This window comes from Pseudoalteromonas sp. BZA4, assembly GCF_040104395.1.
Taxonomy (GTDB): Bacteria; Pseudomonadota; Gammaproteobacteria; order Enterobacterales; family Alteromonadaceae; genus Pseudoalteromonas.
On the sequence record NZ_JBECOT010000006.1, the window covers coordinates 1 to 57671 of the forward strand.

The following is a 57671-nucleotide window of genomic DNA, read 5'->3' on the forward strand; positions in this document are numbered from 1 at the left end:
TCTTCGAAAGCAGAATGAAGAGCTTGTTCTATATTCACAAAAAAATCCGTAGTTAGTTGCCTAACTACGGATTGTGCATGATCATTCTGATCGGTCAACTGATCAACTTCTTAACTGATCAGCATTAGGCTCACTCGCCGCTTTCTTTATTTGATAGTGCTGTTACTGCAACATTGCGAACAGTTCTTTTAACTGCGGCATATACTGCTTAACTAAGTTGACGTTACTTTCGCTAACATCTGCTGTTGCAGTACTTGCTTTAACACCTTCTAAAGCACCTGCCATTGAACGAGTACCCGCATCAGATGATGATGCCGTTAGGCTTTGTAAACCACTCATTGCTTGATTTACACGTTGCTTATTCTCTTCTGACATACCCGCTTTAAGGTTTTCTAAATACGCCATTGATACCTCTGAGCCAACAGTAACTAACTGCTCTGGCGTGAAACCATATTGTTTGGTAAGGGCTTCGAACTCAGTATAAAGCTCATGCTCTTTGATGTGACCCAGCGCATCCATAACTGACGAACTGTCAACACCATCAGAACTACCTAGCATACCACCAAGGTTTACAGTATCTAACTCAGATTGGCTTTGTGACCAATTAACGACTGCAGGAAGGGCTTTAATGTAACGCTGTAGCTGATTTTCAGAAATATCTTCTGCGAAGCTAGAAAAACTCATAGCCAGTAGGCTTATTGAAATAAGTAGTGCTTTCATCGTGATCTCCTTTCTTTCAAAATGGTTAGCAACCGGCGCAAATAGTCGAGCTATTATGTTTAGCCAATTACAAATGTTACAATACCTTTTTTACCATAGCTAACTGAACCTGATGTTAATTATTTCTAATACCGTCACAATTGATGAATGGGAACTCGACTTTAGTGCGATCCGCTCGCAAGGCGCAGGCGGGCAGAACGTCAATAAAGTAGCTACAGCTATTCATCTTCGTTTTGATATTAATCGCTCAAAGTTACCTGACTTTCACAAACAACGTTTACTTAATTTAAATGATTCTCGAATTACCAAAGAGGGCGTTATTGTCATAAAGTCGCAAAGTCATCGCACGCAAGAAATGAACAAAGAAGATGCGCTTAATCGTTTGAAAGAATTAATCATTAATGCAACACAAATACAAAAGAAACGAAGAGCAACAAAACCAAGTAAAAATTCTCAGAGAAAGCGCATGGACTCTAAAACAAAAAGAGGACAAACAAAAGCATTAAGAAAAAATGTAAAATTCTAACTTTCACATCAGAAGATCGTGTCAAAAATAAGCAGAACTGTAAAGAAGTGTAACTTGTTAACAAAGTTAATTGATGGTTAATCCTGCCGCGTCTATAATAGTCATACAATCTCACCATTAATGAAGGAGCCGCGTATGGGCCAGAAATCACGCATTGTTGCCGCTGCAATGATAACGCTGTCAGCTTTGCCTATGTCGAGTTTTGCTGTAGATTCATGGCAAGCCGGAAGCGCGTATCCGCAAGGTAGTGAAACCTGTTACAACGAAATTCTTTATAAAGCCAGATGGTGGGCAACCCCAGGAGAAGAGCCTGGCAGTTCACAATGGGGCGCTTGGGTTGCAGATGTCGCCTCAAAAACCTGTGTACAGAGTGTCGTAAAGAAACAAGACGATTTACTGAAGTCTTTACCCACAATTTTCGAACCAAATAACAATAAAAAAGGGAGTTCTGATTAACTCCCTTTTTTGTGCATTTTGATTATTAATCAAACGTGTGATGCCTTGTCATTGCAAAGCGATTTAAGATGTGATGCATTATGTACACCGCACATAAGCTCAATAGTATGGCCACAGACACCGACGAAAAACGATACAGCGCGCTGTAAACCAGATCTTGCCCCGGCCCTAATGACTGGCCAAACAAAATACCAAATGTCGTGATAATACCAAAGCCAACACCCGGAATACCGCCACCAATTATGTGATAACGACTAAAGATAAAGGTCAAAATCCACAGAATTAACGCAGGAAATATCAAAATATCTGTATGGTTATACAAAAATAACTGTGCCACTAACGCTAAGTTACAACCGATTAAGGTGCCTATCGCGCGTTGCCATGCAGCCATACCTGCCGCTTTCCAGCACAATGAAAACAATATAAGTACCGAGGCCGCTTGAGCTGAAATTGAGTCTTGCAAATCAAAGACCTGAAATACAACAAATGATAAGGTCGCTACGGTTGAGCAAAGTAATACTTCGTGGCGCACACTTTCTTTTGCTTTCTCTGGCATTACCCGACCTTGCCGTGGTGCAACATCAGGGAATAAACCATGCATTAGCATCGAGAACACCACTGTAACAACAACGGCAACAGCGTTACTAATGATCAGCGGATAAATACTGACACCACCGCCGGTGTAGGTCGAAAAATGCAATTGAATCGACAAGCTCACCACGGTTGTGGCACCAAATAAAAAGTTAGCACCACGGCTCATTTGATAGAATAAAAAGGCAAAGGCTATAAAGCTCATCATTGTCATTACAACAGGCAAGTGTGCAAACAATCCTTGTACAACCAATACGAATAGCGCACTGAACACCGCGCCTGCGTAAAACTGACGAATAATATGCATGTTAAGCACAGGCACTAAACCGAGCAGTAGCATAGGGTAAACAGTGAAAAAGATGCCATTCGGCCAGTTCATCAATTTTGCCAGTGAAAACCCTAATGCTGAGCCCGTAGCAATGCGTAGCGCTTGGCGTAAGCCATTACCATCGAGTTGCAATACTGACATAACTCACCCAGCCTTAGTAAATAAAGTGCAGAACACTAATGAAGCGAATTTGCATGCTTGCAAACCAACTGCCAATGCTAGAGTCAGGCAGAAGTTGCACAGTTGCACGCGCACCACTTGGAAATTTTGCCAGCATCTGGTGTTCATCTAGCTGAATATGGATACGTTGACGCTGTGCATCTCGTACCCAACGGTTGCTGCTTTCAGTGGCACTGAGTAAACCGTTAGCATTAAGCTGGCCATCACTCACACCCGCTTCAAAACTAACAATTTTGCCTGTAAATACTTTGCCCGGTAGCGCATCAAAGCTGACTTTTGCAGTGCTACCAACTTGTACGTGAACTAAAGACTTTTCACGAAAATCAGCCACTAAATCAGCTTTATTAGCAACAATCGCCATTAACGGCTGACCCTTATTAGCATACGTACCCGGTGTTACCTGTAAGTTTGCTGTTTTACCGTCAGTATCGGCTGTCACTGTGGTGTACGACAGGTTTAGTTTCGCTTGTTCTAGCTGATTTTGAGCATGACGAAGCGCTAAATTGTCATCCCCAATTTTACCGCGCGCTAATTTAGCCTCGCTAAGCTGGGCTTCTATTGCAGCCACATTGGCTTTGCTTGATTGATAGTTCGCATTGATTGTTTCGTACTCTTGCTCTGAGATAGAACGCTTTTTCAATAGCGACTCACCGCGTTCAAACAGCAACGTTTGTTCATGTAGCTTAGCTTGAGCAGCTGCTAACTGTGCTTCTATTGCTTTCACACTGCTATCTAAACGTTGGTTTTGTAGTTTTGCATCATCATAAGCAAGCTCAGCTTGTTGCACGGCAAGCTCGAATGGCTCGTCGTTAATCTTAAACAAAGCTTGCTGTTTTTCGACAGCTTGATTATTGGTCACTAATACGTCGGTTACGCGACCACTTACCTGCGGGGTCACTTGCACCACAGGGTGATACACACGGGCCTGCGGTGTAACAGGCATATACAAATCAGCAATCACAAAATATAAAAATAAAACAATAAAACCCGCTAAAGAGATTTTTACGTAACGGGCAAACTTTTGATCTGGTGTCATAACGTTACTTATCTCCTGAATAATGACGGATACACTGACGGGCATTTTGCTCCATCTGAATTAAGCCATGCGCCATGGTATCGAGTTGCTCAGTGGTTAAATCGGCATATAGGTGCTCTTTCACATCGGCAATAATCACCTGCAATGTGTCTAACAATTGTAGACCTTGCTCAGTGAAGTACAGACGTTTACTGCGTTTATCTTCAGCGTCAGCTTTGCGAGCAATAATCTCTTGTTGCTCAAGCTGCTTAATCGTGCGAGTTAGTGAGGGCATTTCAATGCCTAAGCTATTTGCCAACTCTTGTTGCGTACAACCTTGGTTTAGATGAAACAGGTGCATCATCGCAGTCCAGCGAGATTGAGTAAGGCCCAAAGGCTCAACCGCCAAAGTGACAGCATCGCGACATAAACGATGCACACGGCCCATACTGCCGCATAATGTTAAATCAAGAGTTTCGTGAAAAGGGGGAGTGGAAGACATGATTCGCTCCATTTACTTAGCATGCTAACTATTTTAATGTAGTTAGCATGCTAAGTAAATATTGGTGCAATTAATAAAATAGATAGCTGTGTTCGATAAAAGCGAACAACTGCAAAAGTTATCTGATAGATAACACTATTTAGCAATTAACTCTTTGATATGGCTTTCATAGAGGTCTAATTTATCAGCTACAAACCCTGTGTGTTGGAACCGTACTACACCTTCTTTATCGATTAAAAAGCTGCTCGGCATCCCTTTAAGTTGGTATTGTCTGCCAATAACAGCATCTGGGTCGTAAATAATATTAAAGTTCACTGCAAACTCAGTTAAAAAAGCATCGGCATCACTGCGCTCAACATCAATGTTTACAGCAATTACTTTAAGCCCTTGCTGTTGATACTTGCTCTGCATGGCTATAAACCAAGGAAACGAGCGTCGACACGGGCTGCACCAAGACGCCCAGAAATCGAGTAACACGACTTGCCCTTTGTATTGATTCAATAGTTTAGACAACTGCTGCTGACTTGCAGCTAAAGGTGGGGGTGAAGGGTGCTCTGCCATAGCAGCAGAGCTCGTAATTAAAAGAAATGCAATTAAGGCGTATTTGATCATTGATAATTTAATAAATTCGCTGGTGAATATTGGTCAGTGAGCACCTTGGTATCCGCTGGCCAATCTTGATTTCCCTTAGTATAAAACAAATGCTCGCTGAGTAACTGCAAATCAACATCGTAAGGGGTTAACTTATTTGCGAGTTTGTTAACGCGTTCGGCTAACTGTTGCTGGCTAGGCATAGTCTCGAAGCCAGCTAAAATAATGCGATTAGAGTTTTCATCGGTCACAACATTAACAAAGTCACCAAACACATCGAAGTAAGTTGCCGACTCATGCTGGTACAATTTACTCGATGAAAAAGTATTTGCAGCGACAATTCCACCATCAGCTAAAACACTTTTTACTTCCGCAAAAAATTCCTTAGTGAGAAGGTGCTCAGGGATATAATCGCCATTAAAGGCATCAAGAATAATCCAATCGTACTTTTGTTTTTTAAGTGCAGCACGTTTAATAAAAATACGGCCATCTTGCACCTTAGACGTTACGTTATCAGTTTCTACAAAGCTAAAATAATCACGGGCAACTTTTATTACCGCAGGGTCAATTTCGACATTTTCGATATGAGCGCTAGGGTAAAGCTCATGAATGGTATTTGAGAGTGAACCTCCCCCTAAACCTATGATCAGTACATTTTTAGGATCATCAATAAATAGTAAGCTTGCAAACGTCATTTTGGTGTAATTAAACACCAGCTTTTTAGGCTCACTCTTATACATACAACTTTGCGTACTTTTACGGGTTTTTTCGTTAAATTTTAAACACAGTAAATCGCCAGTCTTCTCCACTAAAATATTGCGATAAAGCGAGCGCTCTTTATGGATTACTTCGGCTAAGCTGCTAAAAGGCAATGTCATGATCAAACAAAGCATTAAGATTCTAAACATACAGCACGCTCCTTCGTTTTTAATTGACCAACCGCAATTGCAAGCAAACCAAGCGCGCCTAATACCGCTGCAAAGGTTTTAATGATGTCGTTAACATCAAATGCTAGCACCATATAAAAAGAAGTAATAATCGTGCCAAGGGCGCTTCCTAGGGTGCTCACAAAATACAAACCACCGGCAACCTGACCACTTTTTTCATGATCGGTAACCAATAATCGCACTGAGTAAGGTGAGATCATGCCGAGTATTGTTGTAGGAATAAAAAACAACGCCGTTGATGCCAGCAACGAGCCGTAACGACTGTCTTCAATATGGGTGAAAATAAAGGTCATAATTGGCTCAGCAAACAATACTATTGGCACCACCATAATACTCGCTACAAAGAAAATGAGACCATATTTAGTTAACGAAGGATTGCGGGTTGAGAGCTTACCGCCAAGTAAATAGCCGAAAGATAAGCTCAACATAAATACAGTGATAATACTGCCCCATATATGCACACTGCTACCAAAGTATGGCGCTAAAATTCGCCCGCCTAAAAGCTCAATTCCCATAATACAAAAGCCGCTACTAAAGGCTAAAAAGTAGATAAGCGCATTGATTTTATTCATTAAACACCCGCTGATTTTGTTGTTATTTTACCCATCTTAACCTGATGCAGATAAGGATGCCATGACTGTTTTTTAAGCTGTAAAGGCCGTTGACAAAATATAACCTTTTTAAAATAAATAATTAAAAAGGCTAGGTTAAAGTACACATGCTCTGGTATTTTACTGGGAACAAAATAAGCAAGGAAAAATGCAATGGATCAGCAAGTAACACACATCAATATCGACAACCCAACAACTTTATTTGGCCTCAAAGTTCGCACCAGCAATATGAAAGAAATGAGTGGGGAAGGTGCCAAAATCGCTGGCTTATGGCAGCAATTTTACACAGACATAGCGCCAAATTTAACGCCATCTAGCCAAGTTTATGGCGTGTATACTCATTTTGAATCTGATGTCACAGGAGAGTTTGATGTATTTGCGTGTACTGACATGCAAGTCACGTCATCAGAGGTAGAAAAAACTACACTTTCTACAGGTAACTATCTTCGCTTTAGCGGCAAAGGTGCAATGCCACAAACCGTTATCGATGTTTGGGGCCAAGTTTGGCAGTACTTTAGTAATGAACAGTGCCCGCATATTCGAGCATATAAAACTGACTATGAGTTTTATAAAAGCAGTGAAGAAGTTGAAGTATTCATTTCAGTTGAATAACGCCAAACCCTATTTTTAGTGTAAAGCCCCATTACAGATAAAGCCGCTTATTGCGGCTTTGTTGTGTATATTAATTAGCTTGAGCGATTGCTGAATTAATGATGTACAAATAACCATCATTTAAGTTACTGTGGTTTAGTAACTTTTAGTCACCAATAAGGATGTTGTTGTGTGTAAATTACTACTCTTTACCAGCCTATTTCTCGCTGTTTTTTCTACCAGCGCAGCGAAAATTATCGATGATGAACACGTCACAAAAGAAACAGACTGCTTCACAGGTATCTTTGCTGACTATGATTCGTGGCATCAATTTATTGCGCAAAAGAATAAACGCAAAGCTAAAAACGAAAAAGCATACTTAAAACGCATTAAAGCCTTTGAAGAAACCTTTCCACAAGATATGTTCGATAATTTTAAAACAAATTTAACCTGCCATAATTTTAAATATAAGGTCGATGATGTTGAGGTGCTTGGTTATATCATCAAACCTAAAGTCACCAAGAATAAGCTCCCGGTATTAATTTATAACCGCGGCGGTAACGGTAATTTTGGCAGTGTTTATTTTGCTGCAATGATGCGCAATTTATTTCCTTTAGCAGAGCAAGGCTTTGTGGTTATCGGCAGTCAGTACCGCGGAACATCAACAAAAAGTGATGACTTAGATGAATTTGGTGGCAAAGATGTTAACGACGTACTTGCGCTTATCGATTTTATTCCTCACATAGCAAGTGCAGATGAAAACCGTATTGGTATGTTAGGAGTAAGTAGAGGCGGCATGCAAACCCACCTTGCGATGCAACACACAAACAAGATAAAAGCCATTGCAACCATTGCGGGGGCGACCGATTTAGTCAAAGAGCTTACGTTTAGACCTAACATGGAAAAACACGTGTATGTGCGTCGTATCCCCAATTATAAAGAGAACAAACAAGCAGAGCTTGAAGCACGCTCTGTGATGAACTGGGTTGATAAACTCTCGCCCAAAGTGCCCATATTACTTATTCATGGCAGTGAAGATAAACGAGTATCGGTCGAGAACTCAATTCAATTTGCCAAAGCGCTAGAAGCGCATCATATCCCCCATAAACTTGTGGTGTATGAAGGTGATAACCACTTTTTAATGAACCATAAAAAGCAACTAGAAGCAGAGCTAGTTAATTGGTTTAACACCAATTTGTAACTTTGTTTTGAAACTAAAAAGGGCCAAACAAGGCTCTTTGCTCTTACACACGACACCAACATATTTCATATGTTCAATTACAATGGCAAATACACTTCATGTTTCATATAACGGGAGTTCATCGAAGCCTATTTACTATTAAAAACAGCGCTAAAACAGCAGAAACAAGTTGTCAAAAGAGTACGGAATTGCGTTCAAGTAGTGGCTGCTTTCTAATATATGCTGGATTTGGGTTATGCAGATCAAACAAAAACTTAGATAGACTTTAATAGGCGTCGCCAACAACATTGTTGCAAAGGCTTCAACAAATTTAGCAACAACGAGGAAACCAAACGTTTGTTTAACTTAGCAGTAAGTAGCTGAACTTAAACCTCAAACGAACAAGGAACGAATGTCTTCCTTCCAGCTCACCTTGATACTTTTATATTTAAATTCAATGAGGTAGCCACCAAAATCACACCTCTATTGACACTATCCTGTTAGAGTATTAAATTTTTCGATCATATCCTTGTCAATCTCCTTGATTAGATCAGGTGACAAGCCCAAATGTTTGGCTTCTTGATTAAACGAGCGAGTTATTTCAAAAATTTCTTCCGCCATAACCATAATCGCTTTTTTTGAAGATAACCCCGACTGAGCAGCTAACAGGTCTAGTGCGCTCTTTGGCGTTCGGCCATTACCACCAAATGCCGTCATATGCTCTTTGTAAGGGCTAGGACTGTAAACAATGTCATAGAAAGGCGATAGCGTCCATTTATCGGCGTCATTGGCAAGAAAACAGAAGTTCTTACTGTGATCATCTTGGTTAACAGTAAGATAATTAAACATACAGCGCTTAATAAGCTTCTGAGACTCTGTAACACTACACATGATTCGCGTAGCTTTAACTAAGTCCACATAGTCTAAAGATGGCTCCCGAAATGGTGCATCTAATAACCCACACGCAGAAACCATATGGATTCGGCCGCCTTGCTCAGTACAATCAAATCGTTCCTGCTCTAACCAAAACCGTCCATTACCCGCATCTATTAAATTAAAGTCAGGAACCTCAATACCGACATTACGTGCCATCAGCATGTAGCAATATTCAACTAATGATTCAGAGTGCTTCAAGTCAAACTTATCCGATGTCAGCTTAACGATAAGTTTTGTTCCAGGTGCATCATCTAATGTTGAGTATTCTCCATTAGATAAACGTGTAACATTCATTTTTGGCCTGGCACCACCCGAACCACCCGTTCTCATCAAGTGCTCAAGCAAAGCAGACTCGGTACCTTCAAACTCTTCAATTGCTGCTCGTCCAAGGGTAATGATATCAATCGACTCCTTGGACTCATCAAGTAATTCCAATTCAGGCTCATAGCTCAACGCACCCAAACACCTGTCACCCAAGTAAGCCAAACGCTCTAGGGCGGTAACTTCCTTTGGGTTATGATCGTTCAGTCTAAATACACGATCCATGAGATAAAGACCCCAACCATCAGGGAGGCTATCTCCAAAAACCCCATGAATGCCGTAATGCGGCTCTTTAGGCGCAACTTGAAGACTTGTATCAGCCTTTAAATTGAACGGAGCCAGAGAGGTTGAGTGAGCACCTAAATAAGCCTCATCAAATTGAAAGAAGCTATGCTTACTATTTTCAACGAGCTTGCCGACAAGTACCTTTTCACCAGTGCTAAGCGTTCTTTTTACGTTTAGGGCTGATTTAAGCATGTCGAAGCACATCCTCTATTGATTTAAATTCAGGCTCAGTCGACTTTGTCAGCTCTTTCACTTTTTTCAAGTCACCGATAGCCTCATAAAGCATAAGGAACTGACGTAATGAGATGTTGCCAGTTGACTCAAACTTTCGGATGGTCGCATAAGGCACGCCAGAGAGGAGGGCCATCTTCTGAACACTGAGTTTATCTTTTTTTCGAGCGGATTTAATGAACTCTTTAAGATCCATCTGCAAATCATAAGCGGTATAAAGCGATAACATAAACGCCTCCAAATGTTGCTACTATGATATCAATAATAGCATAATTTATAACTTTATTGTTATTATTATAGCAAACTTAGATTAGTAATAGTCATTACTTCATTAATAATAATAGAATGCATTAGCAGCTTAAAGACCGAGAAAACCAATATCAACTACAACATCAACCATGATTACTTTTGCTTAGGCTGAGATAGCTTCTAAGTCATCAATAGTGCAACAAACTAGGTTATGTTCTTGGTCTTTGGTAGGAATGCTTGGTACAAAAGCGTATGAGCCAGTTGCAAGTACTAACTTATCATAACTAAATTATCAGCTGTTTTTCCTGCAAAATACTCAGACAAATGAACACGGTTATAAGCAAGTCGACTTTTACAAAAGCCTCATCACCGGCCAAGTAAGCGGCATACTTAACGCCAATGCTGTATTTTTCTTGTAACGGGGGTTTACAGTTTGCATAAAAAACCGCAGCTTAACATCTAAGCTGCGGTATTTTTTAATAAAGCATATTTACTTGTTAAGTAAATGCTTTTCGAAGAAGTTAGCCATCATAGTGTGATAGTGAAGGGTAGTGCCTTTACCTTCTCGGAGGCTGTGAGAACGGTTCGGGTAAGAGAAAAACTCGAACTGTTTATTGTGCTTAACTAATTCGTTAATTAAACGCTCTGAACCTTGGTAGTGTACGTTATCATCTCCGGTACCGTGGATCAGTAGTAACTTACCTTGCAGGTCTTTTGCAAAGGTGATCGGAGACGTGTTGTCGTAACTTTCAGGATCGGTATTAGGGTTACCTGCATAGCGCTCTTGGTAGATAGTATCGTACAAGCGAATATCAGGCACTGGGGCTGAGGCAATCCCAACTTTATATTTATCACCATGGCGGAATAACAAATTAAGTGTTGAACTACCACCACCTGAGTGACCCCATACACCAACACGGTCGCTATCAATGACATGCCAACGTTTTGCCATTGCATCAAGGGCGTCAACTTGGTCACGCACGGTAATAGAGCCTATTTTTTTATAGATAGACTTACGCCAATCTCTGCCCTTTGGTGCGCGCGTGCCGCGGTTATCAACAGAGGCAACAATAAAGCCTTGCTGAGTTAGATACGACTTGTATAAATAACTGTTTCCTTCCCAGCGATCTTGTACTGTTGAGCCCCACGGCTCACCATAGACATAGAAAACGATTGGGTATTTTTTGCTTTTATCCATATTCGCAGGGAACATGATGTAGCCATCAAGCTCAATACCATCGCGCGCATTAACCGTAAAGAACTCGTGAGTCGGTAATTGCTCAGTCGCTAATTTCTCTTTTAATGCTGTGTTCTCAACTAAGGTTTTCACATTACTGTGATCGCTTACTTTGATGATCTCTTTCATTGGTGGCGTGCCAAACTTAGAGAAGGTATGCATTGCCCAAGAGGTATCTTTAGACATGTAATAGCTGTTTGAACCATCGAATGACGCTGGCGTTACGCGCACCGGTTTAGAGCTGCCATCAAGCGAGGTACGGAATAAATAACGCTGGCCAGGATCATCCGGTGATGCAGTAAAGTACATAACGTTTTTATCTTCATTGAGCGCTAGCATATCAATGATGTCGTACTCGCCCGGTGTTAAATCAACAACCGTTTTGCCATCGCGAGATACACGGTATAAATGGCGCCAACCATCACGCTCACTGTGCCAAATAAAGAACTTACCGTCTTTTGACCAATTTGCTTTATAAAACCACTCAATAAAGGCATCGTCTTTATCTTCAAGAATTTTAGTCAGCTGCTGTTTTTGCCAGTCGAATAGCCAAACCTTATTGTGACTTTGCGGGCGGTTAAGATCTTGGATCATCAAAGATTCACCTGTGCCTGCCCAGCTAATACGTGGAATATAACGATCGCGATTATCACCACCTAGTTCAGCCCAACGGGTTTTCTTGTCATTAAGACTAACCACTCCCACTTTAACCGCAGAGTTCATCTCGCCGGCTTTTGGATACGGGAATTCTTTAAGGGTAGGGTAGAGATCATCGGTGTTATTGATCATGGTGAAGTATTTAACGCCACTGGTATCAAGCTGCCAATAGGCAATTGATTTGTTGTCTGGACTCCAGCGGAAACCATCACGAATAGTAAATTCTTCTTCGTATACCCAGTCAAAATTACCATTAACAATGGTGTCGTTACCGTCAGTGGTTAAAGCAGTCACAGCCTTGCTGCCGACTTTTTCCATGTAGATGTTGTTATCACGCACGTAAGCTACTTTTGAGCTATCTGGTGAGAACTTAGCAAACATTAGCTTTTTCGCTTCGATGTTTTCGCCACCTAACTGATACAGCGAATCAGTTTCGAGGTTTAATAGCCAAAAATCACCACGGCTACGTGAGCGCCACACTTGCTCGCCATTGGTAAAAACCATCAGCCATTTACCATCTTTAGACCATTGGTAGCTTTCAACGGTGAGTGGCTCTTTATCACCTTTGGGAATTAATTTTTCGTAGCTAACAAGTACCTTACGACCCGTTCCATCGGCGTTATAAAACACAATATCATTGCCTTTTACGCCGTGCTCATCGTCTTTAGCTTTGTCGTCTTGGTTGTTTTTATCGCTTTCGCGCTCTTCAAGTACCGTATAACCAGTACCATCATCGAGCCATGTAAAATAGGTGCTACGCTCAGCTTTAAAGTCTTTTTCTTTATAAATTTGTTCAAGCGAGAGCGAATTAGCCGTTGCATTCACTGTTGCTGATGGGGTGCTCGCTTGCTCTGTAGTTGAGCATGCCTGCAAACCTAAACCCGCAACCACAGCAAACGCAAGGGTTGATGTTTTTATCAAGTTCATTTTGTTGTTCCTAGGTTTTAACTTACCTAGCGTACCAAAATAAACTTATAAAATCTGAGCTTTTATCGTGTTATCAGGGGGGTTGAACTTAAACTCAATCGTCCCACAAGAACATACTGGCTTGCTTATTGGCAATACGTAGTTCGTAGATATCACTACAAGGGCGCATCGCCGCACCATAGCAAACATGTAACGGCAATAAGTGCTCTTCACGAGGATGACTAAAACGCGCCGCAGGGGCCATTTGCCATTCTAATAACTTAGCTTGTCGCTGCTGTTCACTCAGTTCAGTATTGCCACAGACATCGACTAACCATTGCTCAAAAGCCATATTTTGCGCTTTAATTTCAGCGGTTTCAGGGGTGAAAAATGCGCGCATATTATGAAAAGTAAAGCCAGAACCAATGATCAATAAATTATCGTAATCAAGCTGTTGTAAAGCCTCACCTATCGCTAGGTGTAAGCTCGGCTCAAGGCTTGGATGTAACGACAATTGCACACAAGGTATATCTGCTTCTGGATACATAATTTTCAAAGGCACATACATACCGTGATCAAAGCCACGAGATGGGTTTAATGTGCTATCGATATTAGCTTTTGCCAATGCCTGATGTACTTTGTCGGCAAGGGCTGGTTCACCTGGGCTTGGGTACTCAATACTGTAAGCAGGCTCAGGAAAACCATAGTAATCATAAATTAGCTCAGGAGCAGCACTCGAAGTGATGCTAATTGGGTTCGCTTCCCAGTGCGCACTCACCATCAAAATAGCTGACGGCTTTTTAATTTTAGCAGCAATAGACTGCAAACAAGTGACCATATCGGCATTACTTGGATCGCCAAGTAAAGGCATAGGACCGCCGCCATGTGAAACAAAGAAAACGCGTGGCTTTTGCATAAATGTACTCCTTAAATACACTTTTCTCTATAGTGCACGCACAGAGGTACAATAACTAGCCACAAAAACGCACAGCTAGAGTGTGAATTTACACATTATGAGTTTGTAAGCACTAACTAAGATTCCAAGCTACGTTCATAGCAGGGACTTGCCCTTTTAAGCCACCTTCGAGAGGTTCTTTGCACAGTAATGTTAGTTGATAAAAAGCATCGTAGTGCTGATGTAGTTCATCGGCGACCACACTAAACGGCGGACCCGAAAACTCACTTTGCTGATACTCAAAGACCACCACTAACTGTTTAGCTCTATTAGTTAATTCAAGTAAATGCTGGGTATAGCGAATGCGCACTGGCTTTGGTAGCGCAACTAAAGCGGCACGGTCATAAACCGCGTTGATAGTGCCAAGATTATTCGCGGTCAGCGCAAAAATATCACCCACCCAAACGGTTAGATTTGCGCCTTGGTAACGTAATAGCTCGCCGTGTTGGCTGATTTCGGGTTCTAGTTTTAACTCATCAAATAATTGCTTAATGGCAATCTCACTAAGCTCAGCCCCAACAACACACATACCTTGCGCGAGCAAATAATGAATGTCGTGAGTTTTTCCGCACAGTGGTACAAAAACAGTATCGCCTTGCTGCAAATTCAAGTTAGTAAAATACTGATCTAGATAACAGTTAACGTCTCCTTCATGAAAACCAATTTCGTTATTTTCCCAACGTTGATGCCAATGCTTTGCGTCCATTACTTACTCCTAAAATGTTTCAATAAAAACATGATAACTAATTACAAAAGTGATAAAAATAGCAAGATAAACAAACTATGATTGCATAAATGAGAACATGATTGACGATATCGCTCTTTTCATACAGATTGTTAAACAAGGCGGCCTAAGTAATGCAGCTGAGAGCTTGTCGTTGCCTACCGCAACTGTATCGAGACGCTTGCAACGACTTGAGCAACACCTAGGCGAGCAGCTTTTAAATCGCTCAGCAAGGCAATGCACGTTAACACAAGCAGGAGAGGTATATTTTCAAAGTTATGTTGAATTAATTGAGCAATTTGAACAAACTCACCGTCAGCTTAATGATCAAAAAGCACAATTGTCAGGAAAGCTTAAAGTTTTAGCACCTCTGAATATTAGTCATGGTTTCTTAAAGCCGATGTGGCTCGCATTTACTAAACAGTACCCTGATATTCAACTTGAGTTATTGCTTAATAATAAACTTGAAGATCTGAGTAAAAGCCAAGCTGATCTAGCAATAAGAGTCGGGCCGCAGGCTGATTCTATGCTCCATCAAAAAAAGTTAGGCAGTGTTGATACCTTATTTGTAAGCACAAAAGCATACCTTGATTCGGCACCTACCATAGAAGAGCCAACTGATTTAAAACAGCATAGGTTAATTGGTACCACGTTGAGAAGTAAGTGGCAGCTAACCAATACACAAACGAATGCAACTTATACTCACATGTGCCGATTTGCTACTACTTTTAACGATACCGGATTTGTTAAATACTTAGTTTGTGATGAGCAAGGTATCGCTTTGTTACCTCGGTTTGAGGTTATAAATGAACTAAAATCTCAGCAGTTAGTTCAAGTAATGCCACACTGGCGAGGGGAAAACCGCGACATTTATGCTATCTGGCCAAGCGCACGTTTACTGAGTAAAAAGGCTGTATGTTTAAAACAGTTTATAACCGACTACATTGCTGAGAAATTATAACGTCTGCCATTGATATTCCATCTGTTTGGCGGTCAGTCATTATTCGCTAGGCGCTTAGCAGTACTAAACACCTCAAACGGACCTGAGAAATCGAGTACTTCGGCATCATCATAGATGTAAATTCCAATATTCATACAATTGTTCCTATTATGTGGATTTATTTCTCAAGTAAAAAAACGTACTATGCCATTTTTGCAGTTCGTTAATGACATGTTATTAAATTGCGCACTGTATACAAACAAAACTTCAAGGCATTGTTAATGCGTTTTTTATTTTTATTGAGCGTGCTGCTGGTTGGTTGTAAAACAACACAGCAAAGCGTTGCTGAAATTAGTGAAGTATCGCCGGGCACTATTTATTTTCAGGGCGAAACATCAAAGCAAAATGTTGAAAAGTTCGAACAGTTATTAGTAAGTAGCGCTCAACAAATCAACACCTTGGTTATTAATAGCCAAGGTGGTGATGTGATGGCGGGTTTACATTTAGGTGGCTTAGTTCATGAATATCAACTCGATGTTGTGGTACACGAGCTTTGTGCATCGTCTTGTGCCAACTATGTACTTACCGCAAGCCCACATGTCCTCGTTGAAGAGCAAGCCGTTATCGGCTGGCATGGGGGCTCATTACAGCCATTATACGTGCCCATGGAGCAACCGCCTGAGGTCGCTAGCTATATAGCAAAATGGCAAGCCGCAGAGCGACAATTCTTCGATATCATTAATGTTGAACAGGCGGTTACTATCATAGGTATGATGCCTGGTATTACAGAGAAACGTGATTCTGCTATTTATAGTTACGACGCTCAAACCCTGAAGCGTTTAGGGTTGCATATTGAGTTTGCTGGTGCGCAAACAGGGATGTCAGCAAGTGGCGAAAAACTAGCGCAGGTATTCGAACTTGAAGAGTCTGTACTTAACCACTTTTTGATGCTCAACGATATTGTTTCAGCAGAACTTATTAACTAATAAAAAGCCAACATAACGTTGGCTTTTTTGTATCGCATTTAATCTAACTCTAATTGGGCTTTTTCAACAGTTTCCGCGGGTAACTCTTTTTGAACAGAAACCCCCAACTCTTTGAACTCAGACGCCTGCTTAATTAAGTTTCCTTTACCGCGGTACAGCTGAGAGAACGCTTTATCATAGCTTTCTTTGGCGCGGTCTAATTGCTTGCCAACCCCTTCCATACTGGTTAGGAAACCATTGAGTTTGTTGTAAAAACGCTCAGCACGGGCGGCAAGCTCTTTTGAGTATTTAGTTTGCTCTTCAAAACGCCACAACTGTTTTACGATATTCAAGCTAGTCAATAAGGTCGTTGGAGTTGCAACTAAGATATTTTTTTCGATTGCTTGCTGATAAATATCACTCTGGTACTTAAGCGCTTCAACAAATGCTGACTCTATGGGTACAAACATGATCACCACTTCGGGGGAGTTAATACCGGGTAGTCTGTCGTAGGCTTTGCTTGCTAACTCGTTTATACGTGATTGCACCGCCGTGACATGCTCTTTAAGCGCTTGCTGCGCCTCAAGCTCTGTATCGGCATTTACATAGCGTGTATACGCGTTTAAAGAGGTTTTAGCATCGATAACTAAATGACGTTGCTGAGGTAAATACACCACAACATCTGGGCGTAAACGGCCGTCTTCGGTGTTAAACGATACTTCTCGCTGATAATCTACTCCAGCACGCAGCCCTGCGCTGTCTAGTACATTTTCAAGCATTAACTCCCCCCAATTACCTTGGGTTTTCTTTTGCCCTTGTAATGCGGTGCTCAGCCTATCAGCTTGTTCGGTGATAGCTTGGCTTTTGGCCTGTAAATGCAACAACTCAGTTTTTAGTGCTGCACGCTGCTTTAGATCTTCCACATGGATCAATTCCATCTTATCGCGAAAGCCTTTTAGCTCACCCTGAACCGGTTTTAAAAGTTGCTCAATACTCTCTTGGTTTAAGGTTTTAAAACGTTGCGATTTTTCTTCAAGGATTTGATTAGCGAGGTTTTCAAACTCTTTTTTGAGTTGCTCTTTGCTTTCTTTGATATGACTAAGCTGCTCTTTAAAATGCAGTTCTTTTTGTTCTATAGTGCTTCTTAAGGTACTTAAATCAACATCGCGCTGATTAAGTGCAGCTTTAGTATCAGCAAGCTCAGCTTCAACTTGACGCCAAAACTGGTTGTATTGTTGTGCTTGTTTTTCTTGTTCTACAAAGCGGGTTTTAAAGTGTTGAGACTCATCACGTTGCTCAGCGTAATCTTGCTGTAACTGCGAAAGCGTAAGTTGGCTTTGTTCAAGTTGCAGCTGCTTTTGTTCTAAATGATTTTGCTGGATTTGCTGACTATTTTGCAGTTCGGTTAATTCATTTTTTAAGCGACTTTTTTGTAAGGCAAAAATAACACCACTTGCAACAGCACCTACAGCAGCACCAAGCACACCACTTTGCCAATTAATCTGTGCAATCAGCTCTGTAATCATAACGAAAACTCAATAACTTAAAGACACATCATCATAACGAATTAGTGCTCAGCAGAGTAGGGGGTTTAGGCATAAAAAAAGCCAGCTCAAAGTGAGCTGGCTCTAACATTACTAAAATTTAGTAACCAAATGGGAAATCAACATAATGCTTATGTAAACTGCAATTTAACAACAAGCATAATAATAGACGCCCCAAAATTTGATTAGTTCAAAAAAACTTTAAAAAAATTTAATTTTTTATCAGTGCGAGCATTTGCTCTTCATCAAACTGAGTGAAACTCATTGATTTTTCGGTAAATAATGCATCAACAAGGGCTTGCTTATGCTGCTGCATTTTAAATACTTTTTGTTCAATTGAGTTAGCCATAATCAATTTATAAACAAAAACAGGGTTAGTTTGGCCAATTCGATAGGCACGATCTGTCGCTTGTTTCTCAACAGCAGGGTTCCACCAAGGATCAAAATGAATCACAGTATCAGCTTGAGTTAGGTTTAGACCTGTACCACCGGCTTTAAGGCTAATTAAGAATACGGATGTATCACCTTGAGTAAACTCTTCGATAACACGGTCGCGGTGTCTTGTTTGCCCGGTAAGCATACTAAAACTGATGCCTAATTCATTTAATCGCTCTGCTATGACATCAAGTGCCATGGTGAATTGACTGAATATAATCACCTTACGACCTTCGCTAAGCATGATAGGCAAATGCTTAGATAACCATTCAAGTTTAGCGCTGCCAGCCTGTGAACTAGGGTCGATCAATTTTGGATGACAGCAGATTTGTCTGAGCTTTAATAATGCATCTAAAAAGGCTAGCTTACTTTTTTGCACACCTTGCTGTGCAAATAGGTCAACTAATTTCTGCTCTAAAGATTCAGTGATACCGGTGTAAATTTCCTTTTGTTTGCTCTCAAATTCAAACTCTTTAACTAGCTCTGTCTTCTCTGGGAGCTCTTGTGTTACCTGTGCTTTAGTGCGACGCAAGATAAATGGCATAATCAACGACTTAAGTTCATCAGCTCGGGCAACGTCGTTATCACGCTCAATAGGCGTTTGAAAATAGCTCTTAAAATGTGCTTGCGAACCAAGTAAAGAAGGCATTGCAAAGTCGAGCAAAGATTTAAGCTCAAATAAGTTATTTTCGATAGGCGTGCCGCTTAAGCAGAGCTTAAAGTCTGCATTAAGGCGCTTAACCAAGCGTGAAACCTGCGCAGCGTCATTTTTAATATATTGCGCTTCATCAAGAATGATATTTTCAAAATACAGCGGCGAATAAAAGGCAATATCACGCTTCAACAGTGGGTAAGTTGTTAAAATACAATCTGCTTGCGACAACTGTTGTAATTGGTCGCTGCGCGCAGCACCGAAGACGGTGGTAATTTTTAAGTTACTTGCAAATTTATTAATTTCACTTTGCCAGTTACCAACCAAGCTGGTTGGGCAAACAATTAACGTGGGGCCTGCTTGTGGTGATTGCTTGGCATTAGCTAAAAAGGCAATAACTTGTAGGGTTTTACCTAGCCCCATGTCATCAGCCAAAATACCACCAAGCTGGTGACGTTTTAAAAAGTTAAGCCAATCAACACCGTGTTGTTGATACTCACGCAATTGCACACCCTGGTTCAAGCCTTGAATATCGGACTTTTTAATAAGCTGTTGTGAGCTATTTAATTCAGATAGATAAGCATCTAGAGCATCGTCAACAATATTAACCTTAATTGCTTTTTGCTCGATGAGCTTAGGCAAAAACGACAAAGGCATTAAGATTTCGTCACGGGTTTTAATATGCTCAAAACGTTCACGATAATCATTAAGCTGCATCATCGCGGCCTTTTCAACCACAGCAAAGCGTTTTCCTACAGTAAAGTAATAAAAGCGCTCACTTTGCCTATTAAGCGATTGATAAGTATTGTTATCAGTGACAAACAACTGTTGAGTTTTAACACCAGAGATCACGATTTTACTAACTATCTGATGACCTTTACCACGCTCAACTTGCAGTGAAAGTTGTTTAAGGACTTTGCCGACTGCTAACTCATCATTAATTTTCCAACCGCGTTTTAATAAGTTTGGAATTATTTCAAACTTTAACCAGTGCTCATGAATAACTGATTGTTTATTAAAGATAAACTCAGTTTGTAAAGCCCCTTTACATAATTCAAAGCCAAGGTTAGTTAACTCATTTACAACAGTGTTTTCTAATGACTGGTTTAATATATCAGCTGGCGCCTGGCTTAAATCATACAAAGAGTTTTGATAATTAAACTGCAATCCTAAGCGGATTGTGCCCTCGTCATTATTAATACTGATGACAGGGAATACAGTTCGAGCTAGGCTTTTTTTGCTTTCCTTAAATGCATGAGGGATCACACCTTCACCAAAATTATCATTGAGCTGTTGATAAACGCGGTCAAAGTTCTCTGTGTGAATAGCAGGCATATTGGCAAGTAACGCTATTTCATCAGCCGTTAACGGAGTACGAATTCGGCCTACTTTTAGCTTTTCAGGGTCAAGGTAAGTAGGGGGGGTTGTTTTTAACAATAACCAATTATCTTGCCCAGCAAGCGTCATGCTCAATGACGTTAAATCTTTGTTTTGTTTCCAATCAAACTCTAACGCTTGCATACTGTCAGCTTTAATTGCTTGGCGCGAACGGCCTAAAAACAAACGCTGGGTGGCAATTAATTGCTGTAGTGCTGCAAAGCCCCATTGACCTTTAAGCTCTAGTTTACCAAGGGCATTTTGAGAACGGATCCAGCTATATAACCGAAAATCCGATTCTAATAAATCAGTAGGGGTTACAAAACTATTTAATTGCTGCTCGGTAAGGTTACGACCAAGAGTATAGTTATGCTCAGCGTCATAATTAGCTATTTTAGGAGTAAGGGTTACAACAGATTTCTCTACATCAAGAACAAATAATAAAACCTGTTTGGCATTGTCACTAGCAACTTGCTTAAGGGTTTTTAGCTCACTAAACCAATCGTTAATAATGTAGTCTTCACCGTAGTCACCTGAATGTTCAATTTTGAGTTTTAGGAGCACAGCTGCAATATGACGGCATTTAGTTTTAGAGCCACAAGTACAATGCGAATCGACCGAAAAACCACTTGGTAATTTACTGATCTCAATATGCTGAGTAAAGGTATTTCCTTCGTTACCAAACATAGATGCATCAATAACGCTAAAATCACTGTTATGTTCTAACCAGTTGATTTGGCCGTTCTGGTGATACTCTTTTGCTTTACTTAACACATGCGGCTTAAATAGCTGTTTAATGAAGCGCTCAGACAGAGGAAACTGAGTTTCTTGCTCTTGTTTGATTTCTTCAAAGATAGCTAATAAGTCATTTTTGGATAAGTTAGCAGACATAACGCTTTTGGCAGTAAAAACAAAAAATAATTCTGCCAGTATATGATCGATCGTCCCAGAGCTAAAGCACTATTGAGCAATATTGGACTGGTTGGAGCTGATAACTTGGTAAAAACCTGCTTTAAAATAAAATCAAAGCTGAAAACTGACATGCTGAGCATTTAACAAACAACAATCGCACAAGATATAAACAGGTTAATAACAATGCAGGGGCTTTACAGATCAATTTTTTACTAAGCAATCTAATTATGAAACGAAAAACCCTGTAAAGGGGTTATTAGTTGGTAAAAAACTGATCTGAGAGTGTAATAAGTACCAATTTTACTGGTAATAGATCAATATTTTACTAACGAAAGGAAAGGGGGAGATCACGCTTTTACTAACAGTAAAAGCGTGAGAGATCATTCTTTTACTAACTAATTAAAGCTATTTAATAGCTTAGTTAGCTGCTCTAAGCGTTTGTCTGTCATCACTTTATTATCGATTTTCACAGATAAATCACCGCTTTTGATGTTACGTTGTACGCTGACAAACTCACTATCAATAAGGGCTTCGCGACGGCTTGGCGCTGCAGGCTCAGCAGTTAATAGCTTGGTAATTGCAAGAGCACGTTTATCATCACTGCTAATTTGCGCTATTTCGCTATCACTACTTACGTCATTGACAAGCTTGGTAAACAGCTGCTCATCACGCTCTTTGGCACTAATAAGCTTTTTAGCTACTTCACGGCCAACATGATTCGCTGTTGGGTAAAGACTTAAAACCTCAGAAGGTAGGTTCTCATACGCTTTGATAGCATCAGCAATAGCAGTGTGTGATACACCCTCAATTGCCGCAATTTCACGATAAGAACCTTTTTTACCCTCAGCAATAAGCTCATCACGGGTCTGTTGATATGCTTGACCTAGCTCCCATAGACTTGGGGCAATGTATTGATCAGATGATACAGCAAGAATTTTAGCATCTTGATCTGTGAAATCTTCAGAGCTTAAAACTAAGTAATCAGAGTTACTTAAGATACATGCTTTACGACGACGAGAGCCTGCTAATACAAGCATTTCGTCACCTTTATCCCAACATAGGGCAGGGTGCTGATTACGGCCGTCTTCGGCAATTGCAGGAAGGATATCGGCAACTGACTTTTCATTTAGTAATGATTGTACACGGCGGTTTTTACCATAGACCTTTGTTTTAGCTTCAATTTCTGAGCTTGGAATAACCTTACACACCAAAGTAATTTGACGTGTAGGATCGCTTGGAGCAGGCATACTGATAACATCACCAGCTGAAGCTTGCTCTAGCAAAGCATCTAAACTGCTACTTTCGATAGACGTTGAAAAAGGGTCTAAGCTGGTATCGTTTTTACGTTTTTTAGCCATTTTTATTAATTACCTTACTTAGCTGTATTTAGAGACGATTGAGTTGACTGCCAATTAGAACGGATCAGCATTTCAAGTTCATCTACAACATCTTTGATATTTTCTTGCGCACGAAGTAGTGACTCACGACTAGCTAAGCTATCTGACGTTTTTTGATCAAAAATGGTATTAAAAGAAGATGAGCTGGCGGTAATTGCCGAGCTATGATTGATTGGGTAACTCATTACTTGACGACCAAATGCACTACGAACATCTTTAACGATGTCGCGCTGTGAATGGTTCCCTTTAACATAGTTAGTTACTAAGAACTGCATGAAGTCCCAACCTTGGTGGCCAAGCGCAGCAACTGTATGGTAAATCTCGCCTAATCGCTTTAAGTATTTATTGTTTGCATCAAAGTCTACAGCTTCAGGATGAACAGGGATAAGCATCGATGTAGAAGCCATTAATGCATTATAAAACATAAAGTTAAGTGATGGAGCTGTATCAATTAGAATAATATCAAATTGATCTTTTACCGGTTCAATAACTTTTTCGAGCAATTTATGATAGTGACGAGTTTTATCATAACTAGAGCTATCTTTTAATAAAGTTGCTGTTTCATGCTCGAAGTAAAAATCATCCATACCAGAAGGCAAAATACGAATATTAGGTATATGGGTAGGTAAGAAAGAGTTTGATACTAATTCATCCCAGGTTTCATTTTCATCGAGTTCAATACAGTCACGCATTAAGTCACCCACAGTAATTGGGTCTGGCTCACTTGGTGGGAAAAAACTTGATGAAGAACCTTGTGGATCAAGGTCAATAATACCAATTCTGTAACGTTTTATATTGGTAGTAGCAAGTGCAGCGGCAATATTTACCATGCTGGTAGTTTTACCACAACCACCTTTTAACGAGTTAATAACGATAACTTGTAATTTATCATCAACTGTACGATGATCAGGCTTAATATCCATGATATCAGCCATAGCAAAAATATTGACCAAGGTATAAGCGTAGTGGCCATTTGCACCACGTTTGATATCAAGTGCATCAAAGTCACCATTATCATGACGTCGTTTTAAGGTACGATTATTACAACCTAATAAGTCAGCGGCTGCTTTTTGCGTATAAGTACGAAGTTCTTTTTCTTCAGACTTTAAATGGGCACGATAATGTTGAATACGTCCTTCTAGCGATTTTTCAGCAACTTCTGCTGTCGCTTTTAGTAACCTATAAGTGGCTAGCGCATTATTATTGATAGACATACTTTCTTCCTCAAAGTTATGCTTTAAGTATAATGTCCATTCAAATTGCTGTAAACAAGTATTTAAGGCGACATACCTTTTATTTATGAGACATTTAATAAAAATTTGTAACTTTACTGATACTAAGTATAAATAAGTAAGTTTAATATCGGTTAAGTATATAGGTATATAAGGTTGAGATACTAAAATAGTGAAGCATATGACTGATTTCATTAAATATTTAGTAAAAAGCCAGATCGTGTTTTTACTTGGTAAAGATCAGATCTCTAATGACTCGCAGATCAGCCAATTACTAAGCAAAAAATGAGCTTTCAACTTATGCACAGCTTAACCACTGCTTTACTCACAAAAATAGTGGTGTAGATCAACTTTTTACTAACTAAATTATAAAGTTATGCACCGAGAGCATGACTAAAATGCACAATAAGTTGGTATGGATCTGATCTATAGTTGGTACAGATCAGATCTATGCTAACTTAAGAGCTGTTTATCCACATGGAGTTTTAAAAAAGCGATTTATGTCGTGTTAAATCGCTTTAAAAAGGTGATTAACAGGACATAATCTGAACTGAGTTAGTAAAATCGCGACCTATCAACTATAACTTAGTAAAAATCTGATCTGAAAATCAGCAATTACGAAACAGTTAGTATAAAACTGATCCGAAGAAATTAATTATGATCGGATCAAGTTTATACTAACTTAAACATTTAACTTTTGAAGTTTTATGTGTTGTTATTAACTGTCGAAGAAAAATTGGAAATAAGAACAATGAGCCGAAAGGTCAACATCTCGGTAGATAACTTACCCGATACATTACGCGGGCAGATCCACGGGGTGGAAAGTGCAATAGATAATGAAAGTCTTGCACTATTTACAGACAACAAAGATGTGCGTGTTTCAATTGAAAATGCTGCACATGGTTTGAGAGCTTACTCAAATACATTTAATCATTATGATCTATGGGGACGATTTGTCCGTTCTGGTCATAAGAAGCTTCCGGTTGAAGAAGCACCAAAGAAAACCATCGTTACACGAAAAATCTCTGAAAAAGTAGACGGCATTCTATATGATGGTGAAATCAAAATTACACCTGCGGTAGTAAGCACAAGAAAAGATGGTGAAGATGTTGAATATCTTGTTTGGCCATCTGATCGTGAAGAAAAGGTCGAACGTGCTTTAATTCGATTAGCCTCTAAAGGTAAAATTGTAAAAATCAATTTTAAGTCTGGTATTCAATACGCAGTTGTTTTTTCAATGAATGAATTAGCGCAAGAGCTGAAAGCTGTTGGTCAGTCGATGCCTTATCCGCAAATCAAAGAATCATTAGAAGCATTACAAGGTTCTAAACTTTCTTTTAAATATTCAGCAACAGATACGCGTAACTCGGATATTGATGACTCATTTTACGAATCGAACATGAACTTTTTATCGTCGCTTCATTTTAGTGGTAAGAAAGGTCAGGGTGGTAACGTAAAATGTGTAGCTTGTTTAAATGCCTTCGTTCATAACATGATCGATAACCTTGAATACAAAGGTTACTACTTTAATAGTGCTCAAGAATTAAAACGTGGTTTATCTCGTTGGATGATGCTTCGTTTATATCATTTATGGCGTTATGCGGCACCGGGTAAGACCTACCATTTCCGACTATTATCGATTATGGAAAAATATGGCTCTATTTATTCAACAGACGAAATTACCGAGAATAAATTAAAAGCATTGCGTCGTGATATGACAACGACAATGAAAGACTTAATTGAGAAAGGTGCAATCTCTGAATATAACATTACCAATGTTAAAGATGACAAAACGGGTAATATTATTGATTACACATATGAGATGCATCCATCTGATCAATTTTGTGATGAGATTCTTACGCTGAATAAGCATAACAAACGAATCGAAATTCAAGGTGGTAAGCGCATTGTTGAAAATGCTGTTTTAATCGATGAAGATAAAATTGAAGAAATAGTAGAAGACTAAATTTTTAAATACTGCTAACTATAAAGAAAAGGCCACATATGTGGCCTTTTTAACATAATCAATCTGTTACTTGTTCTAAGTAAAGTCTATCAACTAAGAAATCATATTCTCTTTTTCGAGGATGACTTTCTGGTTTTTGGTAATCAGATAATGTACCAAGTTTTACATCTGGTTCTGGGTTTATCAAAATAAAAGGTAAAGCAGCACTGACATGATATCGGTTTTGAGCTGTATACCTTACATTAACTTGTGGACTAACTCTTGTTGGTCTACGAATTCGTAATTTTTCTTTATCACCTAAACTTGCAACACGACTTTGCTCTTGAGCAACAAGCGCTTGCCAAGAGTGTTGGTCGATCATTCTTGGATTAGAATAACTAGCCGATTTATCGAGCATTGCTAAGGCCATTTTTTTAGTTAGCGTTTTAGTTGCGTGTTTGTGCATCCAAGTAAAACGAACAGAGTAGGGCGATTCAGTTTCAAAATGGATCTTACGATATGCAGCAAGTGTAATGAGATTAGGCACAGCATTGTGAACCGCTTCAAATCGTGCATCATTATTATCGATAGCTATTACACTATTTTTAAAATCAGCTTTGGCTTTATTTAATTGATTTATCCTTGCAATGAAATGTTGCTTATCGACATCTTTTAAAACTAATAAACCTGGATGTCTTTTTAATACTCGACTACTTAATCCTGTCTTTTTATAAAAATCACCATATGAATTTAGAATTAACTTATGAGCATCATCGCCTTCAATTTTTTGTACACTAATTGAAGAAGGGACTTTCTTTTCGTCGTTTATATCGATCTCTGGCAATTGATAATATGATGCCTTATGAAAACCCACTTCCTTTAATTCTTCACAAAACAAATGAGTTAACTCACTTACTAAATCAAACTGACTGCGTATTTCTAACTTCGTACTCATAGGAACACATCTTACTTTTTGTTATTTGAATTGTAACCTTTTCCTCTGATTACTTAAAGTTAAATTTTTATCAATGCCGACCTAATCTTCAAGTTTTATGTAGTATGATGTGTTCTCTTTATTGTTTGCTAGTACAACTTTTGAATTTGATCAATGTAGGACCTAAAAAGTATATTTTAAGCATGTAAAGCTAAGGTTACAGTAAGGCTTTGGTTAAGTAAGATGTGTTCTTGTGCTGTGTAGGAACGAATAAGGTGGTCAATGAAGTGTAACCAACTGGTTTGAAACAAAAAAATATTGGAACCCTAATTGTTAATTTCGAAACTATTTATCAAATAACGAAATAATCGTAAATAGCTGAATATTGTCCTTGAACTTAGTACGTGCAATAAGTTAGTTTTCGTTAACGGTCTATGTTAGGAATGAGGAAAGAACATGCAATCGTGGAAACCAGACAGCTGGAGAAAACTGCCGATACTTCAGCAGCCAGAGTACCCAGATCAAGAAGCCCTTAAATCTGTTGAAGGGCAATTAAAAAGCGCACCACCTTTGGTATTTGCCGAAGAGACGCGTAGCTTATACAAACAACTAGAAGCTGTATGCGAAGGTAGAGCCTTCTTATTACAGGGTGGTGATTGTGCAGAGTCATTTAGTGACTTTAATGCCGCAAATATCCGCGATACATTTAAAACCCTTTTACAAATGGCCATTGTTTTAACTTATGGTGGTAAATGCCCTGTAGTTAAAATTGCGCGTATGGCAGGTCAGTACGCTAAGCCTCGCTCATCAGATTACGAAACAATCGACGGTGTTTCATTACCTTCGTACCGTGGTGATATCATCAATAATTTTGAATTCACAGAGCAAGCACGTGTACCTGATCCACAGCGATTGATGACGGCTTATCATCACAGTGCTGCAACGCTGAATTTATTACGCGCATTCGCTCAAGGTGGTTTAGCCGATTTACATCAAGTAAACCGCTGGAACATGGGCTTCGTTGCAGCTAATCCGCTTAAAGAGAAATACCAACAACTAGCTGACAGAATTCAAGATGCGCTTGAATTTATGGAAGTGTGTGGTATCGACTCAACCGTTGCACCGAGCTTAAAAGAAACAGACTTATTTACATCACACGAAGCCTTGTTATTAGGATATGAAGAAGCACTAACACGCCGTGACCACTTATCAGGTGATTGGTACGATTGTTCTGCACACTTTGTTTGGATTGGTGAACGTACACGTCAACTTGCTCATGCACACATCGAATTTTTTAAAGGTATTAAAAACCCAATTGGTGTGAAGGTTGGCCCAGGCATGGACCCAGATGAGCTAATCAAACTTATTGATGCCGTTAACCCAGATAACATTCCAGGTCGCTTAACGTTAATTACACGAATGGGCGCTGATGTTCTTCCAGAGAAACTACCTGCACTAGTACGTAAAGTACAACAAGAAGGCCGTAAAGTTATTTGGAGCTCAGATCCAATGCATGGTAATACAGAGAAAGCGAGCTCAGGTTATAAAACACGTAGCTTTAATAATATTCTTCGTGAAATTAGCCAGTTCTTCGCAGTACACAAAGCTGAAGGTTCATACCCTGGTGGTGTTCACCTTGAAATGACTGGTCAGCACGTGACTGAATGTACTGGTGGTGCGTATGGATTATCTGATGAAGATTTAGCACAACGCTACCGCACACAGTGCGACCCACGTTTAAATGCGGATCAAGTTTTAGAACTAGGTTTCTTAGTTGCTGATTTATTAAAAGACGCACGTAAGTAACACTAAGTTATTCAAAAAAAGGCTGCACATTGCAGCCTTTTTTATGTCCGATACTAAATAAGTTAGTACTTACGTCTTTCAAGTCCAGTATCAGATATAATCTTTGCAGAAATTTCTTCTACTGAATGATGAGTTGAATTTAAAAATTGAATCTTCTGCTTTTTATAAAGCATTTCTACTTCACGTACTTCGATACGACATTGTTTTAAAGATGCATATTTTGAATTTGCCATACGTCGCTGGCGAATATCGGCAAGGCGAACAGGGTCAATCGTTAAACCAAAAAGTTTATGTTTGTAAGCTTTTAAACACTCAGGCAGGGTGCCTCTTTCTAGATCATCTTCTGTTAGCGGGTAATTGGCTGCTTTAATGCCATACTGTAATGCCAAGTATAAACTAGTAGGTGTTTTACCGCTTCGGCTAACACCCACTAAAATAATGTCGGCTTCAGAGTAGTTTTTAATGTTAGCGCCATCATCATTGGTCAACGCATAGTTAACAGCATCAATACGAAAATCATAACTTTTCTCGTGCATTGAATGCGTTCTATGAACCTTCGGTACTGGCGCAACTTTTAACTCTTGAGAAATTTTATCACTGTATTGTGATAAAAAGTCATAACACACCGCGCAAGACGATTTTATAATTTCACTTAGCTCGTGGTTTACAAAAGTGAAGAACACGAGTGGCTGTTCACCATCACGTTGCGCTGTTGAATTAATTAAGTTCTTAACTTCAATTGCTTTTTTTTCTGTTTCAACAAAAGGAATTGTTTTGTGATTAAACTCAACAGGAAACATAGATAAGGTCGCATGACCAAACACTTCAGAGGTGATTGCTGTTCCATCAGAAATATAAAATGCAGTTCTCATATTTAACCTTTTTATTACCTTTATCTGCAAAATAGGGGCTTCACGGTTTACGTGAGGTCTGTTGCCAGTGTAGAATGACTACGACCTTTTTAGAAGGTTTTCTTTCTTAACTCTCACAGTTAGTACTACAATTTGTTTATGGAGAAAGATCCGTGCAAGAATACGTTCTCTGGTATCAAGAGCTTGGTATGCAAGATGTTCCTCGTGTTGGCGGTAAAAACGCTTCACTAGGTGAAATGATCTCAAACCTAGCTAACGCTGGTGTTCAAGTGCCAGGTGGTTTCGCTACAACCGCTGATGCATTCAATGAGTTTCTAGAGCAATCTGGTTTAAACTCAAAAATCCACGATATTTTAGACACATTGGATGTGGATGATGTAAATACACTCGCTAAAGTCGGTGCCGAAATCCGCCAATGGATTATCGATACACCATTCCAACCAAACCTAGACCAAGCCATCCGCGACGCATATAGCCAACTACACGGCGACGCATCACAAGATGTTTCATTTGCAGTTCGCTCATCTGCTACAGCAGAAGACATGCCAGACGCTTCATTCGCAGGACAACAAGAAACGTTTTTAAACGTACGTGGTATTGATGCAGTAATGACTGCTATCAAACACGTGTTTGCCTCACTATTTAATGATCGCGCTATTTCTTACCGTGTTCACCAAGGTTATGACCACCGTGGTGTTGCATTATCAGCTGGCATCCAACGCATGGTTCGTTCAGATAAAGCAGCTTCAGGTGTTATGTTCAGTATTGATACTGAATCTGGCTTTGAAGATGTTGTATTTGTCACTTCAAGCTATGGTCTTGGTGAAATGGTTGTACAGGGTGCTGTAAACCCAGATGAATTTTATGTTCATAAACCAACGCTTGCTAACGGTAAACCTTCAGTAGTTCGCCGTAATATTGGTTCAAAAGCAATTCAAATGATTTACTCTGCGGATGAATCACATGGTAAGCAAGTAGAAATTGTTGATGTAGATCCGTCACTTTCAAACAAATTCTCAATCACAGATGCTGAAGTTCAAGAACTTGCAAAGCAAGCTGTGATCATCGAAAAGCACTACGGTCGTCCAATGGACATCGAGTGGGCAAAAGACGGCAACGACGGTAAACTTTACATCGTTCAAGCACGTCCAGAAACAGTTCGTTCAAACGAAGACGCTAACGTTATGGAGCGTTTCCAATTAAATGGTACAAGCACTGTTGTTGCTGAAGGCCGTGCAATTGGTCACAAGATTGGTTCAGGTACAGTACGCGTACTAGATTCAATTGATGAAATGGACAAAGTACAACAAGGTGACATTCTAGTTACTGACATGACTGACCCAGACTGGGAGCCAATCATGAAACGTGCCGCTGCGATTGTTACAAACCGTGGCGGTCGTACTTGTCACGCGGCAATCATTGCACGTGAATTAGGTATTCCTGCAGTTGTTGGTTGTGGTAATGCAACTGATTTAATTCAAGCAGGTCAAGATGTAACTGTTTCGTGTGCCGAAGGTGACACAGGTTATATCTACGAAGGTATTTTAGATTACGAAGTACTTACTTCACGTGTTGATGAAATGCCAGAGTTACCAATGAAAGTTATGATGAACGTAGGTAACCCTGATCGTGCATTTGACTTTGCACGCTTACCTCATGCAGGTGTTGGCCTTGCGCGTGTTGAATTCGTAATCAACCGTATGATTGGTGTTCACCCTAAAGCACTTCTTAACTTTGATGCTCAATCTGACGAACTAAAAGCTGAAATCTCAGAAATGATGGCAGGTTATGAATCACCTGTAGAATTCTATATTTCTAAGCTTGTTGAAGGTATTGCAACACTAGGTTGTGCGTTTGCACCTGAGCGTGTCATTGTTCGTATGTCTGACTTTAAGTCAAACGAATATGCAAACCTTGTTGGCGGCCAACAATATGAGCCGGAAGAAGAAAACCCAATGATTGGTTTCCGTGGTGCAGCACGTTATATCTCTGAAGATTTCCGTGACTGTTTCGCGTTAGAGTGTGAAGCGATTAAACGTGTTCGCAACGAAATGGGTATGACTAATATTGAAATCATGATCCCATTTGTTCGTACGCTTGAAGAAGGTAAGCGCGTTATTGAATTACTAGAAGAACATGGCCTTAAACGTGGCGAAAATGGTCTGAAAGTAATCATGATGTGTGAATTACCATCAAACGCGTTACTTGCAGATGAGTTCTTAGAATATTTTGATGGTTTCTCTATCGGTTCAAACGACTTAACTCAGTTAACATTAGGTCTTGACCGTGACTCAGGTTTAATTGCGCATCTATTTGATGAGCGTAACCCTGCAATCAAGAAACTATTATCAATGGCTATTCAAACTGCTAAAGCAAAAGGCAAATACGTAGGTATTTGTGGTCAAGGTCCTTCAGATCATGAAGACTTTGCAGCTTGGTTAGTTGAACAGGGCATTGATTCTGTTTCTCTGAACCCAGATACAGTATTAGAAACTTGGTTATATCTTGCTAAGAAATTAGCCGACTAAGTACTTTATTTAACTAAAATAAAGATTCTAATATAAAAAATGCCAGCACTTAGCTGGCATTTTTGTTACTTCGATGGGCGTGTTGACCTTTTATGATTGATTTTGCAGCAGTGTGTTTGGTATTTAGGCAAGGCAGAGCCTGTGTAGTGTGGTTTTTTGACATAAATAGGCGATAACGCAGCATCAATGCCAAACACGCGTTGCCCTTCTGGTTCTTTCTAGGGGCGATTAACTCTTTGTTACCTACATAAATGTAGGTAAGGAGCGTGAGCAGGACGCGGTAGCTTTGCTCGATTTTTACTTAGCCCACTAGGTTACAAATCTCGCGCCGCGATTAAATCGCCCCTAGAGTAAACAAAGTCTAATCTACAAAGGGCAACTCGCCCTTTAAATCAGCGAGCAAGTTTTTTATCGATATAAGCACATGACTTAGTCAGAGCCTTTTGGCACACGGTTAAATAATCACGCGCTTTAGGATAATAAAAAGATAAACAGAAAAGCCCTGCAATAAAGAAGATCAGCGACGGTCCGGGAATAATGACAAAAACTAAACCTAATAACATGCACAAGGCACCTAAACTGATTAATGCAATTTTTTTCATCTGACTATCTCATTTGCTGCTTTAATAAACAGTATAAAAGTATTGCCCCTGAAATCGATAAAAAGAGTGTTACAAACTGTAAAATCTTCAATTTATCTTAGCTATTAGCATGATATAATTTGCAAAATGCCTTAATTTATCACCGTCATGATAGCAACAATAAGCCAACAACAAGCCGCCACAGAACTCGTATCTAATTACTTAGAAACAATTAAAAAACAAGGTTTTAGTGGTGATACCGATGCAAGCTTTTCTACACGTTTAAGTTTATCGACCGATAACAGCGTTTACCAACAGGTACCTCAAGGTGTCATCTTTCCAAAGTCAGCAAAAGACATACAACTTGCTATGCAAATTGCTTCACGTGATCCTTTTTTATCACTGACTTTTGGTCCACGCGGAGGCGGTACAGGTACTAATGGCCAGTCGCTAACCCCAGGTATAGTTGTTGATTTATCTCGCTACATGCGTGAAATCTTAGAGATCAATGTCGAAGAAAACTGGGTTCGCGTGCAAACGGGTGTAATAAAGGACCAATTAAACGACTTTTTGCGTCCTTATGGTTTTTTCTTTGCGCCCGATTTATCAACAAGTAACCGTGCAACAATCGGTGGAATGATAAATACAGATGCATCAGGTCAAGGCTCTTTGGTTTATGGCAAAACAAGTGATCACGTTTTAGGACTGACAACTTATCTTGTTGATGGCACTGAAATGTCAACAACTCCTATGCCTGTTGAAAAAGCAAAAGTAATTGCTGAACAAAACACGACAGTAGGTAAGTTATATAAAACAGTTCTTGATATTGGCCTTGAGAATCGAGACGCTATTTTAGAAAAATTCCCAAGCTTAAACCGTTTTCTTACCGGCTACGATTTAGAACATATTTTTTCTGATGATTTACAAACCTTTGATATGAGCCGATTAATTACTGGTTCTGAAGGTTCATTAGGTATTGTAACTGAAGCAAAACTAAATATTACGCCCATTGCTGAATTTAAAACATTAATAAATATTAAATACGATAGCTTTGATTCTGCACTTCGTCATTCACCATTTCTAGTTGCAGCAAATGCAACTTCTGTAGAAACAGTCGATAGCAAAGTACTTAACCTTGCTCGAGAAGATATCATTTGGCATTCAGTATCGGACTTAATAACCGATGTTGAAAACAAAGATATGCAAGGACTCAACATGGTTGAGTTTAATGCAGTTTCACCTGAAGATATTAAAGATAAAGTAGACACTCTCTGTAAGCTACTCGATGAATGTGTTGAAAAACAAACTAATGGGGTGATCGGTTATCAGTTAACGAATGACAAAGCTGATATTTTAAAAATTTATGCAATGCGTAAAAAATCAGTAGGCCTTTTAGGTAATGTAAAAGGCAATCAAAAACCGTTAGCTTTTGCTGAAGATACTGCAGTACCACCAGAAAACTTAGCAGATTTTATAGTCGAGTTTCGTGAACTTCTCGATAATCACAACCTACAATATGGTATGTTCGGTCATGTTGATGCCGGCGTATTACACGTAAGACCTGCACTAGATATGTGTGACCCTGAGCAAGAAAAATTACTTCGTCATATTTCAGATGAAGTCGTTAAACTGACTGCCAAATATGGCGGCTTGATGTGGGGTGAGCACGGCAAAGGATATCGAAGTGAATATGGCCCTGAATTTTTCGGCGAGCATTTATTTACACAACTTCGAAAAATCAAAGCGGCATTTGATCCAAATAACAGAGTAAACCCAGGTAAAATCTGTACGCCAATTGAAAGTAAAGACTCACTCGTTTCTGTTGATGATCAAAAGCGTGCCTGGTTCGACAAAGAAATTTCTATCGATGTTAAAACAGAATTTAATAACGCGATGACCTGTAATGGTAATGGCCTGTGTTTTAACTACGATGAAAAATCACCAATGTGTCCATCTTATAAAGTAACAGGTGACCGCCGTTATTCACCTAAAGGTCGCGCAAGTTTAATGCGCGAATGGTTGCGACTTCAAGAGTCTGAAAATATAGATTTACTCAATGTCGAAAAAGAATTAGTTAATGGCGAAGTAATCACTTGGTGGGAACGCTATCAACATAGTCGCGATAAGAAAAAAGGTGTTTATGATTTCTCTCACGAAGTGAAAGAATCAATGGATGAATGTTTAGCTTGTAAAGCATGTACAACTGCATGCCCAATAAAAGTTGATGTACCAACATTCCGTTCACGCTTTTTAAATTTCTACCACAGTTATTATGCTCGTCCTGCTAAAGATTACTTAGTTGCAGGCATCGAACAAACTGCGCCGGTGATGGCAAAGTTTGCTAAAGTGGTAAATCCAATTGTAAATACAAAGCTTGTTTCAGGTTTAATTAAAAATACCATTGGTTATGTTGATACGCCAAGCTTAAGCGTACCGCAACTTTCTAAACGTATTTCTAAAGATCAGCAATTTAATTTTAAATTACTTAACTCGCTTTCAAAAGAACAACAAGCAGAGTATGTACTAATAGTTCAAGATCCATTCACTAGTTTTTACGAAGCTGAATTAGTCGAAAGCTTTATTAAAGTGATTAAAGCGCTAGGCAAAAAACCGATGCTATTACCGTTTAAACCAAATGGTAAAGCTCAGCATGTAAAAGGTTTTTTAAATGAATTTAAAACAACAGCAAAAAATGCAGCTGAGTTTTTAAATTCACTGAGTGAAATCAACGCGCCTTTAGTTGGGCTCGATGCATCTTTGGTTATGTGTTACAGAGATGAGTATGTCTCAATATTAAAAGATCAGCGTGGTGACTTTAAAGTTGAATTAGCTCATGAATGGCTTCAAACGCAAAACTTTAAACAAGTTACTCTTGCCACTACAACGAGTTCGCCATTTAAATTATTAAGTCATTGTACTGAAACAACAGCAATGCCGAATGCTTCTAAAGTTTGGCAAACCATTTTTGCTGATCTAAATTTACAACTCGAAACTACCAGTACGGGTTGTTGTGGTATGGCAGGAACATACGGCCACGAAAAGCAAAACCAAGAAAATTCACGGGCTCTTTATGAAATGAGTTGGCAACTAATTATTTCTAATAATGAGCCTGAAACTATTTTAGCAACTGGCTTTTCTTGTCGTAGCCAAGTGAAGCGCTATGAAAAATTTAAGCCAAAGCATCCACTGCAATTAATTGCAGAGCTACTTTAAGTTGTAAAAATAAAAAAGGCGCTCAACGCGCCTTTTTTATTGGTAACTTTTTGCGATGGGCTTGGTACTCATGCCATGAATGAACACACTAAATAAAATGGTTGTTAATGTTACTGTGGCAATTTGTTCTTTGTTTGCAATTGCTGTATCCATAACCATTAAAGTGAAAACGATAGACGCCAAACCTCGAGGACCAAACCAAGCAAAAGTCAATTTGTCTTTAAAATTTAGATTAGTAAACATAAGTGAAAGTAGTACCGGCACAATTCTAAAAATCGTAACACTTAATAACGCATAAAAAACAATTGGCCAGGTAATATCATTCACAATTAAGTGACCACATACAAAACCGAATAAACACCAAATAAGTAGGGCAACAAATTCAGCGATATGCTCTGAGTCTTTAACTAATGTTATACGAATTTTTTTGGGTGCTAAGTAATCAAATAAAAGTCCCGCAACAAAAACAGCTATAAAACCACTGCCATGAAAATTTTGTGTTAAAGAGAAAATGGCCATCACTAAACCAATCAATAAAAATGGACTGCTATTATTTGCAAAGTAATGACGTGCTAATGCAATTTTTAAAAGTGGAATAAATACTGCCATCGACACACCTGCAATAACCAGTGCAACACCTAACTCTCTTGCAAAAACAAGTAAAGTATCAATTGTCGTTACAGCACTTTCTGGATTTTGAGCTAATAAAAGTAAAACTAAAAAGATGGGTACGCAAAGGCCATCGTTCAAACCACTTTCCGTATTGATTCCTTCGCGAACTTTTTCTGGTACCGATGTACATTCTAAAATTCCTTTGCTAAGCGCAGCATCCGTTGGTGTTAAAATAATCGCGATCAAGGCAGATTGAAAAAGTGATAACTCAGAAAAGAAAAACAATCCACCGGCAACACCTAACAGTAATGTCATCGGCAAAGCCACAAAAAGTAGCAGGCTAGGGTACTGATAACTATGTTTTAATACGGGGAGTTTTGATTTTGCTGCATCGGTAAATAAAAAAATACTTAAGGTTAATTCAACCAAAGGTAAAATGTCGCTGAGTCCGGCTTCGCCTAACTTAAACTCACTCGGCAAAAAGTAAGACATTGCAATTCCGACCAACACAAAAAACATCGGCCCAGTAATTTCTGTTCGCTCTAATTGCCGAATCGTCAGTGAGTAAAATAATAGAGCTAAACCGACTAACGCCAGTATTGTATATTCCATTAAACTTTCCTTTTTATTCCAGACTTTGCACGTTCTTTTATATTTGTTTGAATATAAATTTGATCCGTCGTAGCGATTTTTGCATGACCTAAATCTTCAGATAAATGTTTTAGCGGTCTTGTTTGAGCATCGTGTGTTGCACCGGTATGTCTTAACCAATGAGCAGTCGCCGCTTCAAGTTGTTCCGCATCATCTTTAAAGCCGTCTTGTAAGAGAGACTGTTTTGCTAAGTCAAAACTTTGTTGTACCAAACGACGAATTTGTCGAACAGTCATTCCCCCTTTACCACGAATTTTGTGAACAAGCGGCTCAGCTTCATCAACACGGGGCAGGGCAGGTAAACCACGGTAAAGCCTATAACGTTTTAGATAAGATATAAAATCTTCACTTAAGGTAACATCGCGTAATTTGTTACCTTTACCCATAATTCTTAAAAACCAAAAACCATCATTATCTTGCCAAAAATGTGACATAACCGGCGACCACTGAGGGCGCTCGGATAACTCAGAAATTCGTAGATACAATCCTTTTAAGCAAGCGAGAGTAAATAAATTTCTTTCTAAATCAGGTTGTTGCTCACATAAATCTCGAGTAACGCCAAATACATACTCCCATTGAATATCACTGAGTGTATCGGGGATTTTAATTTGCGATTGCACAACTAAGTAAGGGCTATTCTTTTTAACAACCGGTACAAAGTTAGCAAAGGTTTTTTCTTCTAAAATTGCGAACTTATAAAAAACATTGAGTGCTGTAAACATAGCTGCGAGTGTTTGTTGGCTAGCAATATTTTCTTTATTGATGAAAGGGCGCCAATTTGTATTTAGTCGTCTTATGCCTTGTTCATCTTTATAACGCCATTGCACTGAATTTGATAACCAGGCTGAATCTGGTTCAACCATAAAATCAACATAAGCTTCAATATCGTCACGTTTTAGATCAAATACCGATTTTTCAGCAACCAACCACGACCATAAACAAAAACGCTCAAGCTCATTTCGAAAACGATTAAATGTGGCTTCTGATTTTCGGCCATACACATATAAAAACTGATAAAGAAAAACTAAGTCATTTTTTGATTCAGCAACAGTCAATCCAACTTGATGTATAAAGTTATCAAGTTCTGGATATTCTGTTGCAAGAGTATCATCTTCAAGATGGGCAATTTGGTAACGCAGTTGTTTTAGTGTATCGACGAGAGCAACGAGCATAATGATGTAATATCTTGTAAAATAGCTAGTTATAAGATTACCATAAAGTCCGATACTGTCTAGTATTGGACTTAATATATCTTTAGTATTTGCAACATTAACTAGATTGCCATACTAATATTCAAGGAATATGTATGAAAAAGTTTATCGCTATTAGTTTAGTTTTAATCACTTCAATTTTAACCGGTTGTGCTACAACAGGCAGTGCATCTCCCGATGAAAAACGTGCTTTAGTACAAAGCATGAAAAACAATACATTAAGTGAGCTTTACACTCAAAAGCCTGATGTTAAACAACAAATTGCCAACTCTGCTGGTTATGCGGTTTTTGATAATGCCAATGTAAATGTTGTTTTAGCCAGTTTTGGCGGTGGCTATGGTGTTGTTAAAAACAACCTAACCGGTAAATCAACTTACATGAATATGGGTGAAGCGGGTTTAGGTCTAGGTTTAGGTGTTAAAGACTTTAATGTTGTGATGGTCTTTCATAACCAAGCAGCAGTAAATCGCTTTATTGAACATGGTTGGGCATTCGGAGGAAATGCAGATGCAGCAGCAAAATATGAAGATAAAGGTGGCGCTTTAGTTGCCGAAGCAATTGCAGACCAAGTAACTGTTTACTCTTTAACCGAAAATGGCCTTGCGTTACAAGCGGTACTGAAAGGCACTAAGTTTTGGGTAGATTCTGAGCTAAATTAAGCTATTTAAAACCCTTCTAAAAGTGGGCTAGTTAGCAACCTAACTCCCGCTTTTAATTATTTCACTTTATTTAACATAACGTAATTTATGGGTAATCGTTATGTTTTAATCCTTAGGTATAGGCTATTAAATTGACTAGTTTTCTAAATTCATATTTCTAATGATTTAATACTTAAAACTGCTGTTCATTTCAAACTTTTTATTTATCTATGCTATCAGAAATTTCGTATTTAATTCATAAGCCACTAATTTTACTTAATATTATTTCTTCATCTTATTATAGTAAGACTTTCGGGTTGGGCCATAAGGCTTAGGCCTCAATACCGCTCACGAATCACATTAGTCTAAACAATAATAACAAGGATTCATCATGAGGAAGTTTTTTCTAATCATCATAATTGGCTATTTCGCATGGGATTATTATGCAGTTAATTATGGGGGTATCTCACCAACACAAACGCTTCAAACAAAAATTATTGATCCCGTAAAATCAAATTACAGCCATAATCGAGATATCACAATATCTGATTATGAAAAGCCAGAGTATGAATGTGATGGCCGACAATATTGCAGCCAAATGAACTCTCTAGAAGAAGCGTTATTTTTTACTAAAAATTGCCCTAACACAAAGTTAGATCAAAGCCCTGGTGAAGCCCCCTGCCAGAGTGATTTTATTTTGCGAGATTAATGTATTTTAAAAATCAAGTTGGCTAAATTTTACAATTTAGCTAACTTTTAACCCATCTCCCCAACTTTTCTTAGTTAAATAATATTAACTTTTGTAACATAAAACCGGAATTTTCCTAGTTCTTTATCACGAATTTATCGCTAAATTGTTTATAAACATTAGTGTTCAAATTAACACTACCTCTTTCTGGTTCAGACTGTTTTTACTCCTCTAATTTACTTTCTGAACTTAAAGCTGTACTTGGGTGATTTTAACGTGAAACATAGAATTAATACCGATACCGAAGTTAAATTTTCTGAATCTGACATCCTCTTATCAACTACAGATTTACAAAGTCATATTACTTATGCCAATGATGAGTTTTGCAAAATAGCTGGTTTCACGCTAGACGAAATGCTAGGTAAGCCTCATAACCTTGTTCGTCACTCTGATATGCCAAAACTGGCTTTCGCTGATTTATGGCAACATCTAAAAAATGGTCAATCTTGGATGGGGCCTGTTAAAAATCGCTGTAAAAATGGTGATTATTATTGGGTTAATGCCTTTGTAACACCGATTAAAGATAAAAGTGGTCGTACCGTTGAGTTTCAATCAGTCAGAACTAAACAAAGTGATGATGTCGTACAAAGAGCGACCGCTGAATACGCTAAAATAAACAATAATCAAAAATCTCATGCTACAGCAGCCAAGTTCGATTCCACTCTTTACATAAGTGCCCTATTATTCATTAGTTTTTTAGGTTCGCTGGCTGCCGTTTTTAGCTCTGGATTCGATATTTTTAATTGTCTACTAGTTCTATTTTTAGCATCAGCTAATGGGCTTATGTATTTTTGGCGTCAAAAATATTTAGCGCTTATAAATAAAGCAAAACAAGTGTTTGATAACCCTTTAATGGCCTACCTCTACTCTGATACTAATGATCAATCTGGCTTTTTACATCTTGCCCTTGAGATGCAACAAGCTAAATTAAAAGCGGTTGTTGGTCGTGTAAATGATGTGACCATGGGCATTAATTACAACGCGCAACAATGTGCAGAGTCTGGTCATAACGTGACTGAACTTTTAAATAAACAAACAGATGAAGTCTCTCAAATTGTTGTTGCCACAGAGCAAATGACGGCCTCAATCAATGAGCTTTCATCGAGTACAATGCAATCTAATCAAGCTGCTGAAGAGTCAAACCAAGCAACCGAACAAGGCTCACTTGCGGTCAAACAAACGATAACTTCAATTAGTGAGCTTGATGAAAAACTCAAAGCAGCGAGTAGCCAAGTAGAAAACTTAATTGAAGGCAATCAACACATTGTTGCAATTTTATCTGAGATAAACGCCATTGCTGATCAAACTAATTTACTTGCTTTAAATGCGGCCATCGAAGCTGCCCGAGCAGGCGACCATGGCCGTGGCTTTGCCGTTGTTGCTGGTGAAGTACGTGCATTGGCCTCACGTACTCAGCAATCCACAGAAGAAATAAACAATGTATTAAATCAGCTCACACACGCCTCAAAACAAGCACAACTTGCCATGCAAGATGGACTTAATTTGTCGGCTAAAAGTGTTGAGCTTGCACATCAAAGTGGTGATAGTTTAGACCATATTAAAGCTCAGTCTATCAAACTAAGTGAACTCAATAGCATCATAGCGCATGCAATGAACGAACAACTAACAGCAAGCCAAGTTATTGCTACCAACTTAACGTCAGCACAAGACTTTGCTCATGAGTGTACAGAGCTTGGCCATACTTCGCAGCAACTTTGCGAAGCGCTCCTCAGTAAAGTGACAGAGCAAACTTCCTTGATTAATCAGTTTAAGTAGCGAAAGCAATACTATTTAATAAGCTTTATTTTCGGTGTGTGCTTATTAGTACACACCGCATCGAATGCTTCTGCTAGCCGTTCTGTTTCTTTGAATACCTGCTGCCAATATTTAATGCGTGTATCAGCATCAAGTTCTGTAAAGTCTTTACGATCAGGGATTTTGCCATAAGGTAATGAAGCAACAAAGTCAGCTGATGGAGTGATCATCACTACGTTATCATAGTTACTCGGGGTAATACCGCGCTTTAGGCTCTTATCAAACCAACCTGCTTTAGGGCTGTTATTAAAATGCGGATATAAAATAAGCCCGTCATTATGAATACTTAAGTCAAAGTGATAATCGATAATACCGCCATCACGATACATACCAGGCGGTGTTCCTGTTATATTTTTAATACCCTGCATGACTAATGGAATAGAGCCTGAAGCAAGTAACGCATCCGCTAAATTATCTTCGCTTAGCTCAATAGTATGGGTATTGAAAGTATTATTATCGGAAAAAGATAACTGACTATCCGCAGGCTGAAATACATAACGTTCATATTGCTTACTTAACAAACGTCTATTCATTCGATTGACTAAGTAGCTTTTAGATAAACCCATTAACTGCATCACTTTGTTTTCTGATGCTGTAAAGCCATTCGATTTTGCAACTATAAAGTGGGCTTTAAAAATAGGGTTGTTAATGATTTCTTGAATACCATTTTCAGCAAAAACTATGCTTAATAACTCTCGCGCTTTTGTTGTTATTTCTTCTGGTTTTGCTTTATTCGATGAATAGCGTGTTTCAGAGTAAGACTTGGCTAATCGAGATATTGCAGCAACAGGGTCATTTTGTGCAAAACAAGCAGATCTAAATGCCCCGGCACTTGACCCTAATAAGTTTAAAGGTGTGGTACGGCCTTTAAAAAACTCACCAAATAGATATTTATCCAAACCAAATAATGTAAACCACTTGGGCCCGCCGCTTGCTCCTAAAAAGGTATTAAACAAATCGGCAGACAGGCCTTGCTCTTGAATTACTTTTGCAGCACTAGGCCCTGCATAAATATCTATCATGGTTACTTTTCTCGTTATTGTTTTAGCTTATTTGCGCCAAATCCCTTGTTCTGTTTGACCTTGAACCTGCACTTTTTCAGAATCAAAACTCGGTTCTTGCCCTGCTTCACGTTGACTATGATAGTCTTTTGTCACAGATAAGATGGTTGGCGTTAAGCGTATGATAGCGATAACGTTCACCACTGTCATTAAACCTAAAGCAATGTCTGCAAGATCCCACACTTGTTTAATGGTGGCCGATGCGCCCCAAATCATCATTGATAAATATAAACAGGTATAAATACCTCGGCCTAGTTTATTATCTAGTTTAAATAAATGTAGGTTACTTTCTGCATAGGCATAGTTTGCAACCACAGAAGTAAACGCAAATAAACAAATTGCAGCTGCTACAAAGTAAATGCCACCAGCAGCCATATGCGCTGTCATCGCAGATTGAGTTAAGCGGATCCCTTCCATTTCGCCGCTAATATCAATGTCAGCTAATAAAATAATCACCGCCGTACAACTACACAGCACAATGGTATCGAAAAACACCCCTAGCATTTGAATGTAGCCTTGAGTGACCGGATGATTTGGTACGGGTGATGCACAGCCAGATGCATGGGGCACACTCCCCGCTCCGGCTTCATTCGAATAAAGTCCTCGCTGAATACCATTTTTAATTGCTGCGCCCATTGCCCCTGCGCCGGCCTCTTGTAAGCCAAAAGCGGAGAGTAAAATATCTTCAATCATCGCAGGCACTTTACCGATATTCAATAAAGTAATAATAATGGCGGCGAGTACAAATAATATGCCCATGACTGGTACAATGCGTTCAGCAAAGCGGGCAATAGCTTTAAAGCCACCTAAAATAATAGAGCCTGCCAGTATCGTGATCACAATACCTGAATACAAAGTTGGAATTTCAAATGCGTAATTAAGGGCATCGGTAATGGTATTCGTTTGCATGGCACTAAACGTAAAGCCATAACCAAGGAATAAGCAAAAAGCAAAACACACTGCAAGCGCTCTGCTGTCTAAGCCTTGCTGAATATAATAAGCAGGACCGCCTCTAAACTCGCCATTGGCATCCCTAACTTTATAGACTTGCCCAAGTACGCTCTCAGCAAAACCAGTGGCCATGCCCAAAATGGCAATCACCCACATCCAAAATATTGCACCGCTGCCCCCTAACGAAATTGCAACGGCAACCCCTGCAAGGTTACCAGTACCTACACGTGCTGAAAGACCTGTACATAAAGCTTGAAACGAACTGATTGAGTTTTTATCGGTGCTGCTACTCGACTTTAATAGGCTGAACATATGGCGAAACTTAACTAATTGAATCGCTTTTAGCCTTACCGAAAACCAGATCCCAGCAAACAGAAGAATATAGATAAGAATTTGGCCTTCTCCCCAAAGAAGACCATTGATTGTCGATACAGCACTGTTAAACATGGTAAGCCTTTATTGTTCTTGTAGATAAAAAATCACAAAAAATGAATAGCTAACCACTTTAACTCTATTTACAAATATCTCAAGTAGGCAATGGGATTAATTAACTGAGCCTGCTACCAACTAATTTAGCAGTTGCTTCTCTAAAAAGGCACGACCTGCCGCTAGGCCTAATTTGTGATCATAACGAAGATCATAGTCTGTGCTACCCAGTAGCTTACTGCGTAATTTATCGCCTGCAAAAATTTGCGTGATACGGGCATCACTTGGTGGGTTGGCAATGAAATCCAGTTCATCTTGATAAGCTTGTTCGTGTTGAACCAAGTAATCAATGGTTTTAGGGCAATAACCTGATACGCAAACCAGTGACTTTAACTTATTTACCCATTCAGATTGTACTTGAAAGTTTTCATCAACAGTTCTAATAACCACAATATCACGAGCACCACGGTTATAAGCTTCTTTCACAGGTAAAGGTGCAGCTAAGCCACCATCTAAATACATATCATGCACTAAATCAGTATTAGAGCTTTGAATAATGGCATCGTTTGCGGCCTTTGTTGTTAACCAAGGTGTTAAGTTAACGCCGTCTTTATATAAAAAGGGTAATGCGCTTGATGCTTTTAACAAGGCCAACCATTGTGTATCTTCACCATTTGGGCTCAAATAATACGGTTTACGGTCAGCCGCGTTTGTGGTTGTGATCAACAGTTCGCGTTTACCTAGGCTTTGTGTTGCTGTTTTAAAATCAAGGGCACGGTTTACCTCTTTGGTTTTATCAAAATACCAATCAAGGTCAACAATGCTTTTACCAAACAGCCCGCGGCCAAGTTGGAAAAAACGTTTATGACGAGAAAGGCCTCTGATCAAACGTTTTGCATAGCCTTTTTGACGCGCTAAATAACTTGTTAAGTTCTGTGAGCCTGCTGATGTACCAATGAATAAATCGAATGGATCATAATTATTTTCTAACCACGCATCGAGTACACCTGCGGTAAAAATCCCTCGTTGCCCACCACCCTCAGCGATTAATGCTGTTTTTGTTTGTGGTTCTACTGCGGCAATTGTTTGAGATTTCACGGTGCACCTTCCTAGGGTAATAGTTAATAAATGTATTGTATAAAGTTAAATTCAATCCTTAAAACGGATTATATAAATTGATTTAATCTATAAAACCGTTTAATAAATGAGTGTCAGGGCTTAAGCAATGCGCATAAAAACTCATTACACGCATTAACTATTTGCTAAACCGTATTAGTGCATGATGCTTGCTAATATTTCCAGCGCATGTTGTCTGTCACTCAATTCATACAGGTCATTTGTAAAAATAAACTCATCAACCTGTAGCGTTTGTTTAATCATACTCAGCTTATGCTTAACGCTCGCTTGACCGCCAACAACTGAAAGCCCTAAAAAGCTTTCTACTTGCATTTTTTCTTGCGCTGTCCACAATCCTTCCATTGTTGCAACAGGCTCTTTAAGCCAAAGTGGCTTGCCGCGCATAAGTGCTAAGATACGTTGTTTCGCTGTGGTTGCTAAAAACTGTGCTTGTTCGTCGGTGTCAGCGGCAACAACAGGCAAACCAAGCATGACGTATGGCTTATCTAATACCTCAGATGGTTGAAATTCTCTGCGATACAATGCTATGGCATCTTCAACAAAGCGTGGCGCAAAATGACCCGCAAATGCATATGGCAAACCTTTTTTAGCAGCAAGCCCCGCACTATAAAGGCTTGAGCCCAGTAACCAGATTGGGACATTAGTGTCTTCACCTGGGATTGCGCGTACTGGAGAGTCACCTTTATATGGGCCAAGTAAAGCTTGCAGCTCCGTTACTTCATCATTGAAGTGTTCAGCGCGTTGTTCGTCACGGCGCAAAGCACGGCTGGTAATTGGGTCACTACCTGGTGCTCGGCCTAAACCTAAATCAATGCGACCGGGGTATAAACTCTCTAGGGTGCCAAATTGCTCAGCAACCACCAGCGGTGGATGGTTAGGTAACATCACCCCACCTGCACCTACGCGGATATTCTGAGTTTTACCTGCGATATGACCTATTAGTACTGAAGTTGCGGCACACACGATACCGCGCATATTATGATGCTCTGCCATCCAAAACCGATTAAAACCCAGTTTGTCGGCTGTTTGTGCATAGGTAACACTGTTAGCTAGTGTTTGCGAAACGGTTTCATGCTCTTTCATTGGGCTCAATTCAAGCAATGAAAAAGGTGTGTTGCTAAGATCTGACATTCGCTCTCCAAAGTTTAACTCTTTATACTTAGTTAATGAGAGCGAATGGCTATTTTTCAAATGCTAATTAGGCACGGCTTTGTTGCTGTTTTTCCACCTTTAGGCCATCGGCATCAATACCACGCTTCCAATAGGCCGATGCAACTATGTGTTCACGATCAATTTCAAAACTGCTTGTAATTAAACGGCGAATTGCCTTCACCAAATTTGCTTCTAGCGCCATAAACACCATAGGTTGCGTGTTATAACCTGCGCATAAGCGTGTTATTTGGTCGAGCAGATCGGTTTCTGGCTCATCTGTAACTAACCATTCAACACTGTGTTGGGTATGTGCTTTAATTTGCTCAAGTTCAATGATGTCGGCTTTATCAGCAACATGAATAATGACATCGACAGTGGCATCTTGTGGCAGGGCTTGTAAGTAGCCATTGATTGCATTTACAGAGGTTAAATCTGCCAGCATTAAATAATGTGTTTGCGTAAAATCAGTGAGTTTTTTAGGGCCTGGGCCTGCTATGCCTACCTCGTCGCCTACACACGCATTTTGTGCCCAGTTGGTTGCCACGCCTTGATGTTGGTTAACCACAAAGTCGAGGGTAATTGCACCGTTAATTGGGTTGATATCACGAATAGTGTAAGTGCGCATTAATGCAGGATGCTCAGCGTGTAAATCAAGTTCAACCTTAGATTCACCGGCATGCGGGAGTAATACCTTTACGTACGCACCTTTTGCATCTTGTGGAAAATCGGCAAACTCCTCTGAGCCAACAACAATTCTTTGTAGATGCGGGGAAATACGTGTAGTACTTAATACGTTTGCACGACGAACTTTTCTAGCCATCTTGGTCTCCTAGCTGGTTAAATTGCACAACGCCCCAATAGTTGATATAGTCAACTATACGCTTTTAATTGACTTTGTCAACTAATGCAAACTTGCTTAACTTAGGTGAACCATGCCACAAACCTCTCTTTCTTCTGCTTTATTTACACTGGCACAAAGTTACCGTGTCACTGTACGCGAAGCCATTAACGCCAACGAGCTTGGTCTTAACGCACTGCATGTACGCTGTTTACATATTATTGCCGAAACACAGCACTGTACCGCCAATGATATTGTTGCCAAAACCGGTCGTGATAAAGCACAAATAGCACGCTTAGTAAAAGAGCTTATAAAGCTTGAACTGGTTTCTAAATGTGCCGACGAAAATGACAAACGCTGTTTAATTTTATCCTTTACTGAGCAAGGCAACGCCCTGTTCTCGCGTTTAGAAGTTGCAGAGCAAGAGGTTGATGCCAAACTTTGCCACGGTTTAACTGATCAGCAAGTACGTGATTTTATCGCTATTGCCACAACCATGATCGAAAATATCAATCACAACACCCCGTGATCTTATTGGCAAGATAACCACAAACCACTATACTGTACAAACGTACAGTATAGTGGTTTTGTTATGCGTGTTATTCCTATTTATATCGAAGCTGGCGTATGTGGTTTTGAATCACCGGCAGCACAATACAAAGAGCTAGGCTTATCCTTAGATCAGCTATTGATTAAACACCCTGATGCAACATTTATTGGTATTGCCTCTGGCGAATCAATGCAAGGTGTGGGGATTTTTGATGGTGACTTATTACTGGTTGATCGCGCCGAAGATGTTAAAAATGGCGATGTCATTGTCGCGAATCTAAATGGTTTATTTGTTTGTAAGCTATTAGATAAACACAATGCCCAGCTATTATCAGCCTCGCCTAAATACCCTGCAGTGCAACTACGCCAATCGGATGAATTTCAATTAGAAGGCGTGGTCACTCGCTCAATTCGCTTACATCGCAGTAGTAAAGAGCTATTAGCATGTACGCCTTAGTCGATGCGGTGGCCTTTTATGCCAGCGCCGAAAAAGTATTTGACCCAGCTATTCGTAGTAAACCGGTCGTGGTTCTTACTAACAACGATGGCTGTATTTGTGCCGTGTGCCCTATTGCACGAAAGCTGGCTATTCCAAAATTTCAGCCCTATTTTCAAGTAAAGAAAATACTCGAAGATAACCAAGTGGTGATCCGCTCATCTAACTATGAGCTGTATGCGGATTTAAGCGAGCGGATGATGAACGTGATTGGCCGCTTTTGCGATAATCAGCACATATACTCTATTGATGAATCATTTTTAAACTTTACTGGTTTCAAAAAACTTATCCATGATTGGCATCGCTATGGCCATGATATTCGCCGTACCGTATGGCGCGAAACAAAGCTACCTGTCGGTGTTGGATTTGGCCCAACAGCAACCCTAGCCAAAGCCGCCAATCATGCAGCGAAAAAACTCCCCGGCTTTGATGGCGTTGCAGTGATTGACTCAGAAGCTTCACGGGTAGCCATTTTAAAAGCCATGGACGTACAAGATGTTTGGGGCGTTGGTCGACGCTTAGCTAAAAAACTCAAAGCAATGAATATTAATACAGCCTTTGATTTAGCCGAACAAGAACCACGAAAAATAAAGCGCCTGTTTAGTATTGTTTTAGAGCGTACAGTGAACGAGTTACGTGGTAAAAGCTGTTTAGACTGGGATGAAGTACGCCAAGACAAAAAAGAGATTTTTTCGACTCGTAGCTTTGGGGAGCGTATCACTGACGCCACAGCGCTGAAAACAGCACTGATCAATCATTGTGTGATTGTGGCAAGAAAACTACGTGCGCAAGGCTCACAAACTCAACGCTTATTAATGTTTGTGGCCAGCTCTCCTCACCAAGATGGGTATTATAAAAAGTCCTATATTTATGAGTTTAGTGTCGCCACCGCCGATAGCTGTGTGTTCGCCAATGCTATTAGCGAGGTATTTGATCATCTCTATAAACCTGGGGTACGATTTTATAAATGTGGTATCGGTGCTCTTGAGTTATCAAGCCAAATGTTGCAGCAGCCTGATTTGTTTCAAACGCCTATCGATAACCCTAAACTGATGAAGTGTCTTGATAGCATTAACAGCCGTTATGGCGTGGGTACCCTTGCCATAGCCAGCGAAACTCCAACGACCCGTTGGCATATGAAGCGCGCGTACTTATCACCTCATTACACAACCCGCTGGCATAACCTACCAAAAATACATTGCTAAAAGTCTGCTAGCTTAGCATTCAATAAACTGCATAAATCCTTAGGTGCCAAAGCAATCTCAAGGCCTCGCTTACCAGCTGAAACATACATCACATCAAAGCTATCTGCAGATTGATGCACATAGGTATTAAGGCGCTTTTTCTGACCTAGCGGGCTAACCCCACCTAAAATATAACCTGTGGTATTTTCGACTTTTTGTTGTGGAGCCATCTGTACTTTTTTAACCTTTGCCGCCTTTGCCAGCATTTTCAGGTTAACTTGTTGGCTAACTGGCACAATAGCAACCAAAAGCTGGTGGTCAGCATCTTCAAGTACTAAGGTTTTAAATACTTGCTCAGCAGGTAACTCTAGCTTTTCAACCGCTTCAAGACCAAACTGTTGTTGCGAAGGCTCATGCTGATAGCTGAGCACATCAAAGCTAATACCTTTCTTCTTCAGTAAGTTTATAGCCGGCGTCATTGATTTTCCTATAACTAATTAATTAGCAGTCACTTTATGAAACATACCGTGAACAAGGAATATAAGGCAATAGAAAAACCGCTACAAAACACACTAAATAGGCCTAATTCGACTACACTAAAGTAATGAATCCTGGGCAGGGTATCAAGCATGTCTAGACACACAGGGCTCTATCTAGCCAAACAGTTATTTATCATACTCACCCTATTGTATGCAGTGAATTTTGTGTGCAACGAATACCTAGCATGGAATGCTTACATGGATTGTCAGAGCAAATGCCATACGCTTGGCTTAGAAAAAGGCCGAATACAAAACACTACATTTTCAGAGGATGTGACTTTATGTCGTTGCCTTGCTGATACCGACTACTACGTTGTGCTGAACTAAAAATGAAAATACAGACATCGCTTAATAAAGTGGTCTATTTTTAGGCAATAAAACTTCGTTGATAACAGGGCAAAAATTTCGTTATTTAGTTGTGCTCGGCAATTGCTCCTGCATCCAAGCAGTCGTAAATCAGAAATTTTTAACGCAGGTAGCGACAGGTTTAATCCCTAAAAATGATTAAGTATTATTGTAGATTGGTATAAGCCAAAGTTTAAGCATAAAAAAGGCGCTTATCAGCTGTCTCTTGATCACAAGTCTGACTCAAGAGATTTAGCTAAATCGTAGCCTTCTAGGATGGCTTGTAGTTTAAGCCATCCTTGCCATAACACGCTGACCGATGCACACCCTGTGCGCTTGGTATCTTTCCAGCCTCCTAGCTTTGCCAGCTCTTCATATGCCCATGACATATTTGGGGTGGTTTCAGGCAAGGGGGTTTTTATTCTCTTTAACCATAATAGCTTCCATGCTTTGGGAGATAACAGTTGTTCACAACTTGGCGAGTCTGGTAGCGCATTGGCGAACTTTAGTTGCAATTTTGCAAGAGTTGACGCTAACTTTACCAGACGGGCTGTTCTTCTGGGATCACCTAAGTCCGATTTACCGAATTGTTGTGTTGCCCAATGAGTATGGTCGTTAATCATAATGTGCCTCCAAACAAGATTTGAAGATCTGATCATGATGTTGAAATTTAGTTCAAAAAAATCCCCGCTAATTTCTTAGCAGGGATTTGTGTATAAGAGACAGCTTATTAGCGCCTTTTTTACTCTCTAACTAAAGTTGCTTAACTAGAGTTACTTAGTTAGGTCATCGAAGAATTTCTTCACACCGTCAAAGAAACCTTTTTCTTTTGGACGGTTTTTAGAGCCATCTTTTCCCATGCTTTGCTCAAGTTCTTCAAGCAATTCACGTTGACGATCATTAAGGTTAACCGGCGTTTCAATAACCACTTTACAGATCAAGTCACCTTGAGCGCCACTACGTACAGACTTAACGCCTTTACCACGCATACGGAACATCTTGCCCGTTTGGCTTTCTGATGGGATCTTCAGTTTTGCACGGCCATCCAGTGTCGGAACTTCAATTTCACCGCCCAGTGCTGCTGTTGTAAAGCCAATAGGCACTTCACAATACAGGTTATTACCATCACGTTGGAAAATCGGATGTTCACGTACAGAAACTTGAACGTATAAATCACCAGCTGGTGCTCCATGCATGCCCGCTTCACCTTCGCCCGATAGACGAATACGGTCACCTGTATCAACACCCGCTGGGATCTTAACTGATAAGGTCTTAGTTTTTTCTACGCGACCTTGACCATGACAGCTGTCACATGGATCAGAAATAATTTGACCTGTGCCCTGACACGTAGGACACGTTTGCTGAACCGCGAAGAAACCTTGGCGCATTTGTACTTGGCCTGCACCATGACAGGTAGTACATGTTTTTGGTTTAGAACCAGCTTTTGCACCGCTACCGTCACATGGCTTACAGCTAACCCAGGTTGGTACTTTAATTTCGACATCTTTACCACGAACAGCCTCTTCAAGGCTTAAGTCCATGTTGTAACGTAAGTCCGAACCACGTTGTTGACGCGATTGACGACGACCACCGCCACCACCAAAGATATCTCCAAACACATCACCGAAAATATCACCAAAATCACCATGACCGCCGCCGAAGCCACCGCCATGACCGCCACCACCTTGTTCAAAGGCTGCATGGCCATACTGATCATACATTTGACGCTTTTGCGGATCAGTTAGTACTTCGTAGGCATCTTTTACTTCCTTAAATTTAGCTTCAAGGTCTTTATCGCCTGCGGTACGGTCTGGATGATATTTCATCGCTAAGCGCTTATACGCTTTTTTTATGTCTCGTTCGCTGGCATCTTTGCTCACGCCGAGAACTTCATAATAATCGCTTTTTGACATATCTATCACACTACTCTTTTTACTGCAGCTACACTGCGTAAGGTAAATCGACTGATACAAATCGTATAATGGTCATGACCATTTAAGAAGATTAGCAACTTATCAATTTACCATTTATATACATGCAAAAGGCGCGTCAAGCGAAATCGCTGGCGCGCCTCAATCATTTCATCCTAACTTAATTGGCTAAACAAAGCAGCCATTATTACGTTAGGCAGAAGCGAAACAAGCAATTACTTGTCGTCTTTCACTTCTTCGAACTCTGCATCAACAACATCGTCGTCTTGTTTTGCAGAAGATTGCTCAGCACCTGCATCCGCACCGCCTTGTTGCTGCTGTGCTTTAGCTTGTGCAATTTCCATTAGCTTTTGTGACTTCTCGGCAAGAGCTTGTGTTTTCGCTTCAATCTCTTCTTTGTTGTCACCTTTAATCGCCGCTTCTAGCTCTGTAAGCGCAGCTTCGATTGCTTCTTTATCTTCTGCAGGTAATGCATCACCCGCTTCTTCGATTTGCTTACGTGTACCGTGAACCATTGCATCAGCTTGGTTACGAGTCGCTACTAGCTCTTCGAATTTCTTATCTTCTTCAGCGTGCGCTTCAGCATCACGAACCATTTTTTCTACTTCATCATCGCTTAGACCTGAAGAAGCTTGGATTGTGATCTTCTGCTCTTTACCTGTATCTTTATCTTTAGCAGATACATGTAAGATACCGTCCGCATCTACGTCGAATGTTACTTCGATTTGTGGAGTACCACGTTGTGCTGGGCGAATACCTTCTAGGTTAAATTGACCTAGTGATTTGTTATCGCTTGCACGCTTACGCTCACCTTGTAGTACGTGAATAGTTACCGCTGATTGGTTGTCTTCAGCTGTTGAGAAAACTTGTGATTTCTTAGTAGGAATCGTCGTGTTTTTCTCAATTAGAGCTGTCATTACTTGACCCATAGTCTCGATACCTAGTGATAACGGAGATACGTCAAGTAGTAGTACGTCTTTAACGTCACCAGCTAGTACACCACCTTGAATCGCTGCACCTACTGCAACTGCTTCATCTGGATTAACGTCTTTACGAGGCTCTTTACCAAAGAACTCAGCAACTGTTTTTTGTACTAAAGGCATACGTGTTTGACCACCAACAAGGATGATGTCATTTACGTCGCTTACTGATAAGTCAGCATCAGCTAGTGCGCGCTTAAGTGGCTCGATTGACTTAGTTACTAAGTCTTCAACAAGTGACTCAAGTTTTGCACGAGTAACTTTAACGTTCATGTGCTTAGGACCAGTTGCGTCAGCAGTCACGTACGGTAAGTTAACTTCTGTTTGCTGTGCAGAAGAAAGTTCAATCTTCGCTTTTTCAGCAGCTTCTTTAACACGTTGCATTGCAAGTGGATCAGTTTTAAGGTCGATACCTTGATCTTTCTTAAACTCTTCAACTAAGTAGTTGATAACACGGTTGTCGAAGTCTTCACCACCTAAGTGAGTGTCACCGTTAGTTGCTAGAACTTCAAACGTGTGCTCGCCTTCAACTTCATCGATTTCGATGATAGAGATATCGAAAGTACCACCACCTAAGTCATATACAGCAACAACGTTTTCACCTTTATTTTTGTCCATGCCGTATGCAAGTGCAGCGGCAGTTGGCTCATTGATGATACGTTTAACTTCAAGACCTGCAATACGACCAGCATCTTTAGTAGCTTGACGTTGTGAGTCATTGAAGTATGCAGGTACTGTGATTACTGCTTCAGTAACCGCTTCACCTAGGAAGTCTTCTGCTGTTTTCTTCATTTTTTTCAGCACTTCTGCTGAAATTTGTGGTGCAGCACGTTTCTCGCCACGTGCTTCAACCCATGCATCACCGTTATCAGCTTTTACAATTTTAAAAGGCATGATACCGATATCGCGTTGTACTTCTTCGTCTTCAAAACGACGACCAATTAGACGCTTGATTGCAAATAATGTGTTAGTTGGGTTAGTTACTGCTTGGCGTTTTGCAGGTTGACCAACTAATGTTTCACCGTCTTGCGTATATGCAATGATCGATGGTGTTGTGCGATCGCCTTCCGCGTTTTCGATAACGCGTGCTTTATCACCGTCTAGTACTGCTACACAAGAGTTAGTAGTACCTAAATCGATTCCAATAATTCTACCCATGAATCTTCTCCAACTTCAAAATTCGTTAAAACGTTCGATGACTAGTAGATAGGGGTGCAGGAAACTGAATTCAACTGTAAAAATGAAAAAAAATTACTTTTTTTTGAAATATTTTCGAAATGGCCGTTTTTTCCACAAAAAGCGGTGTTTTCTCAGCCTGCTTGCAGGATAAACAAACTGGTCTGATGACTTTGGCTATGCTATAACAAACACCATAACAATAAATGTTAAGGAAAGTTATGCATTTTGAACAATTACTCGCCATGGCAGCTGAACTAGGCAAAGACAAAACAAAAGTAATGCAGTTCCCAGAAAACTGGTGCCAAGGTCGCACAGCGTTTGGTGGATTATCTGCGGCGTTATTATATCAAGCAATACTTCAGCATATCGATAGCTCTCGCCGCTTACTATCTTTAAGCACAAACTTTGTTGGCCCGTTAATCGCTGACAATGATTTTTCAATCGACGTTGAAGTCTTACGTGAAGGCAAAAACAGTGCGCAGGTACTAGCAAAAGTGATTCAAAATGGCGATGTTTGTGTTATTACACAAGCCTGCTTTGGTGCACAGAGACAGTCCGATGTTCGTGTAGATGTCACTAAGACCATGCAGCTAAAACCGGTTGATGAGCGTTTCACTCTACCTTATAAGGAAGGCGTGATGCCGGCATTTTTCCAACATGTGGCATTGTGTTTACAAGACGGCAATATGCCTTTCTCTGGAGCAGATACCTCACATTTAGGTGGCTGGATGAAATTCAAACATGTGCCAGAGCAAATGACTGAAGCCCATATCATCGCCCTAACAGATGCATGGCCACCAACCTTATTACAAATGTATAAGCAACCTGCACCAGCAAGTAGTATGTCGTGGTACATAGAATTTGTAGAAGAGCCTGCAATTGCCCATGATGCTTGGATTGGCTACGAAGCGGTTACACACCATAGTAAGGATGGCTATGGGCTAGAAGATGGCTGCATTTGGAGTGAAGACGGTAAGCTAATTGCGCTAAGCCGTCAAACCGTCGCGTTATTCGCGTAACTCGGGCTCTGAAAGTTGCGCGTACTCAGTACCATCAAGGCGAATAATTGCTTGGTATTCGCCTGATTCTATGATCTCACCAAGACCCAAATTAAAGGTGTTTTTTAAAGTTTTACTGTAAAAAAACGCAGGTCTTGGTGCTTCTTTAAAGATTGCATGCACAATAAAAGGTTTTACCTCAGCGCTTTGTTTATATTTTTCTAAATAATATAAAAACACTCGGCGCTCTAGGATAATTACATCGACCCAGCCTTTCATAAGGTGATCAACTTGTGCTTCTTGGTTAACTACTTCTTCGTAAGAACGCAAAATATTGGTAACCGATTTAAAAGGTGCTTCAATGAAATTCGTCGCATTTTGAAAGGCAAGCACGCTTTTACCTGCTAAATCGTAAATACTATTAATTTTCAGCTCTTTATTGGCAAGGCTAACCGCCACATTTTGGTAGCTCAGTAGCTCGTCACTTTTATAAACATGCGGCGTGAGTACGGGTGGAAAATTTAATGCAATATCTACTTTGCCCTGCATAAGCTGCTGCTCAGCACGCTTATTAGACATGTAATGGATATCGATATTAGATATGCCTTGCGATTTAAAAGCAGCTTTCAATATTTCGAGTTGAATACCGCTGTTAGTGTCTTGAATGACGTAAGGAGGCAAAGAGGCGCTTGCAGCAACAACTATAGGCTTTTGCGTATTTGGCTCAGATAAACACTCACCTTTAACACTAACAAACAACATTAAAAGGATAAATAATTGCTTCACTGCTCACCTTAAAGAATTAAATGTATTAAAAAGCGCAACCGCTTTGTACAAATATTAGCTTATATTAAACAAAGGTGCATTTGAATTTATACACTATTTGATGCAAACTTAACTAAGTTCTTGTTTAAGAGACCCTAAGTTTGCAAACAGCCTGTCCTAGCTGCGATCTTGTCATTGAGATCCCACACTTAAGTGCAAAACAAGTGGCAATATGCCCTCATTGCAATACAAAGCTTTCGGCATCGCAAGCTAACCAAGATAGTATGGTGGTCGCACTAAGTTTAAGTGCTATTGTTATGCTACTGAGTAGTATGTTTTACCCATTTCTGTCTTTTACCAGTAGTGGTATTACCCAAACAATCACCTTACCCGATGCCGCACGTATTCTCTTTAATTACGACAACGACTTTTTAGGTTTGTTCATCGACACCAGTATTATTGGTCTGCCACTACTTTTATTAGTACTTATAATTCCTCTGCATTTAGGCTTACTAAAAGCGCTGCCGTATCAATGGGGAAAAAGACTGTTAAAAATCACCTTTGCGTTAGAGCCTTGGATCATGTCTGAGATTTTTTTAATTGGTGTGATGGTCAGTATGGTTAAAATCATGTCGATGGCCGATATTGAATTTGGTGTAAGCTTTTGGGCCTATAGCGCTTTTGTTATCTGTTATGTGGCAGCCACAGCAAAATTAAATAAGCACACCTTATGGCAACAATTAAAAGAACCAGAATATATAGAGCAAACACAGCCAAATACGCGTGCTATTGATCAAGGATTAAGAGCATGTCATGTTTGTGGACAACTGTGTACGACCGAAATCTGTTCACGCTGCGACTCTAAAACTTACAGTCGTAACCCTTTTAGTGTGCAAAAAGCCGCAGCATGGTTATTAACCTCAGTGGCCTGTTATATTCCTGCTAATGTCTATCCTATTATGTACACCACAAGCCTTGGCGATGAAACTCCATCGACCATTATTGGTGGCGTAATGATTTTATGGAATAGTGGCTCATACCCTATCGCAATGATCATCTTTTTAGCGAGTGTGGTTGTACCCCTTGCCAAAGCGCTAATATTAAGTTTTTTATGCTTTATGGTGATGAGGCCAGCAAACAGACAAACTAAAAGCTATACACGTATCTACCAATTGACTGAATTTATTGGTAAATGGTCAATGATCGATGTATTTGTTGTGGCGATTCTAGTAGCCTTAGTACAACTAGGAAACTTAATGTCAGTAACACCTGGCATTGGCACAATATTTTTTACAACCATGGTTATTTGCCAAATGTTGGCAGCCCATGCGTTTGATCCCCGTTTATTGTGGGATAACCCAGATAACTTAAGTACTGCGAAACAAGAGACCTT

At 39.8% G+C, this 57671-nt stretch carries 49 protein-coding genes and 3 pseudogenes (1 of these 52 running past the window's edge); 19 read left to right on the top strand and 33 right to left on the bottom strand.

What is annotated here, in order from left to right:
* Nucleotides 1-162: 162 nt before the first annotated feature.
* Nucleotides 163-720, bottom strand: coding sequence for a short-chain dehydrogenase (locus ABMY41_RS03985; protein ID WP_349274176.1), 558 nt, complete (start codon nucleotides 718-720; stop codon nucleotides 163-165).
* Nucleotides 721-832: 112 nt separating this feature from the next.
* On the opposite strand from ABMY41_RS03985, the gene arfB reads away from it, so the two are divergent.
* Together arfB and ABMY41_RS03995 are read left to right on the top strand one after the other, a co-directional pair.
* Nucleotides 833-1246, top strand: a complete 414-nt coding sequence (gene arfB / locus ABMY41_RS03990) for an alternative ribosome rescue aminoacyl-tRNA hydrolase ArfB (protein ID WP_274168272.1) — start codon at nucleotides 833-835, stop codon at nucleotides 1244-1246.
* Between the two features lie 135 nt (nucleotides 1247-1381).
* On the top strand, nucleotides 1382-1702 hold the full coding sequence (locus ABMY41_RS03995; protein ID WP_054563126.1) for a hypothetical protein: 321 nt from the start codon (nucleotides 1382-1384) through the stop codon (nucleotides 1700-1702).
* A 25-nt stretch (nucleotides 1703-1727) separates the two neighbouring features.
* Here the strand turns inward: ABMY41_RS03995 and ABMY41_RS04000 are convergent, their stop codons facing one another.
* From ABMY41_RS04000 to ABMY41_RS04025, 6 genes are all read right to left on the bottom strand, one after another.
* The gene (locus tag ABMY41_RS04000) at nucleotides 1728-2762 is read right to left on the bottom strand and encodes a DUF2955 domain-containing protein (protein WP_349274178.1); all 1035 of its coding nucleotides are present in this window, start codon (nucleotides 2760-2762) and stop codon (nucleotides 1728-1730) included.
* 13 nt (nucleotides 2763-2775) lie between these two features.
* Entirely contained in the window at nucleotides 2776-3837 is a 1062-nt protein-coding gene (locus ABMY41_RS04005) for an HlyD family secretion protein (protein WP_058584361.1), read from the bottom strand.
* A gap of 4 nt (nucleotides 3838-3841) precedes the next feature.
* On the bottom strand, nucleotides 3842-4318 hold the full coding sequence (locus ABMY41_RS04010) for a MarR family transcriptional regulator (protein ID WP_058584360.1): 477 nt from the start codon (nucleotides 4316-4318) through the stop codon (nucleotides 3842-3844).
* 135 nt (nucleotides 4319-4453) lie between these two features.
* Nucleotides 4454-4930, bottom strand: coding sequence for a TlpA disulfide reductase family protein (locus tag ABMY41_RS04015; RefSeq protein WP_349274179.1), 477 nt, complete (start codon nucleotides 4928-4930; stop codon nucleotides 4454-4456).
* Nucleotides 4927-5817 (bottom strand): fused MFS/spermidine synthase, encoded by an 891-nt coding sequence (locus tag ABMY41_RS04020; protein WP_274168274.1) that lies wholly within the window; start codon nucleotides 5815-5817, stop codon nucleotides 4927-4929. Before ABMY41_RS04020 ends, ABMY41_RS04015 begins: the two co-directional genes overlap by 4 nt.
* A complete protein-coding gene (locus ABMY41_RS04025; RefSeq protein WP_274168275.1) occupies nucleotides 5802-6428 on the bottom strand; it encodes a fused MFS/spermidine synthase in 627 nt (208 codons plus the stop codon). Before ABMY41_RS04025 ends, ABMY41_RS04020 begins: the two co-directional genes overlap by 16 nt.
* Nucleotides 6429-6620: 192 nt before the next feature.
* Between ABMY41_RS04025 and ABMY41_RS04030 the strand changes: the two genes are divergently transcribed.
* Nucleotides 6621-7079, top strand: coding sequence for a GyrI-like domain-containing protein (locus ABMY41_RS04030; RefSeq protein WP_349274180.1), 459 nt, complete (start codon nucleotides 6621-6623; stop codon nucleotides 7077-7079).
* A 169-nt stretch (nucleotides 7080-7248) separates the two neighbouring features.
* Nucleotides 7249-8259, top strand: a complete 1011-nt coding sequence (locus ABMY41_RS04035; protein ID WP_349274181.1) for a prolyl oligopeptidase family serine peptidase — start codon at nucleotides 7249-7251, stop codon at nucleotides 8257-8259.
* A 471-nt stretch (nucleotides 8260-8730) separates the two neighbouring features.
* On the opposite strand, the gene ABMY41_RS04040 is transcribed toward ABMY41_RS04035, so the two are convergent.
* The 6 genes and pseudogenes from ABMY41_RS04040 to tmpT form a co-directional block, all read right to left on the bottom strand.
* On the bottom strand, nucleotides 8731-9972 hold the full coding sequence (locus ABMY41_RS04040; protein ID WP_349274183.1) for a type II toxin-antitoxin system HipA family toxin: 1242 nt from the start codon (nucleotides 9970-9972) through the stop codon (nucleotides 8731-8733).
* Entirely contained in the window at nucleotides 9965-10240 is a 276-nt protein-coding gene (locus tag ABMY41_RS04045) for a helix-turn-helix transcriptional regulator (protein WP_274168279.1), read from the bottom strand. The genes ABMY41_RS04040 and ABMY41_RS04045 overlap by 8 nt, the downstream gene beginning before the upstream one ends.
* Nucleotides 10241-10372: 132 nt before the next feature.
* Nucleotides 10373-10614, bottom strand: a pseudogene (locus ABMY41_RS04050) (hypothetical protein); the annotation flags it as partial.
* Nucleotides 10615-10750: 136 nt separating this feature from the next.
* Nucleotides 10751-13081 (bottom strand): DPP IV N-terminal domain-containing protein, encoded by a 2331-nt coding sequence (locus ABMY41_RS04055; RefSeq protein WP_349274184.1) that lies wholly within the window; start codon nucleotides 13079-13081, stop codon nucleotides 10751-10753.
* 94 nt (nucleotides 13082-13175) lie between these two features.
* A complete protein-coding gene (locus ABMY41_RS04060; protein WP_349274185.1) occupies nucleotides 13176-13976 on the bottom strand; it encodes a class III extradiol ring-cleavage dioxygenase in 801 nt (266 codons plus the stop codon).
* Nucleotides 13977-14088: 112 nt separating this feature from the next.
* Nucleotides 14089-14721: a thiopurine S-methyltransferase gene (gene tmpT, locus ABMY41_RS04065; protein ID WP_349274186.1), complete on the bottom strand. Its 633-nt coding sequence runs from the start codon at nucleotides 14719-14721 to the stop codon at nucleotides 14089-14091.
* A 97-nt stretch (nucleotides 14722-14818) separates the two neighbouring features.
* On the opposite strand from tmpT, the gene ABMY41_RS04070 reads away from it, so the two are divergent.
* Nucleotides 14819-15700: a LysR family transcriptional regulator gene (locus ABMY41_RS04070; RefSeq protein WP_349274187.1), complete on the top strand. Its 882-nt coding sequence runs from the start codon at nucleotides 14819-14821 to the stop codon at nucleotides 15698-15700.
* A gap of 35 nt (nucleotides 15701-15735) precedes the next feature.
* Here the strand turns inward: ABMY41_RS04070 and ABMY41_RS04075 are convergent.
* Nucleotides 15736-15834, bottom strand: a pseudogene (locus ABMY41_RS04075) (DJ-1/PfpI family protein); the annotation flags it as partial.
* 126 nt (nucleotides 15835-15960) lie between these two features.
* On the opposite strand from ABMY41_RS04075, the gene ABMY41_RS04080 reads away from it, so the two are divergent.
* A complete protein-coding gene (locus ABMY41_RS04080) occupies nucleotides 15961-16665 on the top strand; it encodes a hypothetical protein (protein WP_349274188.1) in 705 nt (234 codons plus the stop codon).
* A 38-nt stretch (nucleotides 16666-16703) separates the two neighbouring features.
* On the opposite strand, the gene rmuC is transcribed toward ABMY41_RS04080, so the two are convergent.
* The 4 genes from rmuC to ABMY41_RS04100 form a co-directional block, all read right to left on the bottom strand.
* Nucleotides 16704-18170 (bottom strand): DNA recombination protein RmuC, encoded by a 1467-nt coding sequence (gene rmuC / locus ABMY41_RS04085; RefSeq protein ID WP_287242867.1) that lies wholly within the window; start codon nucleotides 18168-18170, stop codon nucleotides 16704-16706.
* A gap of 229 nt (nucleotides 18171-18399) precedes the next feature.
* Nucleotides 18400-21543: a DEAD/DEAH box helicase gene (locus ABMY41_RS04090; protein ID WP_287242865.1), complete on the bottom strand. Its 3144-nt coding sequence runs from the start codon at nucleotides 21541-21543 to the stop codon at nucleotides 18400-18402.
* 416 nt (nucleotides 21544-21959) lie between these two features.
* Nucleotides 21960-22922, bottom strand: a complete 963-nt coding sequence (locus ABMY41_RS04095) for a hypothetical protein (protein WP_058584343.1) — start codon at nucleotides 22920-22922, stop codon at nucleotides 21960-21962.
* Nucleotides 22923-22936: 14 nt separating this feature from the next.
* Complete coding sequence (locus tag ABMY41_RS04100) at nucleotides 22937-24175, bottom strand: AAA family ATPase (RefSeq protein ID WP_175081417.1); 1239 nt, start codon at nucleotides 24173-24175, stop codon at nucleotides 22937-22939.
* A 769-nt stretch (nucleotides 24176-24944) separates the two neighbouring features.
* Here ABMY41_RS04100 and ABMY41_RS04105 point away from each other — a divergent pair.
* Nucleotides 24945-26159, top strand: coding sequence for a hypothetical protein (locus ABMY41_RS04105; protein WP_054563104.1), 1215 nt, complete (start codon nucleotides 24945-24947; stop codon nucleotides 26157-26159).
* A gap of 58 nt (nucleotides 26160-26217) precedes the next feature.
* Here the strand turns inward: ABMY41_RS04105 and ABMY41_RS04110 are convergent, their stop codons facing one another.
* Nucleotides 26218-27093, bottom strand: coding sequence for a DNA replication terminus site-binding protein (locus ABMY41_RS04110; protein WP_251602246.1), 876 nt, complete (start codon nucleotides 27091-27093; stop codon nucleotides 26218-26220).
* 435 nt (nucleotides 27094-27528) lie between these two features.
* On the opposite strand from ABMY41_RS04110, the gene ABMY41_RS04115 reads away from it, so the two are divergent.
* Nucleotides 27529-28878 carry a 3-deoxy-7-phosphoheptulonate synthase class II gene (locus ABMY41_RS04115; protein ID WP_349274189.1) on the top strand — a complete coding sequence of 450 codons (1350 nt, stop codon included), beginning with the start codon at nucleotides 27529-27531 and terminating at the stop codon, nucleotides 28876-28878.
* Nucleotides 28879-28940: 62 nt separating this feature from the next.
* Here the strand turns inward: ABMY41_RS04115 and ABMY41_RS04120 are convergent, their stop codons facing one another.
* Nucleotides 28941-29750 carry a pyruvate, water dikinase regulatory protein gene (locus ABMY41_RS04120; protein ID WP_058584340.1) on the bottom strand — a complete coding sequence of 270 codons (810 nt, stop codon included), beginning with the start codon at nucleotides 29748-29750 and terminating at the stop codon, nucleotides 28941-28943.
* A gap of 152 nt (nucleotides 29751-29902) precedes the next feature.
* On the opposite strand from ABMY41_RS04120, the gene ppsA reads away from it, so the two are divergent.
* Nucleotides 29903-32278 carry a phosphoenolpyruvate synthase gene (gene ppsA, locus ABMY41_RS04125; RefSeq protein WP_251602248.1) on the top strand — a complete coding sequence of 792 codons (2376 nt, stop codon included), beginning with the start codon at nucleotides 29903-29905 and terminating at the stop codon, nucleotides 32276-32278.
* Between the two features lie 392 nt (nucleotides 32279-32670).
* On the opposite strand, the gene ABMY41_RS04130 is transcribed toward ppsA, so the two are convergent.
* The gene (locus ABMY41_RS04130) at nucleotides 32671-32880 is read right to left on the bottom strand and encodes a PGPGW domain-containing protein (protein ID WP_175079942.1); all 210 of its coding nucleotides are present in this window, start codon (nucleotides 32878-32880) and stop codon (nucleotides 32671-32673) included.
* A 147-nt stretch (nucleotides 32881-33027) separates the two neighbouring features.
* Here ABMY41_RS04130 and ABMY41_RS04135 point away from each other — a divergent pair, with 147 nt between their 5' ends.
* Nucleotides 33028-36072 (top strand): FAD-binding and (Fe-S)-binding domain-containing protein, encoded by a 3045-nt coding sequence (locus ABMY41_RS04135; protein ID WP_349274190.1) that lies wholly within the window; start codon nucleotides 33028-33030, stop codon nucleotides 36070-36072.
* A 36-nt stretch (nucleotides 36073-36108) separates the two neighbouring features.
* Here ABMY41_RS04135 and ABMY41_RS04140 read toward each other — a convergent pair whose 3' ends face one another.
* Together ABMY41_RS04140 and ABMY41_RS04145 are read right to left on the bottom strand one after the other, a co-directional pair.
* The gene (locus tag ABMY41_RS04140) at nucleotides 36109-37296 is read right to left on the bottom strand and encodes a cation:proton antiporter (protein WP_349274191.1); all 1188 of its coding nucleotides are present in this window, start codon (nucleotides 37294-37296) and stop codon (nucleotides 36109-36111) included.
* Nucleotides 37296-38507, bottom strand: a complete 1212-nt coding sequence (locus ABMY41_RS04145) for a tyrosine-type recombinase/integrase (RefSeq protein WP_063530343.1) — start codon at nucleotides 38505-38507, stop codon at nucleotides 37296-37298. The genes ABMY41_RS04140 and ABMY41_RS04145 overlap by 1 nt, the downstream gene beginning before the upstream one ends.
* 134 nt (nucleotides 38508-38641) lie before the next feature.
* Here ABMY41_RS04145 and ABMY41_RS04150 point away from each other — a divergent pair, with 134 nt between their 5' ends.
* The 3 genes and pseudogenes from ABMY41_RS04150 to ABMY41_RS04160 all read left to right on the top strand — a co-directional run bounded on the left by ABMY41_RS04150 (nucleotide 38642) and on the right by ABMY41_RS04160 (nucleotide 41708).
* A complete protein-coding gene (locus tag ABMY41_RS04150; RefSeq protein ID WP_175081424.1) occupies nucleotides 38642-39205 on the top strand; it encodes a YSC84-related protein in 564 nt (187 codons plus the stop codon).
* A gap of 541 nt (nucleotides 39206-39746) precedes the next feature.
* A pseudogene (locus ABMY41_RS04155) lies at nucleotides 39747-39893 on the top strand (cold shock domain-containing protein); the annotation flags it as partial.
* A gap of 255 nt (nucleotides 39894-40148) precedes the next feature.
* Nucleotides 40149-41708: a PAS domain-containing methyl-accepting chemotaxis protein gene (locus ABMY41_RS04160; protein WP_349274192.1), complete on the top strand. Its 1560-nt coding sequence runs from the start codon at nucleotides 40149-40151 to the stop codon at nucleotides 41706-41708.
* A gap of 11 nt (nucleotides 41709-41719) precedes the next feature.
* On the opposite strand, the gene ABMY41_RS04165 is transcribed toward ABMY41_RS04160, so the two are convergent.
* From ABMY41_RS04165 to ABMY41_RS04185, 5 genes are all read right to left on the bottom strand, one after another.
* On the bottom strand, nucleotides 41720-42769 hold the full coding sequence (locus ABMY41_RS04165; protein WP_175079956.1) for a patatin-like phospholipase family protein: 1050 nt from the start codon (nucleotides 42767-42769) through the stop codon (nucleotides 41720-41722).
* Between the two features lie 27 nt (nucleotides 42770-42796).
* On the bottom strand, nucleotides 42797-44206 hold the full coding sequence (locus ABMY41_RS04170) for an alanine/glycine:cation symporter family protein (protein WP_250660674.1): 1410 nt from the start codon (nucleotides 44204-44206) through the stop codon (nucleotides 42797-42799).
* Between the two features lie 120 nt (nucleotides 44207-44326).
* Entirely contained in the window at nucleotides 44327-45283 is a 957-nt protein-coding gene (locus ABMY41_RS04175; RefSeq protein WP_175079958.1) for a patatin family protein, read from the bottom strand.
* Between the two features lie 174 nt (nucleotides 45284-45457).
* On the bottom strand, nucleotides 45458-46453 hold the full coding sequence (locus tag ABMY41_RS04180; protein WP_175079959.1) for an LLM class flavin-dependent oxidoreductase: 996 nt from the start codon (nucleotides 46451-46453) through the stop codon (nucleotides 45458-45460).
* Between the two features lie 67 nt (nucleotides 46454-46520).
* Nucleotides 46521-47294 carry a siderophore-interacting protein gene (locus ABMY41_RS04185; protein ID WP_349274194.1) on the bottom strand — a complete coding sequence of 258 codons (774 nt, stop codon included), beginning with the start codon at nucleotides 47292-47294 and terminating at the stop codon, nucleotides 46521-46523.
* Between the two features lie 112 nt (nucleotides 47295-47406).
* Here ABMY41_RS04185 and ABMY41_RS04190 point away from each other — a divergent pair, with 112 nt between their 5' ends.
* From ABMY41_RS04190 to ABMY41_RS04200, 3 genes are all read left to right on the top strand, one after another.
* Nucleotides 47407-47841 (top strand): MarR family transcriptional regulator, encoded by a 435-nt coding sequence (locus ABMY41_RS04190; protein ID WP_175079961.1) that lies wholly within the window; start codon nucleotides 47407-47409, stop codon nucleotides 47839-47841.
* A 63-nt stretch (nucleotides 47842-47904) separates the two neighbouring features.
* Nucleotides 47905-48318 (top strand): translesion error-prone DNA polymerase V autoproteolytic subunit, encoded by a 414-nt coding sequence (gene umuD / locus ABMY41_RS04195; RefSeq protein ID WP_054552219.1) that lies wholly within the window; start codon nucleotides 47905-47907, stop codon nucleotides 48316-48318.
* A complete protein-coding gene (locus ABMY41_RS04200) occupies nucleotides 48306-49562 on the top strand; it encodes a Y-family DNA polymerase (RefSeq protein WP_349274195.1) in 1257 nt (418 codons plus the stop codon). Before umuD ends, ABMY41_RS04200 begins: the two co-directional genes overlap by 13 nt.
* Here the strand turns inward: ABMY41_RS04200 and ybaK are convergent.
* Nucleotides 49559-50020, bottom strand: a complete 462-nt coding sequence (ybaK, locus tag ABMY41_RS04205; protein ID WP_349274196.1) for a Cys-tRNA(Pro) deacylase — start codon at nucleotides 50018-50020, stop codon at nucleotides 49559-49561. The two genes, ABMY41_RS04200 and ybaK, sit on opposite strands and share 4 nt — an antisense overlap.
* Before the next feature lie 150 nt (nucleotides 50021-50170).
* Between ybaK and ABMY41_RS04210 the strand changes: the two genes are divergently transcribed.
* A complete protein-coding gene (locus ABMY41_RS04210) occupies nucleotides 50171-50407 on the top strand; it encodes a hypothetical protein (protein WP_130167504.1) in 237 nt (78 codons plus the stop codon).
* Nucleotides 50408-50655: 248 nt separating this feature from the next.
* Here ABMY41_RS04210 and ABMY41_RS04215 read toward each other — a convergent pair whose 3' ends face one another.
* The 3 genes from ABMY41_RS04215 to dnaK form a co-directional block, all read right to left on the bottom strand.
* The gene (locus ABMY41_RS04215) at nucleotides 50656-51084 is read right to left on the bottom strand and encodes a transposase DNA-binding-containing protein (protein ID WP_345894731.1); all 429 of its coding nucleotides are present in this window, start codon (nucleotides 51082-51084) and stop codon (nucleotides 50656-50658) included.
* Between the two features lie 114 nt (nucleotides 51085-51198).
* Nucleotides 51199-52338 (bottom strand): molecular chaperone DnaJ, encoded by a 1140-nt coding sequence (dnaJ, locus tag ABMY41_RS04220; RefSeq protein WP_054563084.1) that lies wholly within the window; start codon nucleotides 52336-52338, stop codon nucleotides 51199-51201.
* A 233-nt stretch (nucleotides 52339-52571) separates the two neighbouring features.
* Complete coding sequence (gene dnaK / locus ABMY41_RS04225; protein ID WP_055021216.1) at nucleotides 52572-54494, bottom strand: molecular chaperone DnaK; 1923 nt, start codon at nucleotides 54492-54494, stop codon at nucleotides 52572-52574.
* Between the two features lie 239 nt (nucleotides 54495-54733).
* Here dnaK and ABMY41_RS04230 point away from each other — a divergent pair, with 239 nt between their 5' ends.
* Complete coding sequence (locus tag ABMY41_RS04230; RefSeq protein WP_349274197.1) at nucleotides 54734-55534, top strand: thioesterase family protein; 801 nt, start codon at nucleotides 54734-54736, stop codon at nucleotides 55532-55534.
* On the opposite strand, the gene ABMY41_RS04235 is transcribed toward ABMY41_RS04230, so the two are convergent.
* Entirely contained in the window at nucleotides 55523-56299 is a 777-nt protein-coding gene (locus ABMY41_RS04235; protein ID WP_063703714.1) for a transporter substrate-binding domain-containing protein, read from the bottom strand. The genes ABMY41_RS04230 and ABMY41_RS04235 overlap by 12 nt on opposite strands.
* Nucleotides 56300-56439: 140 nt before the next feature.
* Between ABMY41_RS04235 and ABMY41_RS04240 the strand changes: the two genes are divergently transcribed.
* Nucleotides 56440-57671, top strand: partial view of a PqiA/YebS family transporter subunit gene (locus tag ABMY41_RS04240; protein WP_349274199.1) — the 5' portion only. Its footprint extends 7 nt past the window's final position; 1232 of the gene's 1239 nt are visible here — the first part of the coding sequence; its start codon is at nucleotides 56440-56442; the stop codon falls past the right edge of the window.

Excerpts from the sequence above, each read along its gene's own strand:
- ABMY41_RS04170 (WP_250660674.1), bottom strand. The coding sequence starts at position 44,206 with ATGTTTAACAGTGCTGTATCGACAATCAATGGTCTTCTTTGGGGAGAA.
- ABMY41_RS04165 (WP_175079956.1), bottom strand. The coding sequence starts at position 42,769 with ATGATAGATATTTATGCAGGGCCTAGTGCTGCAAAAGTAATTCAAGAG.
- ABMY41_RS04010 (WP_058584360.1), bottom strand. The coding sequence starts at position 4,318 with ATGTCTTCCACTCCCCCTTTTCACGAAACTCTTGATTTAACATTATGC.
- ABMY41_RS04145 (WP_063530343.1), bottom strand. The coding sequence starts at position 38,507 with ATGCTCGTTGCTCTCGTCGATACACTAAAACAACTGCGTTACCAAATT.
- ABMY41_RS04095 (WP_058584343.1), bottom strand. The coding sequence starts at position 22,922 with ATGGCTAAAAAACGTAAAAACGATACCAGCTTAGACCCTTTTTCAACG.
- ybaK (WP_349274196.1), bottom strand. The coding sequence starts at position 50,020 with ATGACGCCGGCTATAAACTTACTGAAGAAGAAAGGTATTAGCTTTGAT.
- ABMY41_RS04080 (WP_349274188.1), top strand. The coding sequence starts at position 15,961 with ATGCGTTTTTTATTTTTATTGAGCGTGCTGCTGGTTGGTTGTAAAACA.
- ABMY41_RS04200 (WP_349274195.1), top strand. The coding sequence starts at position 48,306 with ATGTACGCCTTAGTCGATGCGGTGGCCTTTTATGCCAGCGCCGAAAAA.
- dnaJ (WP_054563084.1), bottom strand. The coding sequence starts at position 52,338 with ATGTCAAAAAGCGATTATTATGAAGTTCTCGGCGTGAGCAAAGATGCC.
- ABMY41_RS04070 (WP_349274187.1), top strand. The coding sequence starts at position 14,819 with ATGATTGACGATATCGCTCTTTTCATACAGATTGTTAAACAAGGCGGC.
- ABMY41_RS04105 (WP_054563104.1), top strand. The coding sequence starts at position 24,945 with ATGAGCCGAAAGGTCAACATCTCGGTAGATAACTTACCCGATACATTA.
- ABMY41_RS04230 (WP_349274197.1), top strand. The coding sequence starts at position 54,734 with ATGCATTTTGAACAATTACTCGCCATGGCAGCTGAACTAGGCAAAGAC.
- dnaK (WP_055021216.1), bottom strand. The coding sequence starts at position 54,494 with ATGGGTAGAATTATTGGAATCGATTTAGGTACTACTAACTCTTGTGTA.
- ABMY41_RS04115 (WP_349274189.1), top strand. The coding sequence starts at position 27,529 with ATGCAATCGTGGAAACCAGACAGCTGGAGAAAACTGCCGATACTTCAG.
- ABMY41_RS04150 (WP_175081424.1), top strand. The coding sequence starts at position 38,642 with ATGAAAAAGTTTATCGCTATTAGTTTAGTTTTAATCACTTCAATTTTA.
- ABMY41_RS04060 (WP_349274185.1), bottom strand. The coding sequence starts at position 13,976 with ATGCAAAAGCCACGCGTTTTCTTTGTTTCACATGGCGGCGGTCCTATG.
- ABMY41_RS04110 (WP_251602246.1), bottom strand. The coding sequence starts at position 27,093 with ATGAGTACGAAGTTAGAAATACGCAGTCAGTTTGATTTAGTAAGTGAG.
- ABMY41_RS04015 (WP_349274179.1), bottom strand. The coding sequence starts at position 4,930 with ATGATCAAATACGCCTTAATTGCATTTCTTTTAATTACGAGCTCTGCT.
- ABMY41_RS04140 (WP_349274191.1), bottom strand. The coding sequence starts at position 37,296 with ATGGAATATACAATACTGGCGTTAGTCGGTTTAGCTCTATTATTTTAC.
- ABMY41_RS04130 (WP_175079942.1), bottom strand. The coding sequence starts at position 32,880 with ATGAAAAAAATTGCATTAATCAGTTTAGGTGCCTTGTGCATGTTATTA.
- ABMY41_RS04040 (WP_349274183.1), bottom strand. The coding sequence starts at position 9,972 with ATGCTTAAATCAGCCCTAAACGTAAAAAGAACGCTTAGCACTGGTGAA.
- ABMY41_RS03995 (WP_054563126.1), top strand. The coding sequence starts at position 1,382 with ATGGGCCAGAAATCACGCATTGTTGCCGCTGCAATGATAACGCTGTCA.
- umuD (WP_054552219.1), top strand. The coding sequence starts at position 47,905 with ATGCGTGTTATTCCTATTTATATCGAAGCTGGCGTATGTGGTTTTGAA.
- tmpT (WP_349274186.1), bottom strand. The coding sequence starts at position 14,721 with ATGGACGCAAAGCATTGGCATCAACGTTGGGAAAATAACGAAATTGGT.
- ABMY41_RS04210 (WP_130167504.1), top strand. The coding sequence starts at position 50,171 with ATGTCTAGACACACAGGGCTCTATCTAGCCAAACAGTTATTTATCATA.
- ABMY41_RS04135 (WP_349274190.1), top strand. The coding sequence starts at position 33,028 with ATGATAGCAACAATAAGCCAACAACAAGCCGCCACAGAACTCGTATCT.
- ABMY41_RS04120 (WP_058584340.1), bottom strand. The coding sequence starts at position 29,750 with ATGAGAACTGCATTTTATATTTCTGATGGAACAGCAATCACCTCTGAA.
- arfB (WP_274168272.1), top strand. The coding sequence starts at position 833 with ATGTTAATTATTTCTAATACCGTCACAATTGATGAATGGGAACTCGAC.
- ABMY41_RS04030 (WP_349274180.1), top strand. The coding sequence starts at position 6,621 with ATGGATCAGCAAGTAACACACATCAATATCGACAACCCAACAACTTTA.
- ABMY41_RS03985 (WP_349274176.1), bottom strand. The coding sequence starts at position 720 with ATGAAAGCACTACTTATTTCAATAAGCCTACTGGCTATGAGTTTTTCT.
- ABMY41_RS04180 (WP_175079959.1), bottom strand. The coding sequence starts at position 46,453 with ATGTCAGATCTTAGCAACACACCTTTTTCATTGCTTGAATTGAGCCCA.
- ABMY41_RS04025 (WP_274168275.1), bottom strand. The coding sequence starts at position 6,428 with ATGAATAAAATCAATGCGCTTATCTACTTTTTAGCCTTTAGTAGCGGC.
- ABMY41_RS04090 (WP_287242865.1), bottom strand. The coding sequence starts at position 21,543 with ATGTCTGCTAACTTATCCAAAAATGACTTATTAGCTATCTTTGAAGAA.
- ABMY41_RS04215 (WP_345894731.1), bottom strand. The coding sequence starts at position 51,084 with ATGATCAGATCTTCAAATCTTGTTTGGAGGCACATTATGATTAACGAC.
- rmuC (WP_287242867.1), bottom strand. The coding sequence starts at position 18,170 with ATGATTACAGAGCTGATTGCACAGATTAATTGGCAAAGTGGTGTGCTT.
- ABMY41_RS04000 (WP_349274178.1), bottom strand. The coding sequence starts at position 2,762 with ATGTCAGTATTGCAACTCGATGGTAATGGCTTACGCCAAGCGCTACGC.
- ABMY41_RS04020 (WP_274168274.1), bottom strand. The coding sequence starts at position 5,817 with ATGTTTAGAATCTTAATGCTTTGTTTGATCATGACATTGCCTTTTAGC.
- ABMY41_RS04100 (WP_175081417.1), bottom strand. The coding sequence starts at position 24,175 with ATGTCTATCAATAATAATGCGCTAGCCACTTATAGGTTACTAAAAGCG.
- ABMY41_RS04185 (WP_349274194.1), bottom strand. The coding sequence starts at position 47,294 with ATGGCTAGAAAAGTTCGTCGTGCAAACGTATTAAGTACTACACGTATT.
- ABMY41_RS04055 (WP_349274184.1), bottom strand. The coding sequence starts at position 13,081 with ATGAACTTGATAAAAACATCAACCCTTGCGTTTGCTGTGGTTGCGGGT.
- ABMY41_RS04005 (WP_058584361.1), bottom strand. The coding sequence starts at position 3,837 with ATGACACCAGATCAAAAGTTTGCCCGTTACGTAAAAATCTCTTTAGCG.
- ABMY41_RS04045 (WP_274168279.1), bottom strand. The coding sequence starts at position 10,240 with ATGTTATCGCTTTATACCGCTTATGATTTGCAGATGGATCTTAAAGAG.
- ABMY41_RS04190 (WP_175079961.1), top strand. The coding sequence starts at position 47,407 with ATGCCACAAACCTCTCTTTCTTCTGCTTTATTTACACTGGCACAAAGT.